This is a genomic window from Variovorax sp. Soil_C_33 (genome assembly GCF_057656935.1).
This window is the reverse complement of sequence record NZ_JBDGJK010000007.1, coordinates 1-55,290: the sequence shown is the minus strand read 5'-3', so window position 1 is coordinate 55,290 and position 55,290 is coordinate 1. Positions and strand designations below refer to the sequence as shown.

Below are 55,290 nucleotides of genomic sequence, written 5' to 3'. Positions count from 1 at the left end.
CGTGGTCACCACTTCGTCGACGCCGAGCTTGTTCTTCATCAGCGCCGGGCCGAGCAGCAGCAGGGCCCCGACGACCGCGGCCGCCCCCATCATCAGCGGGAACAGCACCCAAGTCGGGAGCGCGAAGCCGGTGCCGCCATGCAGGCCGCCCACGGCCACGGCCGCGAGCGCGCCGCCGTAGAGCTGGCCCTCGGCGCCGATGTTGAAGAGCCGGGCCTTGAAGGCCACGGTGGCGGCCAGGCCGGTGAGGACCAGCGGAATCGCGCGTGTCAGCGTTTCGCTCCAGGCGAACACCGAGCCGAAGCCGCCCTGCAGAAGCAGGGCGTAGGTGCGGCCCACCGGTGCGCCGGCCCAGAGCACCAGCAGCGCGCTGACCAGCAGGGTGAAGCCGACCGCGCCGAAGGGCGCGAGCACCAGGGCCGCGCGAGATATTTCATGACGGCGCTCCAGCCTCATGGATGTGGCCCCCAGGCTCGGCACTGCGTGTCCTCGTTGCCTCCCGAGGGGGCGCGAGCTCGCTTGGGGCGACCCGGCGCTGCGCTCATGAACCTGCCATCGCCAAGCCGATGGCTTCGCGCGTCCAGGCCGAGGCCGGCCGCGGCTCGCCGAGCTGGCCGCCGTGCATCACGGCCACGCGGTCGCCCAGCGCCAGCACCTCGTCGAGATCGTCGGAGATCAAGAGCACCGCGGCGCCGGCATCGCGCGCCGCGATCAGCTGCTGCTGCACATAGGCAACGGCGCCGACGTCCAGCCCCCAGGTCGGCTGGTGCGCCACGATCAGCCGCGCGGTCTTGCCGTGGCTCTTCGGCGTATCGGGCGCCAGCAGCGCGCGGCCGAGGATCAGCTTCTGCATGTTGCCGCCCGAGAGCGAGCGCGCCGGCGATTCGAGCCCGGCGCCGCGCACGTCGTAGGCTTTCTCGATGCGCCGCGCATGCGCTCGCGCGCCGGCGCGCCGCACCCACAGCCAGCGCGAGAAGGCCGTGCTGCGCAGCCGCTCCGACACCGCGTTCTCCCATACCGGCAGGTCGCCCAGCACGCCGACCGCGTGCCGGTCTTCCGGGATGCGCGCCACGCCGCGCTGGACCAGCCGCGCAGGCGAGGACGGCAAGGCACGACCCATCAGCCGCACCGTGCCGCCGGTCGCGCGCCGCGTGCCGCAGAGCAGTTCCGCCAGCGCGACCTGGCCATTGCCGGAAACGCCCGCGATCGCCGTGATCTCGCCGGCTTTGAGCGTGAGCGTCACATCCGCCAGCCGGTCATGACCGCTGCCTGCCGTTTGCACATGGTCCAGCACGCAGACCGCGTCGCCCACCTGCCGCGCGGGGCTGCGCACCACGCCTTCGATCGCATGGCCGACCATCCACAGCGCGAGTTGCGCTTGCGTGGTCTCGGCGGTGCGCGCTTCGGCCACCAGCTTGCCCCCGCGCAGCACCGCGATGCGATGCGACACGCGCAGCACCTCGGCCAGCTTGTGGCTGATGAAGATGATCGACAGGCCCTGCGCCACCATCTGCGCCAGGGTGTGGAACAGCGCCTCGCTCTCCTGCGGCGTGAGCACAGCGGTCGGCTCGTCGAGGATCAGGATGCGCGCGCCGCGGTACAGCGCTTTGAGGATTTCGACGCGCTGCCGCTCGCCGACCGAGAGGCTGCCGATCGTTGCGTCCGGCTGCACCGGCAGGCCGAAGCGGCGCGAAACTTCGAGCAGCCTGGCACGCGCTGCGCTGCGCCGCGAGAACCCTTGCCACAGCGGCTCGGTGCCCATCATCACGTTGTCGAGCACGCTGAGGTTGTCCGCCAGCGTGAAGTGCTGGTGCACCATGCCCACGCCCGCGGCCAGCGCCGCCTTCGGATTGCCGGGCGCGAGGGGCCGGCCGAAGACCTCGATCTCGCCCGCGTCGGCCGTGTAGTGGCCGAACAGGATCGACATCAGCGTCGACTTGCCGGCGCCGTTCTCGCCCAGGAGCGCCAGCACTTCGCCGGAGCGCAGTTCGAGCGAGACGGCATCGTTGGCCACCAGCGCGCCGAAGCGCTTGGTGATGCCGCGAAGCGAGAGGACGGTCTCTTGCTGCCTCTCGCTATCCACGGCCCGGTGCCCTCACCCCAACCCTCTCCCGGAGGGAGAGGGAGCAGGAACGACCCATCGCGCTTACTTCGCGGTGGACTTGGGTTGACTGTCGTCGACCTTCACCGTGAACTTGCCGGAAAGGATCTCGGCCTCCCTGGCCTTGACCTTGGCGACGATGTCGGCCGGCACCTTCTTCTCGAAGGTGCCCAGAGGCGCAAGCTTGGAGCCCTTGTGCTTCATCATCGAATAGGGGCCGTAGTCCTCGGCCGCGAACTTGCCTTCCTTCACCAGCTTGATCGCGCGGTCGGCCGAGGGCTCGAAGTTCCAGAGCGCCGAGGCGACCACCGTGTCGGGGTATTTGTCCTGCGTGTTGATCACGTTGCCGATCGCGAGCTTGCCCTTTTCCTTGGCCGCGTCGCTGACGCCGAAGCGCTCGGCATACATCACGTCGGCGCCCTTGTCGATCATCGCGAAGGCGGCTTCCTTGGCCTTGGGCGGATCGAACCAGCTGTTGATGAAGCTCACGCTGAACTCCACCTTCGGGTTGGTTTCCTTCGCGCCGGCCATGAAGGCGTTCATCAGGCGGTTGACCTCGGGGATCGGGAAGCCGCCGACCATCCCGATCTTGTTGGTCTTGGTCATGCCGCCGGCCACCATGCCGGAGAGGTAGGCCGGCTCCTGGATGTAATTGTCGAAGACCGAGAAGTTGGGCGCCTGCGGCTTGAGCGAGGAGCCCATCAGGAAGGCCGTCTTCGGAAAGTCCTTCGCCACCTTACGCGCGGCCGCCTCGACGCCGAAGACCTCGCCGAGGATCAGCTGGTTGCCGGCCTGCGCATACTCGCGCATCACGCGCTCGTAGTCGGCGTTGGCGACGTTCTCGGTGGCCTTGTATTCGATCTCGCCGCGCGCCTCCGCCGCCTTCAGCGCCTTGTGGATGCGGCCCACCCATTGCTGCTCGAAGGGCACGGTGTAGACCGCCGCCACCTTGAGCTTGGCCTGCGCGAGCGCCAGGCCGGGCGCACCGGCCGCGAGCGCGGCGGCAATGGCGACCGAAGGGATGATCAGATGACGGCGTAGGAACACGGACTTCTCCTCGTTGAAATCAAGTTCATTTGGTGCCGAAGATGCGGTCGCCCGCATCGCCGAGCCCCGGCAAGATGTAGCCATGGCTGTTGAGCTCGCGGTCAATGGCCGCGGTGTAGATCGGCACGTCGGGGTGCGCGGCCTGGAAGGTCTTGATGCCTTCGGGGCAGGTCAGCAGGCAGACGAACTTGATCGACTTCGGATTCAGCTCCTTGAGCCGCTCCACCGCAGCGACCGCCGAGTTGCCGGTGGCCAGCATCGGATCGACCACGATCGCGTCGCGCTCCTCCATGCCGCCGGGCATCTTGAAGTAGTACTCGACCGCGGTCAGCGTCTTGGGGTCGCGGTACAGGCCGATGTGGCCCACGCGCGCACCCGGCACCACGCTCAGCATGCCGTCCAGGATGCCGGTGCCGGCGCGCAGGATGGAGACCAGCACCACCTTCTTGCCGTCGATCACCTTGGCGTTCATCGTCTCGAGGGGGGTCTCGATCTCGATGTCCTGCATCGGCATGTCGCGCGTGACCTCGTAGGCCATCAGCATGCTGATCTCGTTGAGCAGGCGCCGGAAGCTGTTGGTGCTGGCTTCCTTGCGGCGCATCAGCGTGAGTTTGTGCTGGACGAGGGGATGGTCGACGAGGTGGACGTTGCTCATGAGAGTTGTTATGAGAAAAGTGAGAAGTCTAGAAGACCGTGCCGTCGCTCTCGATGCGCAAGGGCGGCTCACCGCCACGCAAGCGTTGTGCCAGCGCGCGGCCCGCGGCCCAGGTGCCGCCTTCCAGAATGCGCGCCAGCGGCAGCTCTTCCTCGCTGCGGTCGAGCACCTTGCGCACCCGGGGCGCGAGCTCGTCGAGCAGCGCGACGGTGAGCGCGCGCCATTCGACGATGAACTCGTCGCCCACCTTCCATGTGCGTTCGAGCAGGGCCGGGTCCCGGGGCACGATCACGCCGCCGTCGAGCAGCAGGCCGCCGTTGCGGTACTCGGGCAGTGCAGTCATCGCATCGAGGTGGCGCACCTTGACGCCGGCCCACTCGAAAGGCTCGAGCAGCGAATAGGTCAGCCATTGCGAGAGCTTGTGGAAGGGCATCCAGCCGTTGGTGAGCCCCGGCCCGCGCACCGCGCTGTGGCGCCAGCAGTCGCCCAGCGCCAGTGCCGGGTCGCTCGAGCCGATGCCGCCGGTCGCATCGCTGCCGTCGGCCGCGAGGCTGTCGATCGCATTGGCGGCGGGCCAGATTTGCGACAGCGATTCGAGCAGCAGCGAGAGGACCTCGTGCGCCGTGATCTCGGCCGTCGGTGGCGCGGCCGGTCCCAGCGGGCTGACCAGCGCGTCGAAGATGCCGCCGGGCCGGCCGTCGTCGCCGAAGGTCTCGGGCTGTTCGCTCATGGCCTCGCCGAGCCGGCGCAGCAGCGTGGCGCGGCCAGCGAGGCCCACGATCGGGTTGACTTCGCTGACCTGGAAGGCGTCGCCCAGCCGGTCGGTCACCAGGCCGCGCAGGCCGGCCGCGTCGGCTTGAAAGGGGCGGTCAGGATTGGAGGAGAACAGGCCGCTCGTGAAGGCGTGGAAGCTGGCGACGCCCAGGCCTTCGGAGCGGGTGAAGCGCTTGCCGGTGGACGGCTCGATGTAGTGCCATTCGGGCCCGGCGCCGGCATCGAGCAGCACGCTCACCAGCACCAGGTCGATGTGGGCGCGGGCACGCTGGGGCCCGTCCACGGGGCCCAGCAGGCGATCGAGTTCCTTCAGACGGTTCACGTCCCCGGCCTCGAAGTGGCGCCAGCGGCTGTGGTACGGGATGGTGTCCCAGGGGTAGCGTTCGCGCGTCACCTCGGCCACTGTGCGCGCCGTGTCCTCGAGCGCTGCCTCGTCGCCGATGGTGAACCATTGCGACTCGCCGCGGCGCGCACGCCCCAGCAATTGGGCAGCGCGGATGCGTACCGCCCGGGTGGTGCGCAGGAAGGCCGCGGCGCCCGCGGGCTGCGTGGTGTCGGCCACGAATTCGAGCGCCGGGTCGACATGGCCGTCGGCATCGGCATGGCGCACGGCCGCATTCGAGGTGGGGCGATCGGGATCGAGCCCGTAGTTGTCCTTGCTCATTGATCCAGCTTCCGGCCCTTGGCCTTCTTGAGTTCTTCGGCGTCCGGCACCACGCCGGGCGTGAAGTAGCCGGCCGCCATCTTGGCGTCCATCTCGACGCGGGCATCGGCCGGGATCAGTTCGTCGGGGATGTTGATGCGCTCGCCGATCTCGATGCCCGAGCCGGTGATGGCGTCGAACTTCATGTTGCTCATCGAGACCAGGCGATGGATCTTGCGGATGCCGAGCCAGTGGAAGACGTCGGGCATCAGCTCCTGGAAGCGCATGTCCTGCACGCCGGCCACGCACTCGGTGCGCGCGAAATACTGGTCGGCCGTGTCGCCGCCCACCTGGCGCTTGCGCGCGTTGTAGACCAGGAACTTGGTCACTTCGCCCAGCGCCCGGCCTTCCTTGCGCGAATAGGCGATCAGGCCGACGCCGCCGCGCTGCGCGCCGCGGATGCACTCCTCGATGGCGTGCGTCAGGTAGGGCCGGCAGGTGCAGATGTCGGAGCCGAATACGTCGGAGCCGTTGCACTCGTCATGGATGCGTGCCGTGAGTTCGACATCCGGGTTGGCCAGGTCGCGCGCGTTGCCGAAGATGTAGAGGGTCTGGCCGCCGATGGGCGGCAGGAAGACCTCGAGGTCGGAACGCGTCACGAGCTCGGGGTACATGCCGCCGGTCTCTTCGAAGAGCACGCGGCGCAGGTCGGTCTCGGAACAGCCGAAGCGCCTGGCGACCTCGGGCAGGTACCAGACCGGCTCGATCGCCGCCTTGGTGACCATCGCCGCGCCGCCGGCGGTGAGGAACTTGCCGTCGGCCTTCAGTCGGCCGGTCTGCAGCGCCTCGATCACCTCCGGCAGGATCACGTGCGCCTTGGTGATGGCGATGGTGGGGCGGATGTCGTAGCCGGCTGCCAGCTCGGTGGAGAACACGTCGGCCACCAGCGCGCCCCAGGGATCGAGCGAGACGATGCGGCCGGGCTCGCTCCATTGCGGATAAGGACCGATCACGTCGGTCGGCGCGGTGTTGGTGAGGTCGGCCTTGTGCTCGCGCTTGAGCGCACCGGCCGCGACGGCCAGCGCGCGGTAGACGCTATAGGAGCCGCTGTGCGTGCCGATCACGTTGCGGTGCGCGCGCTTGGTCGTGGTGCCGACCACCGGGCCGCGCTCGGCGGCGGTGGCGGCGCCCCACTGGATCGGCAGGGCACCGAAGCCGCCCGCGTGGGAGGTCAGGCGAATGTGGGGCCGCTGGGACGGTACGGAGGAGGGCTCGAGGTTCGCGGAAAGAGGTGGCGTGGAAGGAGTCGGAACGGTGTCAACAGACATTGCAGGCCCTCAAAAAACACAATGTAGCGAGGGCTTCTGCGACTGGCAAGCAGCTAGGCCACTCGAAGCAGGCGGTCGATTGACAAGGCACCTGCTCCTCGACCCACCAGGTAGAGCAGCAGCGCAGCCCACGAAAGATGCGTGGGCCAAGCGTCCGGATAGACGAAGACCTGGATCACCAGCGTCATGCCCAGGAGCGCAAGCGCCGACAGCCGCGTGAGCAGGCCCAGCACCAGCAGCACCGGAAACAGGTGCTCCGCATAGGCCGCGAGGTGCGCCGCGATCTCGGGCGGCACGAGCGGCAGCTTGTACTCGGTGCGGAAGAGTTCCTGGGCGCTGTCGGTCAGCGTGAGGAAACCTTCGACCTTGGTGCGGCCCGAGAGAAAGAAGATCGCGGCGATGGCGACGCGCGTGGCCAGGGCCAGCACATCGTGCGACACGATGCGCGCGAGCCATTCGGCCAGCAGGTTCCAGCGTGCGCGAAGGCCATGGCCCTCGGTGGAGCCCGGGGCGTTGGAGGCGGTGGCGTTCGAGTTCATGGCGTTCTTTCGGTGAAGGCGCCCGCGCGCAGCAGGCTTTCGAGGAGGGCGGCGAGATCGGCATCGGGGTCGGCGGCGAGCGCGCGTTCGGCCGCCTCGGCCAGCGGCAGACCGGCGGCGCAGGCGTCGAGAAAAGCGCAGCCGGCCCTCGTGATCGCGCGCCAGACCACGGTGTCGGCGGGACGCGTGAGCAATGCGCCTTCGCCTTGCCAGACAAGCTCTTCCTCGTCGTCGGCGGGGCTGCGGTTGCGCGCCCAGATGCTGTAGACCGGCTGCTCGTCGAACCAGGCCCAGCGCGCCGCCGGATGGGGATTGAGCACCAGCGTCGCGAGCAACTCCGGCGCGCAGCGGGCGAGCCATGCCGCATCGAGCACGGGCGCATCCAGCGCGGCATGGGCCTCGCACCACAGGGCATCGAGCCGCGCCACGCCGGGCAGGTAGGGCAGTTCGGCGGCCGGCTCGAAGCCTTGCAGGAACTCGGCGAAGCCCCTGCCGTAGTTCATCAGCCGGCCATCGTGCGGCGGCTCGGCCGCCACATGCAGCGCCGCGGCGGCACGGAACCATTCGCTGCCCACCAGCCGCGCCACGGCCGGGAAATTGGCGTCGAGGGCATCGATGCAGCCCTTCATCACGGTGTTGCGGTAGACCGCGAAGGCGGGCTGCGACGCGAGCTGTTGCACCACCGGATCCGTGATGCCCTGCGGTGCGAACAAGGCCTTGGCGAAGGCGCCTTGGAACTGTGTGAGCGACGCGCTCATGCCGTGGTCTCCTGCGCGATGCGGCGCAGCTCGGCATCGGCCTGCGAGCGCTCGCCCATCAGTTCGTCGAAGGCCGGCACATTGCCGTCGCGTTCGATCAGCGTGGGGCGGGCGCCGGCACGCTCGATGAAGCGACGGTAGAGGCGCCAGACCTCCGGCGCGATCGGCGCGTCGTGCGAATCGATCAAGAGCGCCTCGCCCAGCGTCGGGTCGAGTGCATGGCCCGCGAGGTGGATCTCGCTCACCAATGCCTGCGGAAAGCGGTCGAGCCATTGCTCGGCCGAGTAGCCGAGATTGCGCGCCGACACATGAACGTTGTTGATGTCGAGCAGCAGCGTGCACCCGGTGCGCCGCGCGAGCTCGGCGAGGAAGTCGATCTCGTCCCACTCGTGCCCGTCGAAGCGCAGGTAGTGGGAAGGGTTCTCGATCGCGATCGTGGTGTTGAGCGCATCCTGCGTGCGCGCGATGTTCGCGGCAATGCGATGCAGCGCTTCGGTGCTGCGAGGAAAGGGAAGCAGGTCGGGGAAGTGCTGGCCCTTCCAGGCGGACCATGCGAGATGTTCGGAAATCAATGCAGGCTGGATGCGCCGCGCGAGCGCGGCCAGCCGCTGGAGGTGCGCGGCATCGGGCTCGGCATCGCCGGCCAGCGAGAGCGAGACGCCGTGCAGCGACAGCGGATGGCGCCCGCGGATCGCTTCCAGCCATCCGAGCCGCGGCCCGCCCGCCACCATGTAGTTCTCGGGATGCACCTCGAACCACAGGCCCTCGACCTGCGCCGTGAGCGCAGAGTCGTAGTGCTCCGGCTTGAGGCCGAGGCCTGAGGTGAGCGCGCTGGACATGGCGGCGGCGGGGTCTGCGGACGCCGCCGGGCCGCCCCAAGGCGGCCGCGCCTCCCCCTCGGGGGGTGGCGAAGCACACGAAGCGGCAAGCCGGCGGACAGACATCTTCAGGACTTGATGGGCGTCAGCGAGCCGGTGCCCTTCGGCGTCTTGATCGTGGTGCAGGTGCCTGCGGCCACGTTCTTCCAGGCATTCCCCTGGTAGTCGACCTTGGAGGTGCCTGCACAGGTGGTGCCGGGGCCGGCAGCGCAGTCGTTCTTGCCGGCCATCGAGACGCCGTAGCACTTCTCCATCGCGGCCTTCTTGTCGGCCATCGGTTTGTCTTGCGCCATGGCGGAGCCGGCGGCGAGGGCGCCCAGGGCGAGAGCGGTGATGGCGAGAGGACGAGTGATCATGGATGAGCTCCAGTGGTTGAGTGAAGGTTCGTTTCAACCGCGCCGCTCGGCGCAGTCGTTTCTACTTCGCAGTCTGCGCGAACAGGGTTACAGCGCACGGCACAATCCGCCGGATTTCTTTTTTTGGCTGTGCCTGTAACCGGCTTGAGTGAAAGCACGAATGACAAGTGGGAGCCCGATGGCAAAGAGCGAAGCGGAGACGGTGCTGCACGACCTGTTCGTGCGCGGCCTGGACGGCGACGCCCAGGCCTACCGCGCCTTCCTGCAGAAGCTCAGCGCACACCTGCGCGCGTTCCTGGGCCGGCGGCTGTTCGGCTGGCCCGACGAAGTGGAAGACCTTGTCCAGGAATGCCTGTTAGCCATGCACAACCAGCGCCACACCTACCAGATCGACCAGCCCCTGACGGCCTGGGTGCATGCGATCGCGCGCTACAAGATGATCGACCTGCTGCGCAGCAAGGCCAGCCGCGAGGCGCTCAACGATCCGCTGGACGACGATCTGGCCGTCTTCGCCGAGTCGGCCACCGAAGCCAGCGACGCGCGCCGCGACCTGGCGGGCCTGCTCGACACCTTGCCCGATCGGCATCGCCTGCCGATCGTCCACGTCAAGCTCGAAGGCCTGTCGGTGGCCGAGGCGGCGCGCAAGACCGGCATGTCGGAATCGGCGATCAAGGTCGGCATCCACCGCGGGCTCAAGGCGCTGGCGCTGAAGATCAAGGAGTCCTCTTCGTGAAAACAGACGAGCTCGTATCCCTGCTGGCACGCGAGGCGCAACCGGTGCCCCGGCACGCGGCGGCACGGCGCATCTCGATCGCGCTGCTGGCCGGCGTGCCGCTGTCGATCGCATGGATGATGTTCGAGTACGGCGTGCGGCGCGACCTGGTGCAGACCATGTTCTGGCCGATGTTCTGGGTCAAGCTGGTGGTTCCACTCGCCATCGCCATCGCCGGCTTCGTGGTCGTGCAGCGTCTTGCGCGCCCCGGCGCGCGGGTTCGCGCCGCATGGCTGGGTTTGGCGCTGCCGGTGCTGGCGTTGTGGGTGCTGGGCTTCGCGGCCTGGTTCCTCGCGCCCGCGGACGAGCGCGCGGCCCTGGTCTGGGGCCAGACCTGGCGCAGTTGCGCCTTCAATATCGCAGTGATCTCGCTGCCGGTGTTCGTGGCTTCGCTGATCGCGTTGAAGGGCCTGGCGCCGACGCAGCCGGCGCTTGCCGGTGCGGCGGCGGGTGCGATGTCAGCGGGGGTGGGGGCGGCGGTCTATGCCTTGCATTGCCAGGAGCTGGCAGCGCCGTTTCTGGCGATCTGGTACGTGGCGGGGATGGCGCTGCCGGTGCTGGCGGGGGCGGCCATCGGGCATCGGCTGCTGCGCTGGTGAACGGCCCGTTAGCGTCGACGGCTCTTTGCGCCGAAGATACCGCCCAGCACGCCGCGCAGGATCTCCTTGCCTACGGTCGTTCCCATGGTCCGCACGGCCGACTTCGCCATCGTCTGGGCAAGTCCATCGCGCTTGCCGCCGCGAGGGCCGGTTGAGCCGAACAGGATCTCGTTCAGCCCACCCATCAACCCGCCCGATTCCTCCGCGCCCGCTGTGCCAAGCTTGCCCTTGACATCCTGCGCATCAGGGGCGGTCTCCGCGCGTTGCTTCAGCTTCTCGTAAGCCGACTCCCGGTCCACCGCCTTTTCGTACACACCGGCCACCAGCGAATTCGCAATCAACGCCTGCCGCTGCGCGGCCGTGATCGGCCCGATCTGGCTCCCCGGCGGCAGCACATAGACGCGTTCGGTGATGCTGGGCCGCCCCTTCGCGTCGAGAAAACTCACCAGCGCTTCGCCCACCGCCAGCTCGGTGATCGCGGTCTCGATATCCAACCCCGGCTTCTGCCGCATCGTCGTCGCCGTGGCCTTCACCGCCTTCTGATCCCGCGGCGTGAAAGCGCGCAACGCATGCTGCACCCGGTTGCCCAGCTGCGCCAGAACGGTGTCCGGAATGTCCAGCGGGTTCTGCGTCACGAAGAACACGCCCACGCCCTTGGAGCGCACCAGCCGCACCACGAGCTCGATGCGCTCGACCAGGGCCTTGGGCGCCTCGTTGAAGAGCAGGTGGGCCTCGTCGAAGAAGAACACCAGCTTGGGCTGCTCGGGGTCGCCGATCTCGGGCAGTTGCTCGAACAGTTCCGACAGCAGCCACAAGAGGAAGGTCGCGTAGAGCCGCGGCGAGTTCATCAGCTTGTCGGCGGCGAGGATGTTGACCACGCCCTTGCCGTCCGCGGTCTGCATGAAGTCCGAGATGTTGAGCATCGGCTCGCCGAAGAACTTGTCGCCGCCCTGGCTCTCGATCGAAAGCAGGCCGCGCTGGATCGCGCCCACGCTGGCGGCGCTGACATTGCCGTACTCGGTGGTGAACTGGCTCGCGTTTTCGCCCACGTGCTGCAGCATCGCGCGCAGGTCCTTCAGGTCGAGCAGCAGGAGGCCGTTGTCGTCGGCGATCTTGAACACCAGGTTCAGCACGCCGGCCTGGGTCTCGTTGAGGTTGAGCATGCGGCCCAGCAGCAGCGGGCCCATGTCGGAGACGGTGGCGCGCACCGGGTGGCCCTGTTCGCCGAACACGTCCCACAGCGTCACGGGGCAGGCGAGGGGCGCGGGCAGCTCGATGCCGCGTTCCTTGAGCGTGGCGGCCATCTTCTCGCCGATGCTGCCTTTCTGGCTGGCACCAGTCAGGTCTCCCTTGACGTCGGCCATGAAGACCGGCACGCCGATGTTCGAGAGCTGTTCGGCAATGGTCTGCAAGGTGACGGTCTTGCCGGTGCCGGTGGCGCCGGTGATCAGGCCGTGGCGATTGGCGAGGCCCGGCAGCAGGGCGCATTCGATGGTGTCGTGGCGGGCAATCAGAAGAGGGTCGGCCATGGGTGCTCCCGGTCAAGTGGTACGGTGCGCAGTCTAGCGAAGCGGCTCAGGGCGGCCTCCTATAATTCGCACCCCGTGCGATAAGTTATCCAAAAGTTCTCGGAGTTAGATTTGTCATCGACCCAGCCCCCTATTTCCGCCGTCGGCGATGCGCCCGAACAGTCAGCCCTCGAGAACGAGCTGGCCGTGCTTCTGGTGGAGTCGCTCAATCTCGAGATCGCACCCTCCGAGATCGTGCCCACGGCGCCGCTTTACGGGGAAGGCCTGGGCCTCGATTCGATCGACATCCTCGAAGTCGCGCTCGAAGTCTCGCGCAAGTACGGCTTCCAGCTGCGTTCCGACGACGAGCGCAACCAGCAAATCTTCCAGTCGCTGCGCAGTCTTGCGGCCCACGTCGCGCAGAATCGCGGCGACTCCTGATCCATGTCTCGATGGCGCATGGCGCTCCTGCTGCTCGCGGGGGTGGCCTATGCCGGCGTTTCCCATTGGATGATGCTGTTCCACGCCGCCGAGCCCTGGGCGGTAGGGTTGCTGCTCGCACCGCTGTGGCTGGCGGCGCTGGGCCTGGCCGGTAGCCGTTTCGGCGCCTGGGGCCTTGCGGCGGCCGGCGCCGTCGGCGTGATCGGCTTCGCGCTGGTGCTGCGCGGCGAGGCGGGGGACCCCAATCGGCTCTATGTGTTCCAGCATGCGGGCATCAACGCCTTGCTGTGCGGATGGTTCGGCAGCACGCTGCGCGGCGACCGCCTGTCGCTGATCGGCCAGTTCGCCGCGCGCATCCACCCGCTGTCGCCGGCCATGCGCGCCTACACCGCGCGGGTGACCTGCGTCTGGAGCGGCTACTTCGCGCTCATGACCGTGGCTTCGATCGCGGTCTACGCCTTCTTGCCTTTCGCCGCCTGGTCGGTGCTGGCCAACCTGCTCACGCCGGTGATGGTGGCGGGGCTGTTCGTGGGCGAGTACCTTCTGCGCTACCGGCTGCATCCCGAGTTCGAGCGCACCCGCCTGATCGACACGGTGCGCGCCTTCTACAACGCGCCGGTCGACACCCACACCCGGCGATGAATCCGATCCCGCTTCTTTCCGATCGCGACCTCGATGCGCCGTTCGCCTGGCGTCACGGCGTGCCGGTGAGCGCGCGCCAGTTCCTGGCCGACGTCGAGCGCTTTGCGCCAGAGCTCGAGGCCGGCGGCCCGGTGATCAATCTCTGCGTCGACCGCTATGCCTTCGCAGTCAGCTTGGCGGCCGCCCTGGTGCGCGGCGAGACCAGCCTGCTGCCGCCCGATGCGCGGCCCGACACGCTGGCGCGCCTGGTCGAGGCCGGCGGCCACACCTTCGCCATCATCGATGCGGAACAGGTCGAGACGCCGGGCATGCCGCGCATCCTGATGGAGCACCGGCCGCCGGTGGTCGACGCGGGCGACCAGCCCGTGCCCCAGATCGCAAGCGACCTGCATGCCGTGAGCCTGCTGACCTCCGGCTCGACCGGCGCGCCGCAGCCGCATGCGAAGTCGTGGCAGACGCTGGTGGGCGACGTGGCGGCGGCGGTCGGCCGCTTGTCCGGCCTGCTCGGTCGCTCTTCGCTGTCCGGCCTCACGCTGGTCGCGACGGTGCCGGTGCAGCACAGCTATGGCCTCGAATCCTCGGTGCTGCTGGCGATGCTCGGCGGCGCCGCCTTCGACAGCGGCCGGCCTTTCTTCCCGGCCGACGTCGCGGCGGCGCTGGCTTCGGTGCCGCAGCCGCGCGCGCTGGTGACCACGCCTTTCCACCTCAAGACCTTGCTGCTTTCGGGCGTGGCGCTGCCGCCCGTGGACCTGATCCTCTCGGCCACCGCGCCGCTCTCGCCGCAGCTCGCGGCGCAGGCCGAGCAGGCCACGGGCGGCATGCTGATCGAGATCTACGGCAGCACCGAGTCGGGCCAGGTCGCGACGCGGCGGCCCACGCAGAGCGAGATCTGGGAGACCTTCGGCCAGATCCGCTTGCATGCCGAGCACGACGCCGAGGGCGGCGAGCGCTTCATCTTCGAAGGCGATTTCATTCCCGAGCCGACGCCCCTGGCCGACGTGCTGGAGTTGGTCGACGAGCGCCGCTTCCGCCTGCTGGGCCGCGCCAACGATCTGATCCACGTGGCAGGCCGGCGCAGCTCGCTGGGCTACCTCAACCACCATCTCAACAGCATTCCGGGCGTCGTCGACGGCGCCTTCTGGCTGCCCGACGACGTGACCGACGGCGTGGTGCGGCCGGTCGCCTTCGTGGCGGCGCCGACGCTCGATGCGCACGCGATCATCGCGGCGCTGCGCGAGCGGCTCGAAGCCGTGTTCGTGCCGCGTCGCGTGGTGCACGTCACGGCGTTGCCGCGCGAAGGCACGGGCAAGCTCACGGCGAAGGCGCTGCGCGAGTTTGCGCTGGCGCAGCTCGCCTCGGACGGCACGCCGGTGCAGCTCACGCACGAGGTGCCGCCGGACCATCCGGCCTTCGCGGGCCACTTCCCGGGCCAGCCCTTGCTGCCGGGCGCGCTGCTGCTGTCGGAGGTGCTCGAAGCCGTGCAGGTCGTGCCGGCGCTGGCGGCGCGGCTCGGCCGGCAGCCGACGCTGGCAGCCGCCAAGTTTCTCGCGCCGGTGCGCCCGGGCAGCACGCTCGTGATCGATTTGATTCCCGAAACCGGCGCCTCGCGCGGACTGCGCTTCGAGGTGCGCGCGGCCGGCGTGCTGGCCGCGAGCGGGCGCTGGACGCCGGGCAGCACGACATGAGCAGCATCCCCCCCGAGGCCGGCGACGCGAAGTCGCGCCAGGCCGACTGGTCGCGCATGCCCGAGCGCAGCAACATGCTGGCGCTGCGCGTGATCTGCTGGATCGCCATCACCTGCGGACGGCCGCTGACGCGCCTCATCCTGCACCCGATCAGCCTCTACTTCCTGCTGTTTTCGCCGGCACAGCGGCGCCACATCAAGCGCTACCTGTTCCGCGCCATCGGCCCGCGCGCGGGATGGGCCGATGGCTACAAGCTGCTCCATGCCTTCGCCTCGACGGTGCTCGATCGCATCTATTTCCTACGCGGCCGCATGGATCTGTTCGACATCCGGATCTACGGCAACCTGCCGGTCGAAGCCGAAGCGCATGCGGGGCGGGGCGCCTTCCTGCTCGGGGCGCACATCGGCAGCTTCGAGGCGATGGGCGCCTGCAAGCACCAGAGCCAGAACCCCGAGGACCTGCGGCTCGCGATGTTGATGTACCAAGACAACGCACAGCAGATCACCAAGGTGCTCGACACCATCAGCCTGCCCGGTCTGCGGCCCCACATCATCGCCCTGGGCCGGCCGCATTCGATGCTCGCGCTGCGCGACTGGCTCGACGGCGGTGGCCTCGCGGGGCTGCTGGCCGACCGCACGCTGGCGGGTGCGGACGAGGGGGGGCAGCAGCGCGGCAACAGCATCGAGCTGCCTTTTCTCGGACAACCGGCCCTCATCAACGACGGGCCGTTCCGGCTCGCTTCGCTGCTGCGCCGCAAGGTGTTCTTCATGGCTGGGCTCTATGCGGGAGGGGCGCGCTACGATGTGCGCTTCGAACCCCTGGCCGATTTCAGCGAGCGGGTGTCCGACCCGGCGGAGCGGGAACGCCGCATCCGCGCCGCGCTCGAAACTTATGTGGCACGGCTCGAGGCCTTGTGCCGTGCCTATCCCTACAACTGGTTCAACTTTCATGACTTCTGGCTCGAAGATTAGGCTTGAGCGCTGGTGCAGGGGGCTCGTGGCGGCGCTGGCTTTTTCCGCATCGTCCGCATGGGCCTTCGACCTTCCTGAACTGATGGGCCTGCTCGCCAAGCAGAAGAGCGGCGAGGCGCGCTTCACCGAACAGCGCTTCGTGCGCGGCATCGAAGGCCCGCTGGACGCGAGTGGCACGCTGAGCTTCCAGGCGCCTGACAAGATGACGCGCCGCACGCTCACGCCGCGCCCCGAGACGATGGTGGTCGATGGCAACACCCTGACCCTGTCGCGCGGCGGGCGCACGCGCACCATGACGCTCGACAGCATGCCCGAGCTGCTCGGCATGGTCGAAGCCATGCGCGGGACCTTGAACGGCAACACCCAGAGCCTCGCGCGCTACTTCCGCACCTCGGTCTCCGGCACGCCCGACAAGTGGACGCTGGAGCTCGTGCCCATCGACGAGAAGCTCGCGGCCCAGGTGCGCACGCTGCGGTTGAGCGGACGCGCGGGCGAGGTGCTCGGCATCGAGATGGAGTTCATCGGCGGCGATCGCTCGGTGATGAGCATCACCCCCACGCGCAACGCGCCGTGACGCGCCACGCTGGCGCGCCCGGCCGGCGGCGCATCGCGCTGGTGCTCGGCATCTGGTTGTTGGCGATCCTGGCCGGCATCGCGCTGATCGCGCGCACCCATTTCAGCGCCGACCTCTCGGCCTTCCTGCCCGAAAGCCCGGACGAGCGGCAGCGCGTCCTGATCGAGCAGCTGCAAAGCGGCATCGCATCGCGCACGCTCTTCATCGGCATCGAAGGCGGCAGGGACGCCGCGCAGCGCGCCGAGGTGTCGCGCGCCGTGGCTGCGACCATGCGCGAGAGCAAGCTCTTCGACCAGGTCCAGAACGGCGACACCAGCGACTGGAAGGAGTCCGGCACCTGGCTCTTCGACAACCGCTACCGCCTCGCGCCCGGCGTCACTCCCGAGCGCTTCACCGTCGCCGGCTTGCGCGATGCGATCGTCGACACCTTGTCGCTGCTCGGCACGCCGGCCGGCAACATCACCAAGCCGCTGCTGGAACGCGATCCGACCGGCGAGACGCAGCGCATCGCCGAAGGCCTGATTCCCGCGAGCTCGCCGCGCAGCGAACAGGGCGTGTGGGCCTCGCGCAGCGCGCCGCGCGCGCTGATCCTGGCGACCACGCATGCGGCCGGCAGCGACCTGGACGCGCAGGCCGTCGCGGTCGAGCGCGTGCGCAGCGCCTTCGCCGCCGCCACGCGCGAGATGGGCAGCGCCGCCCCGCGCCTGCAGATGAGCGGCGCGCCGGTGTTCTCTGTGCAAAGCCGCGACCAGATCAAGGGCGAGGCGATCAAGCTCGCCACCGTCGGCGGCATCGTCATGGGCGTGCTGCTGCTGCTGGCCTTCGCCTCGCCGCGCGCGCTGGTGATCGCGGTGCTGCCGGTCGCAACCGGCGTGGTCGGCGGCACGGCGGCGGTCAGCCTGTGGTTCGGCGAAGTGCACGGGCTCACGATGGGCTTCGGCAGCACGCTGATCGGCGAGACCGTCGACTACGCGATCTACTACCTGATCCAGGCGCGCGGCGCCGCGGTGCCGGGGACCGGCTGGGAGCGGTGGCGCGAGATCCACTGGCCCACCGTGCGGCTGGGCCTGCTGACCTCGGTCTGCGGCTTCGCGGCGCTGGTGTTCTCGGGCTTCCCCGGGCTCGCACAGCTCGGCGTGTTCTCGCTGGCCGGCCTGATCGCCGCGGCGCTGGTCGCGCGCCACGTGCTGCCGGTGCTCGCGCCCGACGGCGCGACCGGCATGGGCATGCGGCGCCAGATGGCCCAGGTCGCCGGCGTCATCGTGCGTGCGTTGCCGCGCCTGCGCTATGTGTTCGTGGGCCTGGGCGCTGCTGCGCTGGCGCTGGTGCTGTGGCAGGGCGGCCACCTGTGGCGCGCCGAGCTGAGCGCCATGAGCCCGGTGCCCAAGGCGGCGCAGCAGCTCGACGAAGAGCTGCGTGCCGACATCGGCGCCAGCGACGGCGGCACGCTGGTCGTGGTCCGCGGCGCCGACGAGCAGGCCACCTTGCGCAATGCCGAGGCCGCCGCCGCCAAGCTCGAAGCGCTGGTGGACCAGGGCGAACTGGCGGGCTTTGAAAGCGTCACCCGCCTGCTGCCCAGCGAGGCCGCGCAAGCCGCGCGCATCGCCAGCCTGCCCGATGCCGCGACCCTGAAGACGCGGCTGGCCGAGGCGACCCAGGGCCTGCCGCTGCCGGCGAGCCGGCTGGCGCCTTTCCTTGCCGATGTCGAGAAGGCGCGTGCCCAGCCCATGATCCGGCGCGCCGATCTCGAAAGCGGGCCGCTGGGTGCCGTGGTCAACGCGCTGATGTTCCAGCGCCCGGGCGGCGGCTGGTCGGCCCTGATCTCGCTGCATCCCGGCGAGCGCTTCGATGCCGGTCGCCTGGCGGCGGCGCTGGCGGACGTGCCCGAGGTGCAGGTGGTCAACGTCGGCGACGAGCTGCGCGGCCTCTACCGGCGCTACCTGCACGAGGCCTTCGTGCAGGTGATGCTGGGTGCGCTGGCGGTGGTGGTGCTGCTGGGCCTCTACCTGCGCTCCGGGCGCCGGCTGCTGGCCGTGTGCGAGCCGCTGCTGGTGGCGGTGTTGCTCACGCTCGGCGGCCTGGCGGTGCTGCAGGTGCCGCTGGGCATCCTGCATCTCGTGGGCCTGCTGCTGGTGGTGGCCGTGGGCTCGAACTACGCGCTCTTCTTCGACCAGCTGCGCGAGACCGGGCGCGCCGACGAGGACACGCTGGCCTCGCTGATGCTGGCCAACCTCACGACGGTGGTGTCCTTCACGCTGATCGCGATCTCGGAGATCCCCGCGCTGTCCGCGATCGGCCGCGTGGTGGCGCCCGGCGCGCTGCTCGCGCTGCTGCTGTCGGCCGCGTTCGCGCGCGGGCCGGCCGGCGCTTCCGCAGCCCGCCAGTGATGGGAAAATCCGCGCCGATGTCCCAAACCCTTGTTGTCTCCGAATCCTGGCCCTGGCCGCCGATCATTCGCGCCAGCGTCGGCTGGCACCTGCTCGCCATCGCGGGGGGCGTGCTGGTGCCGGGTGCCGCGCCCTGGGCCATCGGCGCGATCGTGCTCAACCATGCGCTGATCACGGCCGCCGGCCTCACGCCGCGCAGCACCTTGCTGGGGCCGAACGTCACGCGACTGCCGCAGGCGGCCATCGCGCGCCGCGAAGTCGCGATCACGATCGACGACGGGCCCGACCCGGAAGTCACGCCGCAGGTGCTGGACCTGCTCGACGCCCATGGCCAGCGCGCTACCTTCTTCTGCATCGCCGAGCGTGTGCTGGCGCATCCGGCCCTCGCGCGCGAGATCGTGGCGCGCGGCCACAGCATCCAGAACCACACGGCGCGGCATCGGCACAACTTCTCCTTTCTCGGGCCGCGCGGCTTCGCGGCCGAGATCTCGCGGGCGCAGCAGGTGCTGCACGAAGTGACCAGCGAGCGGCCGACCTGCTTTCGCGCGCCCGCGGGCCTGCGCAATCCTTTTCTTGCGCCGGTGCTGCATCGCATGGGCCTTTCGCTCGTGAGCTGGACGCGCCGCGGCTTCGACACGCGCGAGCGCGACGCGGCCACCGTGCTGGCACGGCTCACGCGCGATCTGCAGGCGGGCGACATCCTGCTGCTTCACGACGGCCATGCCGCGCGCACGGCGGCCGGACAGCCGGTCGTGCTCGAGGTATTGCCCCCCTTGTTGGCGCGCATTCATGCGAACGGCTTGCGCGCAGTCACCTTGCCGGAAGCATTGGCCGCATGAGTTCACAGACAACGACCCCAACAGACGCCGCATGGCGCCGACTGCATGAAGCGGCCACCGCGCCGTACCGGAAGGCAGGCAACTTCGCCTGGCATTTCGCGCGCGGCAAGCTGGGGCGCGACCCGGTGTTCCGCGGCCTCGTCGAACGCGGCCTGATCGGCGACAGCCGTCAGCGCGTGGTCGACATCGGATGCGGCCAGGGTCTGTTCGCAAGCCTGCTGTCGGCGATGGCCGCGATGCAGTCGCGAGCCGACCAGTGGCCGTCTGCGTGGCCCAGGACGCCGCTCGCCGCCGACTACACCGGCATCGAGCTGATGCCCAAGGACGTGGCGCGTGCCGAGAGCTCGATCGGCCATCTGCAGCCGGCGCCGCGCTTCGTCTGCGGCGACATGTGCACGGCCGCCATGCCGGCTTGCGACCTGGTCGTGATCCTCGACGTGCTGCACTACGTCGACCACGCCGCGCAGGAAGGCGTGTTGCAGCGCGTGCATGCCGCGCTGCAACCGGGCGGGCGGCTGCTGCTGCGCGTCGGCGACATGGCCAGCCGGCGCGGTTTCGCGATCAGCCAGTGGGTGGACCGCACCGTCACGCGCATCCGCGGCCATCGCGTCTCGCCGACCTGGGGCCGGCCGCTTTCGGACTGGACGACGCTGCTGCAGCGCCTGGGCTTCTCGGTGCAGAGCATTCCGATGAGCGAGGGCACGCCCTTCGCCAACGTGCTGCTGGTGGCCGACCGCAGGGAGCTTGCGTGACCACCGCGCCGCAGCAGCTCGACCAGGCGGGCATCGCAAGGCGCATTCCGCACAGCGGCAGCATGTGCCTGCTGGAGCGCCTGGTGTCGTGGGACGCGCAGGCCATCCATTGCACCGCCACGACGCATCGGCGCGAGGACAACCCCTTGCGCACGGCCAGCGGGCTGTTATCGCCGAATGCGATCGAATACGCGGCGCAGGCCATGGCCTTGCACGGCGGCCTGATCGCGGAGGAGGGCAGCGAGCCTTCCGCCGGCTTCCTGGCCAGCGCGCGCAACGTGCGGCTTGCCGTGCAGCGCCTCGATCAGGTCGAAGGCGAACTGCATGTGCATGCGCAGCGCGCCTCGGGCGACGCCAGCCAGATCCTCTACGAATTCGCGGTGAAGGACGCGCAAGGCAGGCCGCTGGCCGAAGGCCGTGCGGTGGTCGTGCTGAATACGCCGCTTGCCACGGGAGCCTTGTCATGAGCCTTGCTGGAAAACGCGCACTGATCACCGGCGCCAGCGGCGCCCTCGGCGCGGCCATCGCCGAGCGGCTGGCGCGCGACGGCGCCACCGTGCTGCTGCACGCGAACTCGCGGCCCGAGGCCGTCGAGCGGCTCGCGGCCGCCATCGCCGCCGCGGGCGGCCGGGCCGAATGCCACGTGTTCGACCTGCAGAGCGACGAGGCCTCGCGCACCGCCTGCGAGCGCATGCTGGCCGGCGGGCCTGTGCAGGTGATCGTCAACAACGCCGGCGTGCACGACGACGCGGTGCTGCCCGGCATGAGCGCCGCGCAGTGGCACAAGGTGATCGACGTCTCGCTCAACGGCTTCTTCCGCGTCACGCAGCCCTTGCTGCTGCCGATGCTGCGCACGCGCTGGGGCCGCATCCTCAACATCTCGTCGGTGGCCTCGCTGACCGGCAACCGCGGCCAGGTCAACTACGCGGCCGCCAAGGGCGCGCTCAACAGCGCGACCAAGGCGCTGTCGCTCGAGGTGGCGGCACGCGGCGTGACCGTCAACGCCATCGCGCCGGGCATCATCGCCTCGCCGATGGCCGACGGCGTGTTCGACAAGGCCATGATCGACCAGCTGGTGCCGGTGAAGCGGGCCGGCAGGCCGGAGGAGGTGGCCGCGCTGGCGGGTTTTCTGGCCAGTGACGAGGCGGCCTACATCACGGGGCAGGTCATTTCCATCAACGGTGGAATGATCTAAGCCGCTCAGCGCTGGAACGGCGGCGCGCGCCGCAGCCGGCGCAGCAGGAGAACGGGCAGACGCAGCACGAACTCCAGCATCAGCCGCGTGTGCATCCAGCTCAACAGCAGGTTGTCGCGCACGTAGTTGAAGTGCGAGACGCCGCCTTCTTCGGCCGTCAGGTACTTGACCGGCGCGTCGATGTTGACCGGCTTGACGCCGCGCCACGCGAGGCGCACCACGGCCTCGGTGTCGAAATCGAAGCGCCGCATCCAGGGCTGGCGCGCCATCACCGCGATCAGGTGCGGCACCGGATAGACACGGAATCCGTAGAGCGAATCGCCGATGCCGGCGAAGAGAGTTTCGAGGTGGGTCCAGCCATTCGAAAGTTTGCGTCCGCGCACGCGCAGCAGCGGCGCCGAGGCATCGAACACCGGACGGCCGAGCACCATGGTCTCCGGCCGGGCCTGCGAGGCTTTCATGAAGGCGGGGATCAGATCGGCCGGATGCTGACCGTCCGAATCCATGGTGAGCGCATGCGTGTAGCCGGCCTCCTGCGCCGCGCGCAGGCCGTGCAGCACGGCGGCGCCCTTGCCCTGGTTCTCAGGCAGCACCCACACGCGCAAGCCGGGGTCGGACGCGGCCATCTGCTGCAGGCGTTCGCCGGTGCCGTCGGTGCTGCCGTCGACCACCACCCAAACCGGGCTCCATTGGGCGCGGGCCGCGCTGACGGTCGAGAACAGGCGCTCGCCTGTGTTGTAGCTGGGAATCAGGACAAGGTGGGTGCGCGAGACGTCTGGCATGCGGGCTGCGCGTCGGTGGCGCGCTGTTCCATGGGGTGGCGAAAGTACTGTTCGATCTCGTGCAGCAGCGCATCGCTGTCCTGTTGCGGCGCAAAGCGCTGGCCGAGCCGCAGCCTGAAAACGATCGGCAGCGGCGGCACGCGCCACAGCGGCCAGCCTTTGCCGAGGTAGGGCGAATCGGTGTCGATGAAGACGGTCTGGATCGGCGCCTGCGCGAGCTTGGCGATCAGCGTGACGCCGGGCCTGAAGGCATTCAGCGGCGGCGTCACGGTGCGCGTGCCCTCGGGGAAGATCACGAGCTGGCCGCCATCCTTGAGGTCGTCGACCGCGAGCCGCACCATGGTCCGTGCCGAGTCGTTGCGGATGTAGCGCGCCAGACGCGCGCCGGCGCCGAGGAAGATGTTGCGCATCAGGTCGGCCTTCATGATGCAGGCGCTGCGCGGCAGACGCGCCACCAGCAGCAGGGCGTCGAGCATGGTCGGATGATTGGCGACGAAGATCACGCCGCGTTCGTCGCGCAGGGCATCGAGGCAGTTCGCGTCGATGCGCATCATGCCGATGGCCGAGGCCGTGGCCCAGAACGAGCGGTAGGCGAAGGCGATGACCCTGCGGCCGAGCGAGCGGCCCACGCGTGCCGGCAGCACCGGGTAGAGCAGCATCGCGACCAGGTTCCAGGCCAGCGAGATGCTGCCCAGCAGCAGAAGCAGGGCGTAGAGCAGCAAGGCGAGCGGAATGAAGAAAATCCAGCGCAGCAGCCGGTTCATGGCGTACTCGCGCCTTCAGGCGCGCAACGAGCCGTTGGCAACCGCATGGGCCTCGATCTCCACCAGCAAGTCCTGGCGGCAGATGTCTGCTTCCAGGTAGACCGCGTGGCTCACGGTGTGAGCCTCCGCACCCAGCGCTTCTTCGAGCACCCGGCGCACGACCGGCGCATCGGCGACATGGCGCACATACACCACGCAATCGAGCGCCGCCAGATCGAAGCGCGTGGTCGCGCGCTCATTGGCCGCCGCGATCACCGCGCCGAGGTTGCGCAGCGTTTCCTGGGTCTGCGCCTGGACGTCGTCCGGGTGCACGGTTTCATGTCCGACGATGCTCGCCGTGCCCGAGATGAAGAGCGCCACGTCGCCGCCGCCGATCTCGGCCAGTGCCGCGCGCGAGAAGGTCGGCGAGCGCGGGCCGTAGGTCGGCGGATAGCGGTAGGCCGAGACCTGCCGCGGGTTCTCGACCGGCAGCGGCGCAATCCGTCCCGCCAGGAAGCGTATACACAGCGCGCCCTGGTGGATGCCGAGCGCGCAAGCCGCCGGCGCGCCTTCGAAGGCGGCCTGGCCGGCGTCGAAGAAGGCCTGCTGGCGGCCGAGGTTGAATTGCCGATAGCGCTCGAGGCCGCCGCCGTCGGCGTTGATCTGCGGCAGGTAGTTCCATACGCGCAGCAGGTGGGCGCAACCCGTCTGCTCGAGCGACGCGAACAGGTCGCGATAGGCCCGCTGGGCGAGGGCGGCCAGGCTCGCCTTCTCGGTGGCCTCGTCGAGGTCGATGGCGCCCAGCATCCAGTGGCCGTCGCAACGCCAGCGCACCACGCCGGTGGTGCCGGATTCGATGCGTTCGCTGGCGTGCCACACGTCGGCCATCGCGCCTGCCTGCGAAAGAACGCGCGCATTGACCGTTGGCATCCAGGCCAGGTCATTGGGCGTGCCGTAGCCCAGCGCGCCGAAGGGCGGATTGCCGGCAGACAGCAGGGCCAGGCTTTGCGACAAGGACAGCCGCTGAACGCGCAGGGGCGGCACCCCGTTGAAATCGCGCGCGCTCACTGGGCCTCGACGATGTTTTCGCCGGCGAGCGGCCCGAGGTCGCGGATCACGAACACGTCGCAGCTGTCGTGCAGAGGCGCGGCGGGCTCGGCTGTTGTTGTAGGGGTGTTCATGCGCTTTGACTGGGGATTCCAAGAAGATGCCCGTTCGGACCTGGCGCATCAGCGGCGGATTATCCCAAAAAGCATCCATGGTCTCGCTGTAGGACACGGGGCGTTGCGCGCGCCGGACAGTAAACTCGCTACCTGCTTTGAAAACACGAGATAGCGAGATAGCAAGCCATGGCCGGACACAGCAAATGGGCGAACATTCAGCACAGGAAGGGCCGGCAGGACGAGAAGCGCGGCAAGCTCTGGACCCGTGCGATCCGTGAAATCATGGTCGCGGCACGCGCCGGCGGAGGCGACCTGAGCGGCAATCCGCGGCTCAGGCTGGCCGTCGAGAAGGCCAAGGCAGTCAATCTGCCGGCCGACACCGTCAAGCGCAACATCGACAAGGCCACCGGCAATCTCGAAGGCGTCAACTACGAGGAAATCCGCTACGAAGGCTACGGCATCGGCGGTGCCGCGATCATCGTCGACACCATGACCGACAACCGCGTGCGAACCGTCGCCGAGGTGCGCCATGCCTTCGCCAAGCACGGCGGCAACATGGGCACCGAAGGCTCGGTCGCCTTCCAGTTCAAGCACTGCGGCCAGTTCGTCTTTGCGCCCGGCACCAGCGAGGACAGGGTGATGGAAGTGGCGCTCGAAGCCGGCGCCGAGGACGTGGTGACCGGCGACGACGGCGCCATCGAGGTGCTGGCCGCGGTCGGCGACTTCGAAGCTGTCAAGAACGCGCTCGAGGTGGCAGGCCTGCAACCCGAGGTGGCCGAAGTCACGATGCGGGCCGAGAACACCATCGAGCTCACGGGCGAGGACGCCGCGAAGATGCAGAAGCTGCTCGACGTGCTCGAGGACCTGGACGACGTGCAGGATGTCTATCACAACGCAGCGCTCTCCGAATGAGGAAAGCGCCCATGAAAGCCTGCGAATGAAGGTACTGGTGATTGGAGGAGGGGGCCGCGAGCACGCGCTGGCGTGGCGGCTGGCGCAGGCCGCTCGGGTCAGCCGGGTCTATGTGGCACCTGGCAACGGCGGCACGCGCGCGGATTCGCGCTACGAGTGCATCGACATTTCCGAGCCCGCCGCGCTGCGCGCCTGGGCGCTGAAGGAAAAGATCGCGCTGACCGTGGTCGGCCCCGAGGCGCCGCTGGCGGCCGGCGTGGTGGACGAATTCCGCACGCACGGCCTGCGCATCTTCGGGCCCACCAAGGCGGCGGCGCAGCTGGAGAGCTCCAAGGCTTTTTCCAAGGCCTTCATGAAGCGCCACAAGATCCCGACGGCCGAGTACGAGGCCTTCACTCATCCCGCGGCCGCGCACGCCTACGTGAATGCAAAGGGCGCGCCGATCGTGGTCAAGGCGGACGGCTTGGCCGCAGGCAAGGGCGTGGTGGTGGCGATGACGCTCGAGGAGGCGCACGAGGCCATCGACTTCATGCTGCTGGACAACAAGCTCGGCATCACGCACAACGAGGGCGAAGACGGGAAGGCTTCGCCGCGCGTCGTGATCGAGGAGTTCCTGCAGGGCGAGGAAGCCAGCTTCATCGTGCTGTGCGACGGCCGCAACGTCACTGCGCTGGCCACCAGCCAGGACCACAAGCGTCTGCTGGACGACGACCAGGGTCCCAACACCGGCGGCATGGGTGCGTACTCGCCGGCTCCGGTGGTCACGGCCGAGGTGCATGCGCGCGCCATGCGCGAGATCGTCCTGCCGACCATCCGCGGCATGGAAAAAGACGGCGTTCCTTTCACCGGCTTCCTCTACGCGGGCCTCATGATCGATGCCGCGGGCCATCCGAAGACGCTCGAATTCAACTGCCGCATGGGCGACCCCGAGACCCAGCCGATCATGATGCGGCTCAAGTCCGACCTGTTCGAGGTGTTCTGGCACGCCACCGACGGCACGCTGGACCAGGTCGAGCTCGATTGGGACCGCCGCGTCGCGCTCGGCGTGGTGATGGCGGCGCACGGCTATCCGCTCGCGCCGCGCAAGGGCGACCGCATCACGGGCATTCCGCCCGAGGCGCCCGATGCCGTCGTGTTCCATGCGGGTACCGCGATCGAAGACGGCGAACTCAGGACCAGCGGCGGGCGCGTGCTCTGCGTGACCGTGCTGGCCGACAGCGTCAAGCAGGCGCAGCAGCGCGCCTATGCGGTCGCGGCGCGCATCCAGTTCGACGGCGCGCAATACCGCAAGGACATCGGGCACCGCGCCGTCCACGCGCGCGGTTAAGGCTGATGCGCGAGGATCCACAAGCAGTCGGCGATTACCTGCGGGGTTTGCAGCAACGCATCGTGGGCGCGCTCGAAGCGGCCGACGGCACTGCCTGCCTTCGCGACGAGTGGCGCAAGGAGCCGGGCGAGCCGCTGCAGGGGAGCGGCCTGACCTGCATCCTCGAAGAGGGTCCACTGTTCGAGCGCGCCGGCTGCGGCTTTTCGCAGGTACGCGGCCACAAGCTGCCGCACTCGGCCACCCAGCATCGCCCCGAGCTGGCTGGCGCCCCCTTCGAGGCGATGGGCGTGTCGCTGGTGTTCCACCCGCGCAACCCCTATGTGCCCACCGTGCACATGAACGTGCGCATGCTGGCCGCGCTGCCGGCGGGCGGCGAGCCCGTGTGCTGGTTCGGCGGCGGCATGGACCTGACGCCCTACTACGGCTTCGAAGAGGACGCGGTGCATTTCCATGGCGCCTGCCGCGATGCGCTGGCGCCTTTCGGCGCCGACAAGTACCCGCGCTTCAAGACCTGGTGCGACGAGTATTTCTTCCTGAAGCACCGCAACGAGCAGCGCGGCATCGGGGGCATCTTCTTCGACGATTTCGCCGAGCTCGGTTTCGAGCAGAGTTTTGCGATGCTGCGCGCGGTCGGCGACGCCTTTCTCCCGGCCTACCTGCCGATCGTGAAGCGGCGCCGCGACATGCCCTGGGGCGAGCGCGAACGCACGTTCCAGCTCTATCGCCGTGGTCGCTATGTGGAATTCAACCTGGTCTGGGACCGCGGCACGCACTTCGGCCTGCAGTCGGGTGGCCGCACCGAGTCGATTCTCTTGTCGATGCCGCCGCTCGCGAGCTGGGCGTACCGCCAGGCGCCCGAGCCCGGCACGCCCGAGGCCGCGCTCTACCGCGATTTCATCGTGCGGCGCGAATGGCTGTGAGCGGGCCCCGCATCGGCGTCTTTGGCGGCGCCTTCGATCCGCCCCACAACGCGCATGTCGCGCTGGTCGAGGCCGCGCTGGCGCAGCTGAATCTGGCCGAGTTGCGCATCTTCCCGACCGGCGACGCCTGGCACAAGCAGCGGGCGTTGAGCGCGGCCGAGCACCGCCTCGCGATGGCGCGGCTGGCCTTCGGCGGCTTCGAGCGCACGGTGATCGACGCGCGCGAAACGCTGCGCCCGGGCCCCACTTACACGCTCGACACCTTGCGCGAGCTGCAGCAGGAGCAGCCCGCGGCCCAACTGGTGCTGATCATGGGCGCCGACCAGGCCGCTTCGTTGCCGCAATGGCACGGCTGGCAGGAGATTTTGTCGATTGCTATCGTTTCCGTAGCGTATCGCGCAGGCAGCGCGGGCTCTGCCGGTCCCGCAGGCCCTAGAATCCTGCCTCCCCTCCCGTCCGGTGCGCGCGTCGAAACGCTCGAACTCGCGCCGATGGACGTCAGCGCGACCGACATCCGGACCCGCGCCGCGACGAGCGTCGACTTTTCTCGTCTGGTTCCGCCGGCGGTTGCACGCTATATTGACCAACACCATCTCTATCGATCCGCCTGATGAACACTGAAGCCGCCGCCAAGAAAGACACCCAGAAACTCCAGAGAGCCATCATCGACGGCCTCGAGGACGTCAAGGCGCAGGACATCCAGGTATTCGACACCGAGCATCTCTCGCCGCTTTTCGAGCGCGTGATCGTCGCTTCGGGCACCTCCAACCGCCAGACCAAGGCGCTGGCCGCCAGCGTGCGCGATGCGGTGAAGGACGCCGGCTTCAGCAAGCCGCGCGTGGAGGGCGAGGACAACGGCGAGTGGATCATCGTGGACTGCGGCGCCGCGGTCGCGCACATCATGCAGCCGGCGATCCGGCAGTACTACCACCTCGAAGAGATCTGGGGCGACAAGCCGGTGCGCACCAGGCTGGGCGCTTCCAAGCCAGCCGCCCCCGCCAAGGCGAGCGAGGACAAGGCGCCCGCGGCCAAGAACAGCACCTCGCTGCGCCGCTCCAGCGCGGCGAAGACGGCGATCCGGGCGGCCGAACAGGACGCCAAGGCAGCCAAGGCAAAGCCTGCGGCCAAGAAGACCGCCGCCCGGAAGACGCCGGTCAAGACGATGGTCGTGAACAAGGCGCCTGCGAAGAAGGCCGCAGCCTCGAAGAAGGCCGCGCCGGCGGCGAAGAAGGCGCCGCGCAAGACCGCATCGTCGCGGTCATGAAACTGCTGGTGGTCGCGGTCGGGCAGCGCATGCCCGACTGGGCGCAGACCGCCTGGGACGATTACGCCAAGCGTTTTCCGCCCGAACTCAAGCTCGAACTGCGTGCGGTCAAGACCGAACCGCGCGGCTCCAAGACGCTCGAAACGCTCTACGCGGCCGAGCGCGAGCGCATCGAAGCCGCGATCGCCAAGGGCATGCGCATCGTGGTGCTGGACGAGCGCGGCACCGCGCTCACCACCAAGGCGCTCGCTGCCCGCTTGCAGGCCTGGCAAGGCGAGGGCGACGACGTCGCGCTGGTGATCGGGGGCCCCGACGGGCTGGACCCCGCCTTCAAGGCCGCGGCGCACGAACGCATTCGCCTGTCGGACCTGACGCTGCCTCACGCGATGGCGCGCGTGCTGCTCGTCGAGCAGCTCTACCGCGCCTGGTCGGTCAACGCCGGGCATCCTTATCACCGCGAATGAACTCGTCTTTCGTCTACCTCGCGTCGCAGAGTCCGCGGCGCGCGCAACTGCTGGGACTGCTCGGCATTCGCCATGAACTGCTGCTGGCGGGGCCGGACGAAGACACCGAGTCGCTGGAACACGAGCTGCCGGGCGAATCGCCGACGGCCTACGTGCAGCGGGTCACCGCGCTCAAGCTCGATGCGGCCGTGGCGCGGCACAAGCGCCTCGGCCTGCCGCCGGCGCCCGTGCTGTGCGCCGACACCACCGTCGCCCTGGGCCGCACCATCCTGGCCAAGCCCGAGGGCGAGCGGGACGCCGAGCGCATGCTCGCGCTGCTGTCCGGGCGCACCCACCGCGTGCTGACGGCGATCGCGCTGCAGCATGGCAAGCGGCGGCATTCGGCGCTCAGCGTGTCGCGTGTGCGCTTCGCCGCCGTCGCCAAGTCGCGCATCGCCGACTACGTCGCCACCGGCGAACCGATGGGCAAGGCCGGCGCCTACGCCATCCAGGGCAGGGCCGCAGCTTTCGTCGAGCACATCAGCGGCTCGCATTCGGGCATCATGGGTCTCCCGATGTTCGAGACGGCGCAGCTGCTGCGCCGGGCCGGCTTCAGACTCTAAAAACATGCAAGACATCCTGATCAACTGGTCCCCCCAGGAGACGCGCGTCGCCCTGGTCGAGCACGGCGCCGTCCAGGAGCTGCACGTGGAGCGCACGCTCGAGCGCGGGCTGGTCGGCAACATCTATCTCGGCAAGGTCTCGCGCGTGCTGCCCGGCATGCAGTCGGCCTTCATCGACATCGGGCTCGACCGCACGGCCTTCCTGCACGTGGCCGACATCGTGGCGCCTTTCACGCCCGGCTCGCGGCCCAGCGCGGCTCAGCCCGAACGCGACAGCCGCAACGGCGGGCCGGTGGTGCCGATCGAGAAGCAGGTGTTCGAAGGGCAGTCGCTCCTGGTGCAGGTGATCAAGGACCCGATCGGCACCAAGGGCGCACGGCTGTCGACCCAGATCAGCATCGCCGGCCGGCTGCTGGTCTTCCTCCCGCAGGACAACCATGTCGGCGTCTCGCAGAAGATCCCGCCGGACCTGCGCGATGCGCTGCGCACGCGCATGCAGGTGCTGATCGAGGCTGCCGCCGCGGCCGACGGCGGCGGGGTGCTGCCCGCGAACACCGGCGGCTTCATCCTGCGCACCAACGGCGAGGACTCGAGCGATGCCGAGCTGGCCGAGGACATCGCCTACCTGCGCAAGACCTGGTCGCGCATCCGTGAGCTGTCGTCGCGCATGCCGCCGATGTCGCTGCTGCACCAGGATCTGAGCCTGCTGCAGCGAGTGCTGCGCGACATGACCAGCGAGGACACGCAGACCATCCGCATCGACTCGCGCGAGCAGTTCGAGCTGCTGCTCAAGTTCGGCCTCGAGTTCATGCCGCAGGCGGCCGGCAAGCTGCAGCTCTACAAGGGCGAGCGGCCGATCTTCGACCTCTATTCGATCGACGAGGAAATCGCCAAGGCGCTGGGCCGCCGCGTCGACCTGAAGTCCGGCGGCTACCTCGTGGTGGATCAGACCGAGGCGCTGACCACCGTCGACGTGAACACCGGCGGCTTCGTCGGCGCGCGCAACTTCGACGACACCATCTTCAAGACCAACCTCGAGGCCGCGCAGGCCATCGCGCGGCAGCTGCGGCTGCGCAACCTGGGCGGGATCATCATCGTCGACTTCATCGACATGGCGCGCGACGACCACCGCGAGCAGGTGCTGGCCGAGTTCCGCAAGCAGCTCGCGCGCGACCGCGTCAAGACCACGGCCGGCGGTTTCTCGCAGCTGGGCCTGGTCGAGATGACGCGCAAGCGCACGCGCGAATCGCTGGCCCACATGCTTTGCGAGCCCTGCCTGGCCTGCAACGGACAAGGCATCGTGAAGACCGCGCGCAGCGTGGCCTACGACGTGCTGCGCGAGATCCTGCGCGAGGCGCGCCAGTTCACGCCGCGCGAGTTCCGCATCGTCTCGTCGCCGCAGGTGATCGAGCTCTTTCTCGACGAGGAGAGCCAGCATCTCGCCGGGCTCAGCGATTTCATCGGCAAGCCGATTTCGCTGCAGGCGGAGCCGGCGATGGGGCAGGGGCAGTACGACATCGTGCTGCTCTAGCCGGCCGCGCTAGAGCGTCGGGTCTTGGCCGGAGGTTGCGCTGCGCACCGCATGCGTCTGCAGCCGCGCGTAGAGCCCGTCCAGCGCCATCAGCTGCGCATGACTGCCCTGTTCGGCGACACGGCCGTGCTCCATCACGATGATGCGGTCGGCGTGCTGAATGGTCGAGAGCCGGTGCGCGACGATCAAGGTAGTGCGGTTCTGCATCAGCCGCTGCAGCGCCTCCTGCACCAGCCGCTCGGATTCGGTATCGAGCGCCGATGTGGCTTCGTCGAGCAGCAGCACCGGTGCGTCCTTGTAGAGCGCACGTGCGATCGCGAGCCGCTGGCGCTGGCCGCCCGAGAGCTGCGTCGCGTTGTGGCCGAGCACGGTATCGATGCCCTGCGGCAGGCTCTCGACGTGCACCGCCAGGTTCGCGGCCGCCACGCAGGCGAGCACGCGTTCGCGGTCGACCGCGGCGCCCAGCGCTACGTTGGCGGCCAGCGTGTCGTTGAGCATCACCACGTCCTGGCTCACCATCGCGAACTGCGCCCGCAGGCTTTTCAGCTGCCATTCGGCGATGTCGTGGCCGTCCAGCAGCACCTGTCCGGCGCTCGGCAGCACGAAGCGCGGCAGCAGGTTGACCAGGGTGGTCTTGCCCGATCCCGATGGGCCGACGAAAGCCACCTCCTCGCCGGGCGAGATCGAAAGGCTCACGCCGTCGAGCGCCCGGGCCTCGTCCTCGCCGCGGTAGTTGACCCGCACCGCGCGCAGCTCGATGCGGCCTTCGGCTCGCGGCGTCTCGAAGCGGCCCTGCGATTCGGATGCGACACTGTCGATCAAGGCCAGGCCGCGCTCGAGCGCCGCGAGCCCGCGCGTGATCGGGCCGGCGATGTCGGCGAGGCGGCGGATCGGCGCGATCAGCATCAGCATCGCCGTGATGTAGGCGACGAAGCCGCCCACGGTCAGGCCCTGCTCGCCGCTTTGCCAGAGGGCGATCATCACGACCACCGACAGCGCGACGGCGGCCACGATCTGGGTCAGCGGCGTCATCGCGGCCGAAGCGATGGTGGACTTCACGGCCAGGCGATTCAGGCTGTGGCTGAGGCGGTCGAAGCGCTCGGTCTGGCTGGCCTCGGCGTTGTGCAGGCGCACCATACGGTGGGCCAACACGTTCTCCTCCACCACATAGGCCAGCTCGTCGGTGGCCTGCTGTCCGAGCTGCGTGAGGCGATAGAGGCGCTTCGAGAACACCTTCATGATCCAGGCCACGCCTGGCGCCAGCACCCCGACGATCAAGGTCAGCTTCCAGTTCAGGTAGATGAGGTAGGCTAGCAGCGCAATGAGCGTGAAGCCGTCGCGCGACAGGCCCAGCAGCGCTTGCACCAGCAGCATGGCGCCGGTCTGGACCTCGTAGACCACGGTGTTCGACAACGCGCTCGCCGACTGGCGCGAGAAGAGGGCGAGCTCGGCCGCAAGCAGCCTTTCGAACATCACGCGCCGCAGCTGCTGCATGCCTTCGTTGGCGATGCGGGCCAGCGCGTACTGCGAGACGAACTGCGCGAGGCCGCGCACGGCGAAGAGGAGAATGATGGCCGCCGGCACCATCCAGAGCGCCAGCTGTCCGCGCGTGAAGCCGCGGTCGAGCAGCGGCTTGAGCAGCGCGGGCATCAGCGGCTCGGTCAGGGCGGCGACGAGGGCCGTGACGAGCCCGAGCGCCCACCAGCGGCGCGAGCCTCCGAACCAGGTCATGAGGCGCGCGAGCCGGCGCGTGAGAGGAGGGCGCGCGGACTCGGCGTCGGGGGAGGGCTGCATGGCGGCGCATTCTACGGTTGCGTAGGGTCAGCCTTCGCTGTAGGACCGCGCCGGCACATACACGTTTTGTGACCTTGCGTGCATCGCCTTGTGTACCATGTGGCCTCGTTTCGTCCGGGCATGAAACTTAAATCCCGGAAACCTCTCCGAACTGCATGAAAAAGCCGTTGCAAGAATTCTCCCCAACCCCTTCTTCATCGTTCTCCGTCCGCCGCACACTGATTGCGGCATTGGCTGCCTCCCCCGTACTTCCCGTGCTCGCCCAGTTCAGGGTCGAGGTGTCGGGCGTCGGCTTGACGCAGCTGCCGATCGCGCTTGCCCCTTTCAAGGGTGAAGACGCATCGCCGCAAAAACCCGCGGCCATCGTCCAGGCCGACCTCGAACGCAGCGGCCAGTTCCGCGGCGTCGACGCGTCGGGCCAGTCGCTGGACGAGACCTCGCGTCCCGACCTGAGCCTGTGGCGGCAGCGCACGGCCGATTCGCTGGTCGTGGGCAGCGTGACGCGGCTCGCGGACGGCCGCTACGACGTGCGCTTCCGCCTCTGGGACGTGGTGCGCGGCCAGGATCTCGGCGGCCAGAGCTACACCGTGCCGCAAGGCGATCTGCGCCTCGCCTCGCACCGCATCGCAGACTATGTCTACGAAAAGCTTACAGGCGAAAAAGGCATCTTCTCGACCCGCATCGCCTACGTGACCAAGGGCGGCACCCGCTACAACCTGTGGGTCGCCGATGCCGACGGCGAGAACGCGCAGGCCGCGCTCGCGAGCCCCGAGCCGATCATCTCGCCGGTCTGGTCTTCCAATGGCCAGCAGCTCGCCTACGTGTCCTTTGAATCGCGCAAGCCGGTGGTGTACGTGCACAGCGTCGCCAACGGCCAGCGGCGGCTGGTGGCCAACTTCAAGGGCTCCAACAGTGCGCCCGCCTGGTCACCCGACGGCAGCACGCTGGCCGTCACGCTGAGCCGCGATGGCGGTTCGCAGCTCTACACCATCTCGTCGAACGGCGGCGAGCCGCGCCGGCTCACGCAGAGCAACAGCATCGACACCGAGCCGGTGTACTCTGCCGACGGCAGCACCATCTACTTCGTGAGCGATCGCGGCGGCGCCCCGCAGATCTACAAGATGGGCGCCAGCGGCGGCAACCCGACGCGTGTGACCTTCAGCGGCACCTACAACATTTCTCCGTCGGTCAGCGGCGATGGCCGGTGGTTGGCCTACATCTCGCGGGTGGGTGGTGCCTTCAAACTCCACGTGATGGAACTGGCGACCGGCAACGTAACGGCGCTCACCGACACCACGGCCGACGAGAATCCCAGTTTCGCCCCGAACAGCAAGCTGATCGTCTATGCGACCCGGCTGCAAGGCCGCGAGGCGCTGATGACCACGACACTCGATGGAAAAATAAAAGCTCGACTGGCGGGACAGGCGGGAGACATCCGGGAACCGGACTGGGGTCCGTTTCAAAAGCAATGATTAACTTGAGGAGTTCGAAATGTTGAAACGTACGATTTATTCGCTGGCCATCGTGGCGCTGATCGCCGGGTGCTCGTCCGGCACCAAGGTGAGCGACACGCCGGTGGTGGACCGCTCAGGCACCGCCGGAGGGGCCGGCGGAACGGCCAGCGGCGTCGCGCCGGTCAGCATCGACCCGCGTGCGCAGACCGCACAAGGCCCGGTCGGCGTGGCACGGATCGTTTATTTCGACTTCGACAGCTACACGATCAAGCCCGAGTTCCAGTCGCTGATCGATGGCCATGCCCGCTTCCTGAAGGCCAATCCGCAGCGTCGCATCTCGATCGAAGGCCACACCGACGAGCGCGGCGGCCGCGAATACAACCTGGCGCTGGGCCAGAAGCGCTCCGAAGCCGTGCGCCGTTCGCTCGGCCTGCTGGGCGTGCCGGACAGCCAGATCGAGGCCGTGAGCTTCGGCAAGGAAAAGCCCGCGGCGCCCGGCAGCACTGAAGACGCCTGGGCGCAGAACCGCCGCGCCGAGATCACCTACCGTTGATGATGCGACGAGTTTCTCTGCGTAGCGCGGCCCTCGCTGCCGCCTTGTTGTGTGCCTCGCTGGGCGCACAGGCTGCGCTGTTCGAGGACGACGAGGCACGCCGCGCGATCCTCGATTTGCGCCAGCGCGTCGAGGCCATGCGCCAGCAGGCCGAGCAGCGCCAGAACGACGAGAACGCGCAGTTGCGGCGCAGCCTGCTCGACCTGCAGACGCAGATCGAGCAGATGCGCGGCGATCTCCAGCGCATGACGGGCCAGAACGAGCAGCTCACGCGCACGATCACCGAACTGCAGCAGCGCCAGGCCGAGATCGACGACCGGCTCAAGAAGAACGAGCCGGCGAAGGTCGCGGTCGACGGCCGCGAGTTCACGGCCGACCCGAAAGAGAAGGCCGACTTCGATGCCGCGCTGGGCATCTTCCGCGCCGGCCAGTTCGCGCAAGCGCAGACGGCCTTCGCCGAGTTCGTGAAGCGCTACCCGCAAAGCGGCTACAACCCTTCGGCGCTGTTCTGGCTCGGCAACGCGCAGTACGCCACGCGCAACTACAACGAGGCCATCGCCAATTTCAGGTCGATGCTTTCGCTGGCGCCCGATCACGCGAAGGCGCCCGAGGCGGTGCTGTCGATCGCGAACTGCCAGATCGAACTGAAGGACACGCGCGCGGCACGCCGCACGCTCGAAGACCTGACCAAGGCCTATCCGCAGTCCGAAGCCGCACAGGCCGGGCGTGAGCGCCTCTCGCGGCTCCGGTAATCCCGGGAGCGGCTTGAACGCAATGTCTCCCGTCGTCACTCTGGACGACGCCGATCTGGCCCGCCGCTTCGGTGGGCTCGAACGGCTCTATGGCGTGCCGGGCGCGGGCCGCATCCGCGACGCCCATGTGCTGGTCGCCGGCATCGGCGGCGTCGGCTCATGGGCGGTCGAGGCACTGGCGCGCAGCGGCGTCGGGCGGCTCACGCTGATCGACCTCGACCACATCGCCGAATCCAACATCAACCGGCAGATCCATGCGCTCGACACCACCGTGGGCCAGGCCAAGGTCGAAGCCATGCGCGAGCGCATCGCGCACATCCATCCGGCCTGCGAGGTGCTTGCCATCGACGAATTCGTCGAGCCCGGCAACTGGCAAGACCTGCTGGCGAGCGCGCAGGCGGCCAACGGGCCCGTGGCTGCCGTCGTCGATGCTTGCGATCAGGTGCGCGCCAAGCTGGCCATGGCGGCCTGGGCCCGCGAGACCGGCATCGGCTTCATTACCGTGGGGGCAGCGGGCGGAAAGCGCCTGGCCCACAAGGTCGACATCGACGACCTCGCGCTGGTCACGCACGACCCGCTGCTCGCGCAACTGCGCCAGCGCCTGCGCAAGGAACATGGCGCGCCGCGCGAGGGCCGCAAGATCGGCGTGAGTTGCGTCTTCAGCCGCGAAAGCGTGGCGCCGCCCGACGCCTCGTGCGCGATCGAGGAGGGCGACGGCTCGCTCAACTGCCACGGCTACGGCTCGGTGGTGAGCGTGACGGCCACCTTCGGGCAATGTGCGGCGGGCTGGGTGCTGGACCGGATCGCGCGCAACGGCACGCTATAATTTCGGGCTTTGCCGGCTTCGACGCCGGACAAGAAAACGAAGAGTGGGACGTTAGCTCAGTTGGTAGAGCAGCGGACTTTTAATCCGTTGGTCACAAGTTCGAATCTTGTACGTCCTACCAATAATGACAAGGGTTAGCAGGTGAGTGCCTGCTAACCCTTTTTGCTTTTCAGGCCATTCTGTCACGATTTATGTCACGATCCGTCGGGCGCTGCCCCGGTGCGCTCTCATGAAGGCAGAATCCACCTCGTATGCCGCACAGCAGGCAAAAAAAACGCCGGCATGCCACGCGTCACGGAGCTGGCGCCGCCGACACCCCGAATCAAGCAAAACAATGAATGACAAGTCGAGCTGGATAAAGTCCATCAAACAAGATCAAAGTAATCTGAAGTGGGTCGCCGACTTCATCTGGAACATCGCCGACGACCGTTTGCGTGACGTGTACGTGCGCGGCAAGTACCGTGACGTAATCCTCCCCTTCATCGTTTTGCGGCGGCTCGACGCTGTTCTGGAGCCTACCAAACAGGCGGTACTTGAGCGCAAGCAGTTCCTTGACGCGCACAAGGTGGCCGAACAAGGCGGCGCGTTGCGGATGGCCGCAGGGCAGGCGTTTTACAACACCTCCGATTTCACGCTCGCAAAGCTCAAATCAAGTGCCGCTGGTCAACGCCTCCGCGATGACTTCATCGATTACCTGGACGGCTTCTCTCCCAATGTTCAGGAAATCCTGACCAAATTCAATTTCCGCAACCAGATTCAGAAGCTGGTTGATGCGCACGTATTGGGTTACCTCATCGAGGACTTCCTCGACCCAGAGGTCAATCTCTCGCCGCTGCCGGTGAAAGACGCGGATGGGCGCATCAAGCTTCCTGCGCTCGACAACCACGGCATGGGCACCGTGTTCGAGGAACTGATCCGACGCTTCAATGAAGAGAACAATGAAGAGGCTGGCGAGCACTTCACTCCTCGCGACGTGGTCAAGCTGATGGCCAAACTGCTGTTCCTCCCAGTGGCCGATCTCATCCAGTCCGGCACCTACCTACTGTACGACGGCAGTTGCGGCACCGGCGGGATGTTGACCGTCGCCGAGGAGGCGCTGCAAGATTTGGCCGAGCGCCACGGCAAGGATGTCTCGATCCATCTATTTGGCCAAGAAATTTCTGACGAAACCTACGCCATCTGCAAGGCGGACCTGCTGCTCAAGGGTGAAGGTGAGGAGGCGGAGAACATCGTCGGCGGTGCGGACAAATCCACACTGTCGGCCGACCAGTTCAGGTCGCGCGAATTCGACTTCATGATCTCCAATCCGCCCTACGGCAAGAGTTGGAAAACTGATCTTGACCGGATGGGCGGCAAGAAGGAGTTCGGCGACCCGCGCTTCATCGTCAATCACGGCGGCGATTCAGAGTTCAAACTGATCACGCGGTCGAGCGACGGGCAGCTGATGTTCCAGGTGAACAAGCTGCAGAAGATGAAGCACAACACACCGCTCGGCAGCCGCATCGCACTTGTCCATAACGGTTCGGCGCTTTTCACCGGCGACGCGGGGCAGGGCGAGAGCAACATCCGCCGTTGGGTGTTGGAAAACGACTGGCTCGAAGCCATCATCGCGCTGCCACTCAACATTTTCTACAACACTGGCATCGCCACCTACATCTGGGTGCTGGCCAACCGCAAGGCGGAGGACCGGCGGGGAAAAGTGCAGTTGATCGACGCGTCGCAGTGGTTCCAGCCGATGCGGCGCAACCTCGGCAAGAAGAACTGCGAACTGGCAGACACGGACATCGAACGGATCCTGAAGCACTACCTCGCGCAGCCCCCTGCCGACACCCAAGCTGCAACGGCTTCCACGTTCAACACGCCCGAATGCAAGTGGTTCGACAACGCCGATTTCGGGTACTGGAAGATCACTGTTGAGCGTCCGCTGCGACTTAAGAGCCAGCTAAAGCTCAGTGCCATCGAGACGTTACGATTTGCCACCGGCGACGAGGTCGTGCGCGGCGAAATCCACGCCAAGTACGGGGACAACCTGTATGAGGAGTTCGGGAAGTTCAAAGCCGAGATTGAGGCGTGGCTCAAGGGCGACGATGAAGAAGAACCCGAGGACGAATCAGACGACGACGACGCCAAGCCCACCAAGAAAGCCGTTCCGGAGAAGCGTCGCAAGAAGTTGCTCGACCCTGCTACTTGGCTGCGCGATAAGACCTTGGTCGAACTGGCCAAACTGGCGCAGCAGGAGCTAGGCGACGCCGTGTTCGACGACCACAATGACTTCCGTGGCCGCTTCGACGCGGTGATGAAGGCACACAGCAAAAAGCTGGGCGCGCCGGAGAAAAAAGCGATCTATAGGGCCGTGAGTTGGCGCGACGAGGCCGCACCGCCGGTTGTCGCCAAGCGCAGCAAGCTCAAGGCTGGCGAGCACTTTGAGCCCGGTTACTACGGCGCGTGCCTGGAGAAAGTTGGCAAGGATCGATTCGTGGTCGAGTACGAAGCCGATACCGACCTGCGCGACAGCGAGCAGGTGCCGCTGAAGGAAACCGGCGGCATCGAGGCTTTCTTCGTCCGCGAAGTGTTGCCCCACGCTCCCGACGCGTGGATCGCAAAGGATGCGACCAAGATCGGCTACGAGATCTTGTTTGCCCGCCACTTCTATAGACCGACACCGCTTCGCACGGTTGAGCAAATCCGCGCCGACATCCTGAAGCTGGAGCAACAAACTGAGGGGTTGCTGCACAAGATCGTGGGAGAGGCGTGATGCCCGGCGTGTACGCAAACTGCCGCACGTCCAAGATGCGCTGGCTCCCCCCGGTGCCTGAGCATTGGAGCGAGCAGCGCGCCAAAGTCTTCTTCCGCGAGGTGGATGAACGCTCGCGCACTGGAGAAGAGGAGCTGCTGTCTGTCTCGCACCTGACCGGTGTGACGCCGCGCAGTCAGAAGAACGTCACAATGTTCAAGGCGGCGAGCTACGTTGGCCACAAAGTCTGTCGTCCAGGGGACATCGTTGTCAACACACTATGGGCCTGGATGGCAGCCCTTGGCGCTGCGCGCCATACCGGTTTGGTCAGTCCGGCCTATGGCGTCTACCGACCCCACAAGGACGAAAGTTTCAACTCTTCGTATCTCGACTACCTGCTGCGGACCCGCGCCTACGTAGCCGAGTACATCGGTCGTTCGACAGGCATTCGCGCCTCGCGCCTGCGCTTATACCCAAACCAGTTCCTCGACATCATCCTAATCCAGCCACCTCGCCCCGAGCAAGATCAGATCGTCGCCTACCTCCGCGCGCAGGACGCCCACATCGCCCGCTTACTCAAGGCCAAGCGCGAAATGATCGGACTGCTCACCGAGCAGAAGCTGCGCATCATCGACCACGCCGTCACTCGCGGCCTCGACGTGTCGGTCAAGGTGAAGCCCTCCGGCATCGAATGGCTGGGCGATGTGCCAGAACATTGGGAAGTATCACGCCTCAGAAACCTGGCTGCACGAATCACAAGTGGTTCACGCGGCTGGTCCGACTATGCATCGGACAGCGGCCCGCTGTTTCTCAGAGTCGGGAATCTCACGCGGGCGTCGATTGCAGTCAACCTGACAAAGACGGTGAGACTGAAACTCCCCGAATCGGTCTTGGTCGAAGCGAGCCGGACGCGCGTCAAAGCAGACGACATCCTTCTGTCGATTACTGCGTATATTGGATCCGTTGCCCACGTGCCAGCAGAACTGCCGGAGGCATATGTTAGCCAGCACGTGGCCTGCTGCAGGTTGCTACCAGAAGTTGCCAATGCCAAGTGGGTGGCATACGTTCTGCTCTCGTCGGTGGGGAAGACCCATGGCTCACTCTGCATGTACGGCGGAACAAAGCAGGGACTCACACTCAATGATGTAAAGAATCACGTGCTTCTTTTGCCCCCGCGCGCCGAGCAAGATGCGCTGGTCGATCATATTGATTCAGCAATAGCCACGATCGATCAGGCCATCGGCACTCATCGACACGAGATTGAACTCATTCGCGAATACCGCGACCGTTTGATCGCAGATGCGGTCACCGGACAGGTGGACGTGCGCTTTTGGGTGCCGGGCCCTGACGACGTGGTGGCCAAGGAAGAATTGGCTGCGCTGGGCGAGGACGACGAAGCCAATGCCTATGGAGAGGATGATGATGGCCGCGACTGACACGAGCGAAAAAGGCCTAGAGGCGCTGATCGTGCGCGACCTCTGCAGCAGCGGAGGTTACGCGCAGGGGCAGCCCACCGATTACAACCGCGACGTGGCGTTGGACGCAACGCAGTTGCTGGCCTTTCTGCAGGCCACCCAGCCTCCGGTCGTCACGGCGCTTGAATTGGCCAACGAGGGCATCAAGCGCACGCAGTTCCTGCACCGCATTCAGGGCGAAATCGCCAAGCGGGGCGTCGTGGACGTGCTGCGCAAGGGCGTCAGCCACGGCCCGGCGCACGTCGACCTTTACAAGCTGTTGCCCACGCCGGGCAATACCAGCGCCGCCGAAAATTTCCGCAAGAACATCTTCAGCGTCACCCGGCAGCTGCGCTACAGCAATGATGAATCCCAGCGGTCGCTGGATATGGCGATTTTCATCAACGGCCTGCCGGTAGTGACATTCGAATTGAAGAACTCGCTGACCAAGCAGACTGTCGCCGACGCGATCATCCAGTACCAGACCGACCGCAACCCAATTGAATTGCTGTTCCACCAGGGGCGCTGCGTGGCGCACATCGCGGTGGACGATGCCGAGGTGCGGTTTTGCCCCCATCTCACCGGCAAGACCACGTGGTTCCTGCCATTCAACCAAGGCTGGAACAGCGGCGCGGGCAATCCGCCCAACCCAAATGGCCTCAAGACCGACTATCTGTGGAAGCAGGTGCTGACCAAGGACTCGCTCGCCAACATCATCGAGAACTTCACGCAAGTAGTGGAGGAAGAGGACGAGACAGGCAAGAAGCGGCGCAAGCAGGTCTTCCCGCGCTTCCACCAACTGCGCACCGTCCGCGCCTTGCTGCGGCGCGCCCGCGGGGACGGGGTCGGCAAGCGCTACTTGATCCAGCATTCGGCGGGTAGCGGCAAGAGCAACACCATCGCGTGGCTGGCCCATCAGTTGGTCGAGCTCAAAACGGCTGCCGACGCAATGTTGGCGCAGTTTGACTCTGTCGTAGTCATTACCGACCGGCGCGCGCTGGACACCCAGATCGCCCGCACCATCAAGAGCTACGATCACGTAGCTTCGATTTTCGGGCATTCCGAGAACGCCGACGAGCTGCGCACTTTTCTGCGTAAAGGCAAAAAGATCATCGTTACCACGGTGCAAAAGTTCCCGTTCATCCTGGATGAGTTGAGCAACCTCGGTACCAAGAAGTTTGCCCTGCTGATCGACGAGGCGCATTCCAGCCAGGGCGGCAAGACGACGGCAAAGATGCACATGGCGTTGTCGAGTGCTCCAGGCGACGATGAGGATGACGAGGAGTCGGTCGAGGATGCGGTCAACAAGCTGATTGAGTCGCGCAAGATGCTGCCCAATGCGAGCTACTTCGCTTTCACCGCGACGCCGAAAGCCCGGACGCTGGAGTTGTTCGGTGAGCGCTACGATGAAGCTGGTGAAGCACGCTACCGCTCACCCGAAGAATTGACCTACACCACCAAGCAGGCGATTCAAGAGGGCTTCATCCTCGACGTGATTGAGAACTACACATCGGTTGATAGCTTCTATCACGTAGCCAAGACGGTCGAAGACGATCCGGACTTCGACAAGGTGAAGGCGCTGAAGAAGATCCGTCACTACGTCGAATCGCACGACAAAGCCATCCGCAAGAAAGCCGAGATCATGGTCGACCACTTTGTGGCGCAGGTGGCTGGCAAGCAGAAGATTGGCGGCAAGGCGCGGGCGATGATCGTCTGCAACGGCATTGCACGAGCCATCGACTATTTTCGCGAGGTGTCGAATTACCTCACCTCCATCAAGAGTCCGTTCAAGGCCATCGTTGCCTATTCAGGCGACTTCGAAGTTGGCGGGGCGAAGAGGACCGAGGCCGATCTCAACGACTTCCCGAGCAAGGACATTCCGTCCAAGCTCAAGCAAGACCCGTATCGCTTCTTGATCGTTGCCAACAAGTTTGTGACCGGCTTCGACGAGCCGCTGCTCCACACGATGTACGTGGACAAGCCTCTGGCGGGGGTGATGGCGGTGCAAACGCTATCTCGCCTGAACCGCGCGCATCCGCAGAAGCGGGACACTTTCGTACTCGATTTTGCAGACAACGCCGAGGCCGTGAAGGCGGCGTTTCAGGATTACTATCGCGCGACGGTGCAGGTTGGCGAGACCGATGCCAACAAGTTGCACGACTTGAAGAACGACCTCGATGCCAAACAGGTGTACAGCTGGCAGCAGGTCGAGGACTTGGTCGCGCTCTACGTCACGGGGGCGGATCGGGACAAACTCGACCCGATTCTCGACGCCTGTGTCGCCATATACATCGAGAACCTGGACGAAGACGGCCAAGTCGAGTTCAAAGGCCAAGCCAAGGCCTTTGTGCGGAGCTATGGCTTTCTCGCCGCGATCCTGACCTACGGCCACTCGGCGTGGGAAAAGCTGGCGATATTCTTGAACTTCCTGATCCCCAAGCTGCCGGCCCCGAAGGAGGAAGATCTTTCCAAGGGCGTGCTGGACGGCATCGACATGGAAAGCTATCGGGTGGAAGCTCAGGCATCCCTAAAGATGTCGATGGATGATGCGGACAGCTTCATCGAGCCAGCGCCACCCGGAGGTGGCGGCGGCAGTGGCGATCCTGATATCGACAAACTGTCCAACATCATCAAGGCGTTCAACGATATGTTCGGGAATATCGAATGGAAGGACGGTGACAAGATTCGCAAAGTCATCACCGAAGAAATTCCGGCGCGCGTGTCACAGGACAAGGCTTACCAGAACGCACAGACGAACTCCGACAAGCAGAACGCGAAGTTGGAACACGACAAGGCTCTGAATCGGGTGGTTCTTGAGCTGATTTCCGATCACACAGAACTATTCAAACAGTTCAGCGACAACCCGAGTTTTAAGCGCTGGCTGACCGACATGGTCTTCGACTCGACTTATCACCCGGGAATGGTGCCGCCGAAGGCGCCGCCGCAGATGGGCGCCTCGACGTGAGGTCATAGCGAGTCCATCCAGCGGGGCGTTTCCGAGACGGCCGCCATCAAGTAGCGTGCAGGAGGCCGACCACGATTGCGCCTGCCGCGACAACAAAGAGCCCGAAGCTGATGCCGAGGGCCGTGAACGCGAAGCGGTTCCAGAACAATTCCCCGTTGGTGTCGTGGACCTGCGCCACGATTGCGCCGAGTCGCGGTAGGAATGCGGCCGACGCGACGACCGCGCCGAGAAGGAACAGGATGATGGCGGATACGCCGTAGGGCTTGAACGCGAGATAGGTGCTCGGCTTTGAGATCAGTGCCTGAATGAAGCCGAGCATGGCGACGACGCCCGCGCTGTTGAGCACGGCGATGCCCTTGATGCCGTTCGATAGCAGGTCTTCATATCGATCGATCAGTCGGCGATGGTCCTCGATCCTCGACTTTGCCGTGTCGCTCATGTTGCCAAGGCTCTCGCGCATGCAGTCCTCGTTCTTTGTTGCTGGTTCGCCGACTATAGGCCCGGCTCAATGCGGAACTCGTGGAAGTCGCACGCACACGTCGGCATCCCGCCTGCGACGGGTAACCGGTAAGTGTCTGCCCGCCGCTCAAGAAGCCGAACGACGGCATCCACCTCGCTTCCGCCGTCCTGAGCAGCGTGACTTGCCTGCGCTGAAGGGCAAGATCTGTCGCGCAGACGAGACGCTATTGACGATGTGCGATCCGATAGGCGCAGGGTACTGTCAAACAGGCGCGCTAGCCCTGCGCGCACCTCCGCCTCGTGCCTCCAAAGCTCGCTCAAGCGCCGGCGGTGAAAAACCTCCGCAAGAGCCACCGGGGCGCCAGCAACCGCGCCACGGCCGAGGGGGCCGCTCGCAAGCGCGTCTGACCAACATGAAGCTCATCAAGCCCGTCAGGGGGCCGGTGCCACTAGCAACCGGAAGCGACCAAACTGCCCGTGCTCAGGGCTAGACAACGGAGGGCCCACATTCGCAACGCGCAGGCAGCCTCTACAGTAAGATGAAGGTTACACAATGTAGCCATCGAATCATGAAGTATCGCGAAAGCCAACTCGACAAGGAATTGCGTCAATGGTTTGGCAACGATTTGAGCAAAGCGCTACTACGTCGAATTGTATTGCGCCAAGGGAGCTTGCGCGGAGTAAATGCGCTCGATATTAAATTCAACTATCCAATTACGGCATTTGCTGGAATTAACGGGGCAGGTAAGTCGACCATTCTTGCCTTGGCAGCCTGCGCATACCATGCAAAGGAAAACTCCTTCAAGCTGCCACGTAGAAAACACCCTTACTATACATTTTCCGATTTTTTTATCCAGCACAAGACAGAGAATTCCCCGGATGGCATTGAAATTCATTACCACATTGCTCACAACAGTTGGAAGAAGAATGAAAAATGTCCGGACGGAAAAGGAATTTTGTACCAAGTTCGGAAGAAGAAGAAAGGCGGTAAATGGAATGACTACGACAGCCGTGTAACGAAGTGCGTAATTTTCTTGGGAATTGAAAGAATTGTCCCTCATAGCGAGCGAAGTCAATCGAGGTCGTATTCGCGGGCGTTCGAAGACACTGCACCCAAAGGATGGGAGAATAAAGTAAGAGACGCGGTGGGCGCGATTCTCGGAAAATCATATGACGATTTTCGCTATCTAGGGCACGCAAAATACAGCCTCCCCTTAGTGAAAGTCGGGGATATCACCTATTCCGGGTTCAATATGGGCGCCGGTGAAAACGCACTTTTCGAGATCTTTTCGACTCTTTATTCTTGCGGACAGAATGCACTTTTGGTCATGGATGAGATCGAGCTTGGACTTCACGCCAAGGCTCAACGGAAATTCATGACTAAGCTAAAGGAAGTTTGTAGAGAAACGGGTGCCCAAGTAATCTGCACAACGCACTCCAGAGAGATTTTTGAGTGTCTCCCCGACGATGCGCGCTATTTTGTAGAAACCGTAGGGAAAAAAACGAAAATGACGGCGGGCGTCTCGCCTGAGTTTGCGTTCTCAAAGATGGGCGCGTCGACACCAGGTGAGTTGGATGTTTTCGTGGAAGACGAAGTCGCACGCTCACTAATCGAAGTTGCCTTGCCTGCCGTTGTTCGATCGAGAATCAGAATAAAAGTCATCGGATCGGCCGCCGCAATCGCACGTCAATTGGCCGCACTTCACGTGCGAGGAGAAGATCGACCGGCAATCGCCATTTTCGATGGAGATCAGAGGGTCAATATTCAAGATCTTCTTTCTCATGCAAAGAAAATGGCGGAGAACACCGGCCAAGGTTTCGCCGACTGGTTCGCGGCGCGCATCGGATTTCTGCCAGGGGATACTTGGCCAGAGAGCTGGATCGTCCAGAGGTGCAAAGATTCTTTGAATCAAACTGTTGTAGCCTTGTCTCTAACCGAAGAAGGGGAGGCCGAGGACATATTGGAATATGGCTTGCAGGCAGGAAAACACAATGAGTTCTTCGAGATCTCAAAGCACATCGGCTTAGATAAGCATCAATGCATGCTTCGACTGGCCGCGACCGCGCATGCCACAGGGGAAGAGCATTTCGAAGAAATTAGAGCTATTATTTCGTCCAAATTGAATTAGTCCGACACATTTATCCGGAAGGCAGCCATCGATCTGCAGCAGCGCGGCTAGCGTCGCCGAGACCGTGTGTGGCGATGTCCTGGCCGCCGAGAACTGCGGGAATTCGATCTCAACGATGTGCCGCGCAACACGGTTGGTCGGCCCCCACCGGTCGCAATGCGCAGCGTCGAGCCGCCGGCGCGCAGGTTCGTGTCGATCTCGGCGATGCGCGCGCCGAACCGCGCAAGGTCGTCAGACGTCAGAGGCGCGCCACGCCATCGATCGTCATGAGCACCCTGGCCGGCGATGTGGTGCCTCAACGGCCGTGGACGAGAGGATCGTGGTCGCACCCCGCCGACGGGCCAGATCGCTCACGGATGTCCGCGTGACGACCCGTGATCGTCACGCGTGACGGCACCGTGATCTGTGCCGTGACGTGTACCGGGCGCACTCAATGCCGGGCCGCCTGCCTCTCTCGGGAGACTCCGAAACCGTGAACCTGCCGATCGAATCGGCCGGGAAGCCGCGCCAGCGCTAGGTTTTTCACTTTTGGGAAAAACGCGCCATGGCGGGTCTTGCGCGCCGCCGAGACTTCCTCTTGCCAAGTTGAAGCACGGCAATACAAACAGCTTTTTCGAGACCCGCAGGGTCATCGTTCCAAGACCGCCTCGGCGGGCCGTGCTTCAACACCGGAACGATGAACCTGCGGGTTTTCTCGTTTCCGGCGCCGCTTGCGGCTGGCTGGATGCAGGTAGACCGCTCGCAAGGCCGCCGTAACTGCGTTGAGAGGCAACGGGGGAACCTTCCCAAGCCAAGCCGAAATGAGTGGCCGCCGCAAGGCGGTGTGCAGGAACCGGCAGAAGGGGCGCAGCAGAGCGCGTAATCCTGCAAGCTGGCACGTCTGATTCGCTGCCGGCCCCGAATGCGACCGACCGATGGATCGACGGCAGACGGGGCTCACTGAGCCTCCCTCATGGGCGGTTTAGGTGAGTCTTTCCCTTCAACTCCCTCCCTCCAAATCTCCGGCAGTCCTTCTCCAGAAAACACCAACAGGACGTTCCATAGGTAAAGGGGCGAGTGCCCAAATAATCAGCAGGATTAAAAAATGGAAATGACGATCTACACCGACGGCAGTTGCAACCCGAACCCCGGCCCCGGCGCTTGGGCCTTCGTTGTCTACGAGGACGGGCGCGAGGTGTTCAACGACGCCGGTGCGGAGCGCGACACCACGAACAACCGGATGGAGATTCAGGGTGTTCTCCGGGCGCTGCAGTGGCTCGACTGCCGGCCGGCGCGCGTCCTGAGCGACAGCCAGTACGTGGTGCAAGGCCTGAATGAGTGGGCACCCGGATGGGCGCGGCGCGGATGGACTCGCAAGCCCAAGAAAGGCGTCGCGCAGCCGGTGTTGAATGTCGATCTCTGGCAGGCCATGGTGGCCGCGAAGAATCCCGGCCAGACGCTCGAATGGGTGCGTGGGCATGCCGGGAACGTCGGGAATGAACGCGCGGACTTCCTGGCCGAGAAAGCGCATCGTGCGGCCTTTGCGCGGCCCGTGGCACTCGCGGCCAGGTATCGCCCGGCGCCGCGTGCGCTGACCCTGCACGATGCCCCGGAACCCATGACCATCGTGCCGACCAGCCGCCCGATTCCGGCCCACCAGATTGATTGGATCGGCCTCTTCTGACTCGGAAAAATGGCCTCGGCCGGGGTCGGGCGGGGCGAGAAGATTCGCCCGTCATCGCTGCAACCTTGACACCGGAACGATTTCAAGAGCCCTCGGGTTTCTTGCCGCTACCTTGAATGGGAGCCGTGGTTGCAGCACGGCGCGGCAGGAAACCCGAGGGCTTTTTTGTTGCGCCGTTGACATGGCGCCGGCTCCGGCCGGCATTGCAACTGCAACGGAGCAACAACATGGCAGCATCGCAGATCGCCCCCCTCGACGGGGGGCAGCAGGCGGACACCAACACGAGCGCGACGGGCGCGCACGACAGCAATTTCGACGCGGCCAATGACCATGATGGGCGCGGCCGCAAGATCGTGCTCGTTCCTTCTTCGGGACACGATGGCGTGCTCAACGCGCTGGCCGTCAAGGATGGTGCGGTGGGTGCGCCGCTGACGATGAGCAGCCGCGAGATCGCGGAACTGACCGACAAGCGCCACGACCACGTGATGCGCGATATCGAAAACATGCTGGCCGACCTCGGCGACACATCCCCCCAGTTTTGGGGCGATCTCCCGGACAGCTACAACCGGCCGCAGCGCGTGGCGTTCCTGCCCAAGCGGGAAACGCTGATCCTCGTGTCCGGCTACAGCATTGCATTGCGCGCAAAGATCATCGACCGCTGGCAGGAACTGGAAGAGGCCGCTGCCCGGCCGGCGCTGCCGAACTTCGCCGACCCGGTGGCCGCAGCACGTGCGTGGGCGGATGCCGTTGAGGCCCGGCAACAGGCGCACATCGAGCGCGACCAGGCGGTCAGGACGAAGGCGGAGATCGGCACGCGTCGCGAGGCTACGGCCATGGCTCGCGCATCGACCGCCGTGCGCGAGGCCAATCGCCTCAAGGCCCAACTCGGCCGCAGCCAGACGCACGCGACCGTCCTGGCCGTCGAGCGCGCCAGCGGCAAGAGCTTTGGCCCGCAGGGCTGGCGCCTGCTGCGCAAGTGGTGCGACGACCACGGTCTGATGCCTGAGTCTGTCTACGATCCGCGCTACGGCACCGTCAAGGCGTGGCCGGCGGACGCGTGGGGTAGCGTCTACGGCATCGACCTCGCCGCGCTGTTCCCCGTGGCCGAGCATGCCGCGGATTGACGAAGGGAGCACACCATGAATGACAGCCCCAGCAAGCCCGCCTGCGGAGCCGTGGCGCGTGTTCTTGCCGCCCGGCCCCTGCTCATGGCGTTCGCGGCAATCGCAGCCGCGGAGGCCACGCGCATGATCGTATTCCGCCTGATGGCGTGATCCGCCATTCGCCGACAAGCCCGCCCAGTGCGGGCTTTTTGGTCTCCACCCGCCGCTGTGCCCCGCGATATCTGCGATTGGCCCGGCCGGCCGGGGCGACACTAGCAAATCGCGGGCGCTCGAAACGTCCCCGTAGTCGTGAAATCCTCCCCAGGTCGGCTACGTCTCGGTCGCGTGCCTGCCGCCACAATCCTCAGCATGAAGCTGACGATCTCGTGCCTTTTTCTCGTCACTGCAGTGGCCTCGACCTCGGTTGCCGCCCAGCAGCGCGTCTATCGCTGCGAGACGGACAGCAAGGTCGCCTACTCAGACGCGCCGTGTGTCGGCGCGAAGATCATCGACGCGACGCCGACACAGGGCGCGGACAAGATGGGTGGCGCCTCGCGCAAGGGCCGCGAGGTCCAGCGCGACGAGTTCACCACGTCGCTCGACAACGCGACGCGCCCGCTGCACGGCCGATCTCACGACGAGATGAACGTGCTGCGGCGCCGAGTGAACTTGCCGGGCAGCGATCAGCAGCAATGCGCCCGGCTCGACCGCCTTCTTCCGGCGCTGGAGGCCGATGCAGGGAGCACCGCGGGCGAGGCAAAGGCGGGCGCCGACGTGGACCTCTACAAGGCGCGCAAACGCTTCTTCGATTTGAAATGCTGACAGCGACGCAGACCTTCAAGCTCGCAATCGACTGCCTGACTGGCGAATTGATTCCTGTCGAGGCGTTTTTGGGGCGATGCCCGAAGTGCCGCGGGCGAAAATAGCGGACACCAACAAAGGAATGCGCCATGGTCGAGATTCTGATTCCCATCCCCCAACCGGAAGACGAGGACGACGAGATCGACCTGCCGGGCTACTTCGGGGGATTGATTGCTGACGAGTTCGGGGAGTTGTCGGGCGACCTGTTGCTCGCCCTTGACCTAGATCTCGAAGATGACAGAGCAATGGTCGATGATGTGACCATTGAGGATGTCGAGGTCATTGACGACCAAGTGTTCGTCCACTACATCATCGAATACAGCGCCTCCTACGGCTGCCGCGACATGAACTACGCCGATCAGGACACGCGGAGCGTGACTGGTATTCGGCGCGGCAGTGATTGGGTCTTCGAGAGGCATGTCAGCCCGCAGCGGCTCGCGCCGAACGAGGAGCTTTAGGGCCTCCTATCGGGCCGCCTTGCGTCGCTCCATAAAGTCGATGAGCGTCTTCACTGCTTCATCTGCCGCGGCGCTGGAATTCAAGTCCTCTGCGCGAATGCGCCGAACCTCGACGCCTTCGACTGTAAGAGGCACCAGTCGCTTGTCCGCTTCTGCAGGTAGTTCCCTGTGGAAGGTATCACCATCTACTTCAACCACAAACGTCAGGCCTTTGTGGATCACGATGAAATCCGGTTCGAGCCGGTTATAGGCCTTGCCGATCCGCACAAAGACAGGAAGCGGAGCAACCGCAAGCCTCGCCCGGGTCAAGGCCTCGAAGAGGGCGATTTCGGCGCGCGAGCGAAACAACAAGCCGGCGTGCTGCTTCGCCGCGATGTTGTCGCTCCGAACACGGCCTTGATTGGTGACGCCTTCGCCGCGAACGAAACGGATCGCGTCGTCACGCCAACCCTCATCCGGCTGAACCACAATCGGGCTGATCACAACAGACCCAAGCGCGTCGTTCGGCAGAGTCGCAAAAAAGCCAGAGGCGGTATCGCTAATAGCGTCCGAAGTGGCCTGCCGCTCATCGTCATTCATCGCGTAGAACAGACGAACGGGCAGACCTACGAAAAGACGCCAGCTATCGACGCCGAAATCCGTGTCCCACAACACGAGCTGGCATTCGCCCTCAACCAGCGCCGCAATGGCGCGCGCATCCCCCCTTACCTTGAGGGCCTCCACGGTAGAAGCCAAGAGGCTCTCCAGTGCGATTGGCGGTCCGCTTTTTGACATCGGCGGAGTATGCAACACGGTTGCAGCGCCGTTGTTGCCCGTACTCGATCGCGAGCGGCGGCGTGCGCCAGCACCGAACTCGGGCACGCTGGCATCAAATCTACCGAGCAAGTTGGGGAACTGCCATAGCAGGCTCCACTATGGCAAGGACGCAGCAGCCAGCTAACCGATCTTCCTCGCGATATCGATCGACTTGCTAGTTAATCGTGCGTGAGCCAATTCTTCCTCTGACTGATGAAGCGCCGCGGCCAGGGCAACGAGACGACCGGCGACTTCCTCCGGCTCGGAAGCAAGCCGCGTGAGGGCGGTGGTGCCGATCGAGCCGCCGCTGTAGTGCACGTTGACGAAGTGCGCTAGTTCTCTGGGAACGTCCTGGCCGACATGTCGTAGGGCTTCCGCGATCGAGCCGTGAAACGTCGGCTCCGTAATTTCGTGGCCGCCGTCTGCAAGTCGCGCTTCATAGACGCTCGGCTCAATTTTGCAGATGTGGAGTTCGGGGATCATGCGCGCCATGCTAGCGGCGGAGGCAGTCCGTGACTAGAACTACCTTGACGACTGCCCTGGATAGCCACGTTGTAAGTTCATGGACCTGCTGCTAGGCTCGCGCCAACAAGAACGATCCGTCTTGATGGTGGCAACCCTTCAAAGAATTCTCATCCTTTGTAAGACCTACCCCTCGCCAAGTTCCAAGTACGCAGAAACGTCTTGCGTCGCAGGAATGACCGAGGCCGGTAGCTTGATTCGGCTGTACCCTGTCCCTTTCAGGCTCGTGGCTGACGACCAGCAATTTCGCAAGTGGCAGTGGATCGAGGCAAGAGTCGAAAAAGCACATGCTGATCATCGTGCTGAAAGTCACAGGCTGTTTGTCGACACGATTCGGTGCGAACCTGAGCCGCTCAAAGCCGGTAAAGAGGGCTGGCCGCGCCGAATGGAACTGGTCTCGCACCTGCCGATATTCGACGACTTCGATGCAATCCAAGCGGCGAGGCAGGCGGAAGGCACGACCCTGGCGCTTCTGCGCCCATCTCGGATTATTGGGCTAGACATCACGCCTACCAAGAACACCGATTGGACCGAAGGTGAAAAGGAAAAACTCCTTCAACTCCAGCGCCAAGGTGGCCTCTTCGACGACGTTGATGAGAGCAAACAAATTCGCCTACTTGAGAAATTGCCGTTCGACTTCCACTATCGATACGAGTGCGATGTCGACGGAAAAACGCTTAGCTACCGGCACAAGATCGTCGACTGGGAGGCAGGGGCGTTGTTCAGGAATTTGCGAAGAAAGTTCGGCGCAACAGGGTGGGAAGAACCGTTTCGAGCCAAGTACGAACAGGAGCTTCCAGCACGCGATTTACTGCTGCTTCTCGGGACCATCCATCGATTTCCTGACCAATGGCTCGCCGTCAGTGTGATCTGCCCACCTAGGCCGCAGCCTGACGGCCAACATCAGGAAATGCTGTTTTAGAGGTCAGGTGCGACACCTGGGGGCCTCCGCGCTCACGCACGGCCCGAGCCACGTAGGTCCGGTGACACATCGTGAAATCCGCTTCAAAACAGACCAAACAGGCAACTGTGGCGTTGGCAATTTTGACAAGCTCCACAACGGTGGTTCGCTGCGTCGCCAAGTAGGTAAGAAACCCCTGCGTGTACGCAGCCCAGTCGCCATCCGCCTTGTAGCGATCGCGAACTTCCTTGGGGCACCCCAGCGCCGGCAGATGCGCGTAGGCGATTCCTGCCTCCGCAAGTGCTTCACGGAACCTCGATTTTGAGAAGCCTTTCTTCCGCGAAAGAGGCAACTCACGCACGTCAACGATGGTCTTTACCCCGGCTCTCTGCGCACGAGAAATGAACGCGGCGATGTCGAGCCCCTCGTAGCCGAACGTGAACAGATGATGCGCTGAAACCATGGAGGGGAGTTTACCGGCCAGCACTTCGGTGGCCTGGGCCACTCAGTCACTCCGTCACATGCTAGTTGCGTCAGTCGCCATCGTGGCGACGAAGTAACGGCGCGCCCCAGCGCCGCCGCCGTCAAGCGCCACTAAGGCTCCCAGTCTGCACGTGCGCAACACCGCGATAGGACACGTTCTGGCTGATCTTGTTTGTTCTTCTAAGTCACGGGCACCGATGCCTGTATTCCGCATTGACGCCACGCGGCGGCACCGGCTTCTCTCGCACGATCGCTTTCGCTGGCTTGTCCGTCCGCAGCCCCTTGAATGACGGATGCCGGATACGTCCGTCCGGCGTCCGGTGAACGCCACCTCCGGAACCAGACCGGTTCGTGCGCCCCATGGTGCTCCGAGTCAATCAAGTAGCGTTCAGAGCCGTCAGAACTTCCAGTTCAAGCTGGCCTTGAACCCATGGTCCTCGAGCCCGTCGCCGAACTGCCCCGAGTAGGACGCGCTGAGCGTGAGGTTCGGCCGCAGCAGCGTCTCGACGCCCGCTTCGAGCACCGCAGCGTACTTCCAGCGGCCGCGTACCACCGTGAAAATCAGGCGGCCCGCGAATGCCTGGGTGCTGTCGGTCGGCGTGTTGTCACCGAAGGCAATGGCGCCAGCCGAGCATGCCGCGCGGCTGGATGCTTCGCCGAGTTGCGTGCTGGTCCGCAGGCCTAGGTTGTAGAACATCGTGTCCATGCTGCCTCCCTGGCCGAACTGCCGCGCAAGCCGCCGCGCTCGGCGTATTGGCGTCGTTTGCAGGCGCATGTAGGCCAGGGCGGGAAGGGCTCCAGCGCATGCGCTGGCCTTTTCGCCGAACAGCTGCGAGGTTCTGGGGACGTAGTCGGCGTGCAGAGTGTCCTCGAAGCCGGCAAACAGGACTGGCGGCTGGTCTCAGCTTGTTCCAGCTATGGCTCGCGCCCGGGCACCCTGCGGGCCGCTGCCTGTTGAGCGATAATGACGGGCTTCGGTCGCTGGCCGGAGCCCCATCTCGCTGTATTTCAACGGATAGAATTCGGCCCTCCGAAGGCTGAGATCCAGGTTCGATTCCTGGCGGCGGGACCAAATTCAAGTCCGAAACGGTCCACCACCGTCCGGACTTTGTCGATCAGGGCTGGTAGGTGTCTTGGCAATCTTGGAGCGTCCAGTCCCTCCACCAGCTGCAGGCGGTCCTGATCTCGGTGGCAATTGGCCGGGTTCGGACCTTTCAGGGGGCTAGCGCCCGGCGTCCTGCCAGCCAGACGTCGACGTCGCTCTTGAGCCAGCCCACGGCCTTGAGCCCGAGCTTCACTGGCGGGGGGAACTCGCCGAGGGCAATCATCTTGTAGATCGTGGAAGGCGACAGCCCGGTGGCGGGCCGGAGGTCGTTGCGGCGCAAGATGTGATTGGCACTCATCATTGACCGATTTGAGGCATCCCGGGGGGATGACTCTGCTACGGCCAATTTCTGCATTCGAGCCCTTTCGACATCGCGTGTTCGGTTGATGCGCCCGGCGTGGTCGCGAAGCATTTCTATGAGCTCATTCAGCTGCTTCAGGCGCTCTTGCGTGTGGCGGCGCAGGAGTTCGGTCCGCTCAATTTCGAGAGCAAGGTCGTTGGCTTGCAAGTCCATCGGGCTTTGATTTCAAGAATGTAGCGACGATCCTATTGCGTGCGCTCTTCAATAGTCGCGCAGCACAGCGGTCGTCGAATACGCCGGCCCACGCACGCCCGCTATCTCACCGTCGGCTAAGCGCACGTGCAGGAAGTTCGAGGCGCCTCCATTGTCGAACGATTCGGCCCCACCAGGTCGACCGCTTCCAAGGGTGGTAAGCGATCTTCACGCCGAAGCCTGATTGCGATCGACGCCGCGAGATGTCCTTGCTCTTCGGTCCGCGCTGGAGCGCTGCGCCGGGATGGCATTTCTCCGTTTCACCTTCACCCAGTGGGTGGTCCGCACGCCGGGCACGTAGACGCTGTCCTCGCCGTCCCCGAACTGCGCCAGTAGGCGTCAACCGTCGAACTTAATCTCGTAGATCCAGCCAGGCTGCTCAAGGTCCAGCAGGTGCTCGTCGAGCAGCATTGGCGATAGCAGGCGTAGGTGATCCATGACACCCAGAGTCCCTGATGTCCTTCAGCGCATTTGTCAGCGGAATTCATGAACCTGATGGACTGGGCTGCTGCCGGTTTCGTGGACACCGGCCTAAGCTTTTTGAGCTTTCTCGAACTCTATCGGGCTGACGTAG

General features: G+C 65.7%; 55 protein-coding genes and 2 tRNA genes (1 of these 57 only partly in view). 36 read left to right on the top strand and 21 right to left on the bottom strand.

The genetic code is table 11. The annotated features are described in order from the left end of the window. The 10 genes from AC3A6B_RS12670 to AC3A6B_RS12625 all read right to left on the bottom strand — a co-directional run. Positions 1-456, bottom strand: partial view of an ABC transporter permease gene (locus AC3A6B_RS12670; RefSeq protein ID WP_487837057.1) — the 5' portion only. It extends 606 nt beyond the left edge of the window; 456 of the gene's 1,062 nt are visible here — the first part of the coding sequence; the start codon lies at positions 454-456; the stop codon falls past the left edge of the window. Between the two features lie 85 nt (positions 457-541). Next, complete coding sequence (locus tag AC3A6B_RS12665) at positions 542-2,083, bottom strand: ABC transporter ATP-binding protein (RefSeq protein ID WP_487837056.1); 1,542 nt, start codon at positions 2,081-2,083, stop codon at positions 542-544. 63 nt (positions 2,084-2,146) lie between these two features. Beyond that, positions 2,147-3,148, bottom strand: coding sequence for a BMP family protein (locus tag AC3A6B_RS12660; protein ID WP_487837055.1), 1,002 nt, complete (start codon positions 3,146-3,148; stop codon positions 2,147-2,149). Positions 3,149-3,173: 25 nt separating this feature from the next. Further along, on the bottom strand, positions 3,174-3,803 hold the full coding sequence (gene upp, locus AC3A6B_RS12655) for a uracil phosphoribosyltransferase (RefSeq protein WP_093107717.1): 630 nt from the start codon (positions 3,801-3,803) through the stop codon (positions 3,174-3,176). Positions 3,804-3,831: 28 nt separating this feature from the next. After that, positions 3,832-5,241 (bottom strand): URC4/urg3 family protein, encoded by a 1,410-nt coding sequence (locus AC3A6B_RS12650; protein ID WP_487837054.1) that lies wholly within the window; start codon positions 5,239-5,241, stop codon positions 3,832-3,834. Next, positions 5,238-6,548, bottom strand: a complete 1,311-nt coding sequence (locus AC3A6B_RS12645) for a GTP cyclohydrolase II (RefSeq protein WP_487837053.1) — start codon at positions 6,546-6,548, stop codon at positions 5,238-5,240. Before AC3A6B_RS12645 ends, AC3A6B_RS12650 begins: the two co-directional genes overlap by 4 nt. 53 nt (positions 6,549-6,601) lie before the next feature. Continuing rightward, positions 6,602-7,087 carry a DoxX family protein gene (locus AC3A6B_RS12640; RefSeq protein WP_487837052.1) on the bottom strand — a complete coding sequence of 162 codons (486 nt, stop codon included), beginning with the start codon at positions 7,085-7,087 and terminating at the stop codon, positions 6,602-6,604. Then, positions 7,084-7,845, bottom strand: a complete 762-nt coding sequence (locus AC3A6B_RS12635) for an HvfC/BufC family peptide modification chaperone (RefSeq protein WP_487837051.1) — start codon at positions 7,843-7,845, stop codon at positions 7,084-7,086. The genes AC3A6B_RS12640 and AC3A6B_RS12635 overlap by 4 nt, the downstream gene beginning before the upstream one ends. Beyond that, positions 7,842-8,684, bottom strand: coding sequence for an MNIO family bufferin maturase (gene bufB, locus AC3A6B_RS12630; RefSeq protein ID WP_487837050.1), 843 nt, complete (start codon positions 8,682-8,684; stop codon positions 7,842-7,844). Before bufB ends, AC3A6B_RS12635 begins: the two co-directional genes overlap by 4 nt. A 107-nt stretch (positions 8,685-8,791) precedes the next feature. Then, positions 8,792-9,079: a BufA1 family periplasmic bufferin-type metallophore gene (locus tag AC3A6B_RS12625; protein WP_487837049.1), complete on the bottom strand. Its 288-nt coding sequence runs from the start codon at positions 9,077-9,079 to the stop codon at positions 8,792-8,794. Positions 9,080-9,257: 178 nt separating this feature from the next. On the opposite strand from AC3A6B_RS12625, the gene AC3A6B_RS12620 reads away from it, so the two are divergent. Further along, entirely contained in the window at positions 9,258-9,812 is a 555-nt protein-coding gene (locus tag AC3A6B_RS12620) for a sigma-70 family RNA polymerase sigma factor (RefSeq protein ID WP_487837048.1), read from the top strand. Next, a complete protein-coding gene (locus AC3A6B_RS12615) occupies positions 9,809-10,450 on the top strand; it encodes a DUF1109 domain-containing protein (protein ID WP_487837047.1) in 642 nt (213 codons plus the stop codon). The genes AC3A6B_RS12620 and AC3A6B_RS12615 overlap by 4 nt, the downstream gene beginning before the upstream one ends. Before the next feature lie 8 nt (positions 10,451-10,458). Here the strand turns inward: AC3A6B_RS12615 and AC3A6B_RS12610 are convergent, their stop codons facing one another. After that, a complete protein-coding gene (locus tag AC3A6B_RS12610) occupies positions 10,459-11,979 on the bottom strand; it encodes a helicase HerA-like domain-containing protein (RefSeq protein WP_487837046.1) in 1,521 nt (506 codons plus the stop codon). A gap of 111 nt (positions 11,980-12,090) precedes the next feature. Here AC3A6B_RS12610 and AC3A6B_RS12605 point away from each other — a divergent pair, with 111 nt between their 5' ends. The 10 genes from AC3A6B_RS12605 to fabG are packed head-to-tail and all read left to right on the top strand — an operon-like array spanning position 12,091 to position 21,444. Next, entirely contained in the window at positions 12,091-12,399 is a 309-nt protein-coding gene (locus AC3A6B_RS12605) for a phosphopantetheine-binding protein (protein ID WP_126835440.1), read from the top strand. Positions 12,400-12,402: 3 nt separating this feature from the next. Further along, the gene (locus AC3A6B_RS12600; protein WP_487837045.1) at positions 12,403-13,041 is read left to right on the top strand and encodes a COG4648 family protein; all 639 of its coding nucleotides are present in this window, start codon (positions 12,403-12,405) and stop codon (positions 13,039-13,041) included. Then, positions 13,038-14,726, top strand: a complete 1,689-nt coding sequence (locus tag AC3A6B_RS12595) for an AMP-binding protein (protein WP_487837044.1) — start codon at positions 13,038-13,040, stop codon at positions 14,724-14,726. Before AC3A6B_RS12600 ends, AC3A6B_RS12595 begins: the two co-directional genes overlap by 4 nt. Further along, positions 14,723-15,697 (top strand): lysophospholipid acyltransferase family protein, encoded by a 975-nt coding sequence (locus AC3A6B_RS12590; RefSeq protein ID WP_487837043.1) that lies wholly within the window; start codon positions 14,723-14,725, stop codon positions 15,695-15,697. The genes AC3A6B_RS12595 and AC3A6B_RS12590 overlap by 4 nt, the downstream gene beginning before the upstream one ends. Further along, the gene (locus AC3A6B_RS12585; protein ID WP_487837042.1) at positions 15,675-16,271 is read left to right on the top strand and encodes a LolA-related protein; all 597 of its coding nucleotides are present in this window, start codon (positions 15,675-15,677) and stop codon (positions 16,269-16,271) included. The genes AC3A6B_RS12590 and AC3A6B_RS12585 overlap by 23 nt, the downstream gene beginning before the upstream one ends. Next, on the top strand, positions 16,268-18,658 hold the full coding sequence (locus AC3A6B_RS12580; RefSeq protein ID WP_487837041.1) for an MMPL family transporter: 2,391 nt from the start codon (positions 16,268-16,270) through the stop codon (positions 18,656-18,658). The genes AC3A6B_RS12585 and AC3A6B_RS12580 overlap by 4 nt, the downstream gene beginning before the upstream one ends. After that, positions 18,658-19,497 (top strand): polysaccharide deacetylase family protein, encoded by an 840-nt coding sequence (locus tag AC3A6B_RS12575; RefSeq protein ID WP_487837040.1) that lies wholly within the window; start codon positions 18,658-18,660, stop codon positions 19,495-19,497. The genes AC3A6B_RS12580 and AC3A6B_RS12575 overlap by 1 nt, the downstream gene beginning before the upstream one ends. Beyond that, positions 19,494-20,249 (top strand): class I SAM-dependent methyltransferase, encoded by a 756-nt coding sequence (locus tag AC3A6B_RS12570; protein WP_487837039.1) that lies wholly within the window; start codon positions 19,494-19,496, stop codon positions 20,247-20,249. The genes AC3A6B_RS12575 and AC3A6B_RS12570 overlap by 4 nt, the downstream gene beginning before the upstream one ends. After that, entirely contained in the window at positions 20,246-20,716 is a 471-nt protein-coding gene (locus AC3A6B_RS12565) for a hotdog family protein (RefSeq protein ID WP_487837038.1), read from the top strand. Before AC3A6B_RS12570 ends, AC3A6B_RS12565 begins: the two co-directional genes overlap by 4 nt. Continuing rightward, positions 20,713-21,444 carry a 3-oxoacyl-ACP reductase FabG gene (fabG, locus tag AC3A6B_RS12560; RefSeq protein WP_487837037.1) on the top strand — a complete coding sequence of 244 codons (732 nt, stop codon included), beginning with the start codon at positions 20,713-20,715 and terminating at the stop codon, positions 21,442-21,444. The genes AC3A6B_RS12565 and fabG overlap by 4 nt, the downstream gene beginning before the upstream one ends. A 5-nt stretch (positions 21,445-21,449) precedes the next feature. Here the strand turns inward: fabG and AC3A6B_RS12555 are convergent, their stop codons facing one another. From AC3A6B_RS12555 to AC3A6B_RS12545, 3 genes are read right to left on the bottom strand one after another with little or no spacing between them, the layout of a single operon-like run. Continuing rightward, positions 21,450-22,226, bottom strand: coding sequence for a glycosyltransferase family 2 protein (locus tag AC3A6B_RS12555; RefSeq protein WP_487837036.1), 777 nt, complete (start codon positions 22,224-22,226; stop codon positions 21,450-21,452). Continuing rightward, positions 22,193-22,990 (bottom strand): lysophospholipid acyltransferase family protein, encoded by a 798-nt coding sequence (locus AC3A6B_RS12550; RefSeq protein ID WP_487837035.1) that lies wholly within the window; start codon positions 22,988-22,990, stop codon positions 22,193-22,195. The genes AC3A6B_RS12555 and AC3A6B_RS12550 overlap by 34 nt, the downstream gene beginning before the upstream one ends. A 15-nt stretch (positions 22,991-23,005) precedes the next feature. Continuing rightward, the gene (locus AC3A6B_RS12545) at positions 23,006-24,037 is read right to left on the bottom strand and encodes a chorismate transformation FkbO/Hyg5 family protein (protein WP_487837034.1); all 1,032 of its coding nucleotides are present in this window, start codon (positions 24,035-24,037) and stop codon (positions 23,006-23,008) included. Between the two features lie 281 nt (positions 24,038-24,318). Between AC3A6B_RS12545 and AC3A6B_RS12540 the strand changes: the two genes are divergently transcribed. From AC3A6B_RS12540 to rng, 8 genes are read left to right on the top strand one after another with little or no spacing between them, the layout of a single operon-like run. After that, on the top strand, positions 24,319-25,044 hold the full coding sequence (locus tag AC3A6B_RS12540) for a YebC/PmpR family DNA-binding transcriptional regulator (RefSeq protein WP_487837033.1): 726 nt from the start codon (positions 24,319-24,321) through the stop codon (positions 25,042-25,044). A 25-nt stretch (positions 25,045-25,069) separates the two neighbouring features. After that, positions 25,070-26,371 (top strand): phosphoribosylamine--glycine ligase, encoded by a 1,302-nt coding sequence (gene purD, locus AC3A6B_RS12535; protein WP_487837032.1) that lies wholly within the window; start codon positions 25,070-25,072, stop codon positions 26,369-26,371. A gap of 5 nt (positions 26,372-26,376) precedes the next feature. Beyond that, positions 26,377-27,291: an oxygen-dependent coproporphyrinogen oxidase gene (gene hemF, locus AC3A6B_RS12530; protein WP_487837031.1), complete on the top strand. Its 915-nt coding sequence runs from the start codon at positions 26,377-26,379 to the stop codon at positions 27,289-27,291. Next, complete coding sequence (gene nadD, locus AC3A6B_RS12525; protein ID WP_487837030.1) at positions 27,282-27,902, top strand: nicotinate (nicotinamide) nucleotide adenylyltransferase; 621 nt, start codon at positions 27,282-27,284, stop codon at positions 27,900-27,902. The genes hemF and nadD overlap by 10 nt, the downstream gene beginning before the upstream one ends. Then, positions 27,902-28,555, top strand: coding sequence for a ribosome silencing factor (rsfS, locus tag AC3A6B_RS12520; protein ID WP_487837029.1), 654 nt, complete (start codon positions 27,902-27,904; stop codon positions 28,553-28,555). Before nadD ends, rsfS begins: the two co-directional genes overlap by 1 nt. Then, positions 28,552-29,019 (top strand): 23S rRNA (pseudouridine(1915)-N(3))-methyltransferase RlmH, encoded by a 468-nt coding sequence (gene rlmH, locus AC3A6B_RS12515; protein WP_093107651.1) that lies wholly within the window; start codon positions 28,552-28,554, stop codon positions 29,017-29,019. Before rsfS ends, rlmH begins: the two co-directional genes overlap by 4 nt. Next, on the top strand, positions 29,016-29,621 hold the full coding sequence (locus AC3A6B_RS12510) for a Maf family protein (protein WP_487837028.1): 606 nt from the start codon (positions 29,016-29,018) through the stop codon (positions 29,619-29,621). The genes rlmH and AC3A6B_RS12510 overlap by 4 nt, the downstream gene beginning before the upstream one ends. 4 nt (positions 29,622-29,625) lie before the next feature. After that, a complete protein-coding gene (gene rng, locus AC3A6B_RS12505; protein ID WP_487837027.1) occupies positions 29,626-31,152 on the top strand; it encodes a ribonuclease G in 1,527 nt (508 codons plus the stop codon). Between the two features lie 9 nt (positions 31,153-31,161). Here the strand turns inward: rng and msbA are convergent, their stop codons facing one another. Continuing rightward, the gene (gene msbA / locus AC3A6B_RS12500) at positions 31,162-32,946 is read right to left on the bottom strand and encodes a lipid A export permease/ATP-binding protein MsbA (RefSeq protein WP_487837026.1); all 1,785 of its coding nucleotides are present in this window, start codon (positions 32,944-32,946) and stop codon (positions 31,162-31,164) included. Positions 32,947-33,101: 155 nt separating this feature from the next. Here msbA and tolB point away from each other — a divergent pair, with 155 nt between their 5' ends. From tolB to AC3A6B_RS12460, 8 genes are all read left to right on the top strand, one after another. Further along, a complete protein-coding gene (tolB, locus tag AC3A6B_RS12495; protein WP_487837025.1) occupies positions 33,102-34,418 on the top strand; it encodes a Tol-Pal system beta propeller repeat protein TolB in 1,317 nt (438 codons plus the stop codon). A gap of 19 nt (positions 34,419-34,437) precedes the next feature. After that, a complete protein-coding gene (pal, locus tag AC3A6B_RS12490; protein ID WP_093107643.1) occupies positions 34,438-34,953 on the top strand; it encodes a peptidoglycan-associated lipoprotein Pal in 516 nt (171 codons plus the stop codon). A 2-nt stretch (positions 34,954-34,955) separates the two neighbouring features. Further along, positions 34,956-35,705: a tol-pal system protein YbgF gene (ybgF, locus tag AC3A6B_RS12485; protein ID WP_214693473.1), complete on the top strand. Its 750-nt coding sequence runs from the start codon at positions 34,956-34,958 to the stop codon at positions 35,703-35,705. Between the two features lie 22 nt (positions 35,706-35,727). After that, the gene (locus tag AC3A6B_RS12480) at positions 35,728-36,531 is read left to right on the top strand and encodes a tRNA threonylcarbamoyladenosine dehydratase (RefSeq protein ID WP_487837024.1); all 804 of its coding nucleotides are present in this window, start codon (positions 35,728-35,730) and stop codon (positions 36,529-36,531) included. A 45-nt stretch (positions 36,532-36,576) separates the two neighbouring features. Further along, a tRNA-Lys gene (locus AC3A6B_RS12475) sits at positions 36,577-36,652 on the top strand. A 213-nt stretch (positions 36,653-36,865) separates the two neighbouring features. Then, a complete protein-coding gene (locus tag AC3A6B_RS12470; RefSeq protein WP_487837262.1) occupies positions 36,866-39,286 on the top strand; it encodes a type I restriction-modification system subunit M in 2,421 nt (806 codons plus the stop codon). After that, on the top strand, positions 39,286-40,701 hold the full coding sequence (locus AC3A6B_RS12465) for a restriction endonuclease subunit S (RefSeq protein ID WP_487837023.1): 1,416 nt from the start codon (positions 39,286-39,288) through the stop codon (positions 40,699-40,701). The genes AC3A6B_RS12470 and AC3A6B_RS12465 overlap by 1 nt, the downstream gene beginning before the upstream one ends. After that, positions 40,688-43,684, top strand: a complete 2,997-nt coding sequence (locus tag AC3A6B_RS12460; RefSeq protein WP_487837022.1) for a type I restriction endonuclease subunit R — start codon at positions 40,688-40,690, stop codon at positions 43,682-43,684. The genes AC3A6B_RS12465 and AC3A6B_RS12460 overlap by 14 nt, the downstream gene beginning before the upstream one ends. Before the next feature lie 46 nt (positions 43,685-43,730). Here AC3A6B_RS12460 and AC3A6B_RS12455 read toward each other — a convergent pair whose 3' ends face one another. Further along, positions 43,731-44,144, bottom strand: a complete 414-nt coding sequence (locus AC3A6B_RS12455; protein ID WP_487837021.1) for a hypothetical protein — start codon at positions 44,142-44,144, stop codon at positions 43,731-43,733. Between the two features lie 568 nt (positions 44,145-44,712). On the opposite strand from AC3A6B_RS12455, the gene AC3A6B_RS12450 reads away from it, so the two are divergent. The 6 genes from AC3A6B_RS12450 (at position 44,713) to AC3A6B_RS12425 (ending at position 50,357) form a co-directional block, all read left to right on the top strand. Further along, positions 44,713-46,272 (top strand): ATP-dependent nuclease, encoded by a 1,560-nt coding sequence (locus tag AC3A6B_RS12450; protein WP_487837020.1) that lies wholly within the window; start codon positions 44,713-44,715, stop codon positions 46,270-46,272. Between the two features lie 1,084 nt (positions 46,273-47,356). Continuing rightward, positions 47,357-47,935: a ribonuclease H family protein gene (locus tag AC3A6B_RS12445; protein ID WP_487837019.1), complete on the top strand. Its 579-nt coding sequence runs from the start codon at positions 47,357-47,359 to the stop codon at positions 47,933-47,935. A gap of 227 nt (positions 47,936-48,162) precedes the next feature. Continuing rightward, complete coding sequence (locus AC3A6B_RS12440; RefSeq protein ID WP_487837018.1) at positions 48,163-49,059, top strand: Rha family transcriptional regulator; 897 nt, start codon at positions 48,163-48,165, stop codon at positions 49,057-49,059. Between the two features lie 15 nt (positions 49,060-49,074). Continuing rightward, the gene (locus tag AC3A6B_RS12435) at positions 49,075-49,209 is read left to right on the top strand and encodes a hypothetical protein (protein WP_487837017.1); all 135 of its coding nucleotides are present in this window, start codon (positions 49,075-49,077) and stop codon (positions 49,207-49,209) included. 198 nt (positions 49,210-49,407) lie between these two features. Continuing rightward, a complete protein-coding gene (locus tag AC3A6B_RS12430) occupies positions 49,408-49,860 on the top strand; it encodes a Rho GTPase-activating protein (protein ID WP_487837016.1) in 453 nt (150 codons plus the stop codon). Positions 49,861-49,988: 128 nt separating this feature from the next. Then, positions 49,989-50,357, top strand: coding sequence for a hypothetical protein (locus tag AC3A6B_RS12425; RefSeq protein WP_487837015.1), 369 nt, complete (start codon positions 49,989-49,991; stop codon positions 50,355-50,357). A gap of 6 nt (positions 50,358-50,363) precedes the next feature. Here AC3A6B_RS12425 and AC3A6B_RS12420 read toward each other — a convergent pair whose 3' ends face one another. Continuing rightward, the gene (locus AC3A6B_RS12420; RefSeq protein WP_487837014.1) at positions 50,364-51,092 is read right to left on the bottom strand and encodes a hypothetical protein; all 729 of its coding nucleotides are present in this window, start codon (positions 51,090-51,092) and stop codon (positions 50,364-50,366) included. Positions 51,093-51,293: 201 nt separating this feature from the next. Beyond that, entirely contained in the window at positions 51,294-51,635 is a 342-nt protein-coding gene (locus AC3A6B_RS12415; protein WP_487837013.1) for a hypothetical protein, read from the bottom strand. Between the two features lie 79 nt (positions 51,636-51,714). On the opposite strand from AC3A6B_RS12415, the gene AC3A6B_RS12410 reads away from it, so the two are divergent. Further along, positions 51,715-52,596, top strand: a complete 882-nt coding sequence (locus AC3A6B_RS12410) for a hypothetical protein (RefSeq protein WP_487837012.1) — start codon at positions 51,715-51,717, stop codon at positions 52,594-52,596. On the opposite strand, the gene AC3A6B_RS12405 is transcribed toward AC3A6B_RS12410, so the two are convergent. Together AC3A6B_RS12405 and AC3A6B_RS12400 are read right to left on the bottom strand one after the other, a co-directional pair. After that, positions 52,553-53,080 carry a DUF488 domain-containing protein gene (locus AC3A6B_RS12405; protein ID WP_487837011.1) on the bottom strand — a complete coding sequence of 176 codons (528 nt, stop codon included), beginning with the start codon at positions 53,078-53,080 and terminating at the stop codon, positions 52,553-52,555. The two genes, AC3A6B_RS12410 and AC3A6B_RS12405, sit on opposite strands and share 44 nt — an antisense overlap. A gap of 375 nt (positions 53,081-53,455) precedes the next feature. Beyond that, complete coding sequence (locus AC3A6B_RS12400; RefSeq protein ID WP_487837010.1) at positions 53,456-53,764, bottom strand: autotransporter outer membrane beta-barrel domain-containing protein; 309 nt, start codon at positions 53,762-53,764, stop codon at positions 53,456-53,458. Positions 53,765-54,055: 291 nt separating this feature from the next. On the opposite strand from AC3A6B_RS12400, the gene AC3A6B_RS12395 reads away from it, so the two are divergent. Beyond that, positions 54,056-54,130: transfer RNA gene (locus tag AC3A6B_RS12395), tRNA-Arg, on the top strand. Between the two features lie 142 nt (positions 54,131-54,272). Here the strand turns inward: AC3A6B_RS12395 and AC3A6B_RS12390 are convergent. Continuing rightward, positions 54,273-54,677, bottom strand: coding sequence for a helix-turn-helix transcriptional regulator (locus AC3A6B_RS12390; RefSeq protein ID WP_487837009.1), 405 nt, complete (start codon positions 54,675-54,677; stop codon positions 54,273-54,275). Positions 54,678-55,290: the final 613 nt, after the last annotated feature.

Excerpts from the sequence above, each read along its gene's own strand:
- rlmH (WP_093107651.1), top strand. The coding sequence starts at position 28,552 with ATGAAACTGCTGGTGGTCGCGGTCGGGCAGCGCATGCCCGACTGGGCG.
- hemF (WP_487837031.1), top strand. The coding sequence starts at position 26,377 with ATGCGCGAGGATCCACAAGCAGTCGGCGATTACCTGCGGGGTTTGCAG.
- AC3A6B_RS12390 (WP_487837009.1), bottom strand. The coding sequence starts at position 54,677 with ATGGACTTGCAAGCCAACGACCTTGCTCTCGAAATTGAGCGGACCGAA.
- AC3A6B_RS12415 (WP_487837013.1), bottom strand. The coding sequence starts at position 51,635 with ATGATCCCCGAACTCCACATCTGCAAAATTGAGCCGAGCGTCTATGAA.
- rng (WP_487837027.1), top strand. The coding sequence starts at position 29,626 with ATGCAAGACATCCTGATCAACTGGTCCCCCCAGGAGACGCGCGTCGCC.
- AC3A6B_RS12625 (WP_487837049.1), bottom strand. The coding sequence starts at position 9,079 with ATGATCACTCGTCCTCTCGCCATCACCGCTCTCGCCCTGGGCGCCCTC.
- rsfS (WP_487837029.1), top strand. The coding sequence starts at position 27,902 with ATGAACACTGAAGCCGCCGCCAAGAAAGACACCCAGAAACTCCAGAGA.
- AC3A6B_RS12650 (WP_487837054.1), bottom strand. The coding sequence starts at position 5,241 with ATGAGCAAGGACAACTACGGGCTCGATCCCGATCGCCCCACCTCGAAT.
- AC3A6B_RS12585 (WP_487837042.1), top strand. The coding sequence starts at position 15,675 with ATGACTTCTGGCTCGAAGATTAGGCTTGAGCGCTGGTGCAGGGGGCTC.
- AC3A6B_RS12620 (WP_487837048.1), top strand. The coding sequence starts at position 9,258 with ATGGCAAAGAGCGAAGCGGAGACGGTGCTGCACGACCTGTTCGTGCGC.
- bufB (WP_487837050.1), bottom strand. The coding sequence starts at position 8,684 with ATGTCCAGCGCGCTCACCTCAGGCCTCGGCCTCAAGCCGGAGCACTAC.
- AC3A6B_RS12510 (WP_487837028.1), top strand. The coding sequence starts at position 29,016 with ATGAACTCGTCTTTCGTCTACCTCGCGTCGCAGAGTCCGCGGCGCGCG.
- AC3A6B_RS12540 (WP_487837033.1), top strand. The coding sequence starts at position 24,319 with ATGGCCGGACACAGCAAATGGGCGAACATTCAGCACAGGAAGGGCCGG.
- AC3A6B_RS12455 (WP_487837021.1), bottom strand. The coding sequence starts at position 44,144 with ATGCGCGAGAGCCTTGGCAACATGAGCGACACGGCAAAGTCGAGGATC.
- AC3A6B_RS12635 (WP_487837051.1), bottom strand. The coding sequence starts at position 7,845 with ATGAGCGCGTCGCTCACACAGTTCCAAGGCGCCTTCGCCAAGGCCTTG.
- AC3A6B_RS12575 (WP_487837040.1), top strand. The coding sequence starts at position 18,658 with ATGGGAAAATCCGCGCCGATGTCCCAAACCCTTGTTGTCTCCGAATCC.
- AC3A6B_RS12640 (WP_487837052.1), bottom strand. The coding sequence starts at position 7,087 with ATGAACTCGAACGCCACCGCCTCCAACGCCCCGGGCTCCACCGAGGGC.
- upp (WP_093107717.1), bottom strand. The coding sequence starts at position 3,803 with ATGAGCAACGTCCACCTCGTCGACCATCCCCTCGTCCAGCACAAACTC.
- AC3A6B_RS12595 (WP_487837044.1), top strand. The coding sequence starts at position 13,038 with ATGAATCCGATCCCGCTTCTTTCCGATCGCGACCTCGATGCGCCGTTC.
- AC3A6B_RS12460 (WP_487837022.1), top strand. The coding sequence starts at position 40,688 with ATGGCCGCGACTGACACGAGCGAAAAAGGCCTAGAGGCGCTGATCGTG.
- AC3A6B_RS12555 (WP_487837036.1), bottom strand. The coding sequence starts at position 22,226 with ATGCCAGACGTCTCGCGCACCCACCTTGTCCTGATTCCCAGCTACAAC.
- AC3A6B_RS12410 (WP_487837012.1), top strand. The coding sequence starts at position 51,715 with ATGGACCTGCTGCTAGGCTCGCGCCAACAAGAACGATCCGTCTTGATG.
- ybgF (WP_214693473.1), top strand. The coding sequence starts at position 34,956 with ATGCGACGAGTTTCTCTGCGTAGCGCGGCCCTCGCTGCCGCCTTGTTG.
- nadD (WP_487837030.1), top strand. The coding sequence starts at position 27,282 with ATGGCTGTGAGCGGGCCCCGCATCGGCGTCTTTGGCGGCGCCTTCGAT.
- AC3A6B_RS12400 (WP_487837010.1), bottom strand. The coding sequence starts at position 53,764 with ATGGACACGATGTTCTACAACCTAGGCCTGCGGACCAGCACGCAACTC.
- AC3A6B_RS12480 (WP_487837024.1), top strand. The coding sequence starts at position 35,728 with ATGTCTCCCGTCGTCACTCTGGACGACGCCGATCTGGCCCGCCGCTTC.
- pal (WP_093107643.1), top strand. The coding sequence starts at position 34,438 with ATGTTGAAACGTACGATTTATTCGCTGGCCATCGTGGCGCTGATCGCC.
- AC3A6B_RS12570 (WP_487837039.1), top strand. The coding sequence starts at position 19,494 with ATGAGTTCACAGACAACGACCCCAACAGACGCCGCATGGCGCCGACTG.
- AC3A6B_RS12590 (WP_487837043.1), top strand. The coding sequence starts at position 14,723 with ATGAGCAGCATCCCCCCCGAGGCCGGCGACGCGAAGTCGCGCCAGGCC.
- AC3A6B_RS12435 (WP_487837017.1), top strand. The coding sequence starts at position 49,075 with ATGAATGACAGCCCCAGCAAGCCCGCCTGCGGAGCCGTGGCGCGTGTT.
- AC3A6B_RS12470 (WP_487837262.1), top strand. The coding sequence starts at position 36,866 with ATGAATGACAAGTCGAGCTGGATAAAGTCCATCAAACAAGATCAAAGT.
- AC3A6B_RS12465 (WP_487837023.1), top strand. The coding sequence starts at position 39,286 with ATGCCCGGCGTGTACGCAAACTGCCGCACGTCCAAGATGCGCTGGCTC.
- AC3A6B_RS12445 (WP_487837019.1), top strand. The coding sequence starts at position 47,357 with ATGGAAATGACGATCTACACCGACGGCAGTTGCAACCCGAACCCCGGC.
- AC3A6B_RS12600 (WP_487837045.1), top strand. The coding sequence starts at position 12,403 with ATGTCTCGATGGCGCATGGCGCTCCTGCTGCTCGCGGGGGTGGCCTAT.
- AC3A6B_RS12450 (WP_487837020.1), top strand. The coding sequence starts at position 44,713 with ATGAAGTATCGCGAAAGCCAACTCGACAAGGAATTGCGTCAATGGTTT.
- tolB (WP_487837025.1), top strand. The coding sequence starts at position 33,102 with ATGAAAAAGCCGTTGCAAGAATTCTCCCCAACCCCTTCTTCATCGTTC.
- msbA (WP_487837026.1), bottom strand. The coding sequence starts at position 32,946 with ATGCAGCCCTCCCCCGACGCCGAGTCCGCGCGCCCTCCTCTCACGCGC.
- AC3A6B_RS12550 (WP_487837035.1), bottom strand. The coding sequence starts at position 22,990 with ATGAACCGGCTGCTGCGCTGGATTTTCTTCATTCCGCTCGCCTTGCTG.
- AC3A6B_RS12430 (WP_487837016.1), top strand. The coding sequence starts at position 49,408 with ATGAAGCTGACGATCTCGTGCCTTTTTCTCGTCACTGCAGTGGCCTCG.
- fabG (WP_487837037.1), top strand. The coding sequence starts at position 20,713 with ATGAGCCTTGCTGGAAAACGCGCACTGATCACCGGCGCCAGCGGCGCC.
- AC3A6B_RS12440 (WP_487837018.1), top strand. The coding sequence starts at position 48,163 with ATGGCAGCATCGCAGATCGCCCCCCTCGACGGGGGGCAGCAGGCGGAC.
- AC3A6B_RS12425 (WP_487837015.1), top strand. The coding sequence starts at position 49,989 with ATGGTCGAGATTCTGATTCCCATCCCCCAACCGGAAGACGAGGACGAC.
- AC3A6B_RS12645 (WP_487837053.1), bottom strand. The coding sequence starts at position 6,548 with ATGTCTGTTGACACCGTTCCGACTCCTTCCACGCCACCTCTTTCCGCG.
- purD (WP_487837032.1), top strand. The coding sequence starts at position 25,070 with ATGAAGGTACTGGTGATTGGAGGAGGGGGCCGCGAGCACGCGCTGGCG.
- AC3A6B_RS12610 (WP_487837046.1), bottom strand. The coding sequence starts at position 11,979 with ATGGCCGACCCTCTTCTGATTGCCCGCCACGACACCATCGAATGCGCC.